The following is a 43653-nucleotide window of genomic DNA, read 5'->3' as shown; positions in this document are numbered from 1 at the left end:
ACGTTCTGTATATCTGAAGATTACCAGAACTAATGTTTGGAGGCAACACTATATTTGAACTCAGCCAAAAATAAAGGAAGGTTGCCTGACTTGCGAAATTCCGGCCGATTTCCAACTCGATTCCGGATTCCGGCCGCTCCAAAAACTCAACCATATTTTGATAAACAGCCTGATTCTCCAATCCGGCAATCACGGTTCTTTTCATGGGTTCGCCACCTGCTTTACCACTTCATCGGGAACTTTCGCAAACGCCACCAATCCCCTTTGCTCAAATGCCAACAATGCAGCCGCCTGTTCAGTCGTGACTTTGATTTTCACTGTGGCAGGCACCGAGTCCCGAACCTCTTTTTCCCTTTCATTTAAAGTTTGGCCGGAACGATTGTTCACTTCAAGAATCGAGACGGTAAAAAGCGGCTGGGCTTGAAATGTGCTTTTATCGAAAAAAAGAACATCTGCAAAATCTCCTTCTCCAAGATCCCCTCCAACACATCGGCTCAGATCAGTCTGAACAGTAAACTCTCTTTCGTTAGCCATAAACGTTACCATTCTTTTGGGTGATACATCATGTTTGGATAAGTACTCATTTGCGGCAATGTCATGTTTGGCGATGAGTCCCTTGATTTCGTTGACATTTCCAATCATCCAGGCTTCACGCTTCGGAACTTCAGCCGTCTCAAACCACTCCTCGGAAAGGACTTGCCCCTTCGGAATTGCGGTTTTGGCTTTTACGATTCGTTCGGTCGAATTTCCGACCGAGGCGAAAGCAAAAGTGAGAGCACCCGCAATCAAGGCGAATACTCCAGTCGTCCACCCCTTCTTGAAGATTCCCCTCACCTCGTTTCCGGAAGGCTAAACACAAAAATAATATACAAAATAATTGGTATAATTGCAATATTTTTTTTGTTATCCCCTCTTTCTGGCACTTTGTTTAAGCTTCCGATATACTCAAGACAGGACAAAAATATGGCTATATATTCGTATACCTTTAAAGAAAACTTGGTCTTCTCCAAGTCTTAAACCAGGATGTCTATCCGGCGTTGTCGCCACATCTTGCAACGTGGCGCTTATACTTGTAAACTTAATTTTTTGAACTTATTCCAAACAAGTATAAAAAAGGAGCGAAGCAGTTGGAACATTACACCGTCGTTGAACTTGCAACCGTTTTAGGAGTCACAGATGCAGCTCTCCGTCAGAAAATCCGAGCAAACGAAATTCCATTTGTGAAGAAAGACGGGAAGAAATCTATCACAACTCAAGATTTCGAGAACTATCTGTATGAAAATCGCTGCTGGAATTTTGAAATTCCGGAATGGAAGGTATATGAGAATTGCAAACGACCGATAAAACCTCAATTTACTAAAATACAGGGCACACTTGCCGTTCTCAAAGAATACGGTATCACCATTGAACAGCGAACTTTAAAACGATGGATTCAGACCAATCAAATCAAAGCCTACAATCTTGGAGGCACGTACTATATTCCGATAGAAATTCTTCGTAAAGATTTATCATGACATTTTCCGGAGGGATGTTTATTATGACCCCAATATATTGTACAATTGAACAACTCTCGACCTTGTTTAAAGTGGACTATTCTTCCTTGCTGGGGATGCTTCATCAAGATGCAAAGAATCATCCGGAGGTTAAAAAATTCAACCGATATGTATTATCCGAAGTTGTTGCCCTGCATAAAACTTCAGTTGAACCAATGGAGATTCAATTAGACACAACTTTCCTTACCTTATACGAAGTCCAGAATTTCTTATCGGAACATCTGGGGCCTATGGTTTATTCAACCGTCCTCCGGAAAGCGGCAAAGGGAGAAATCCCGGCTTTGAAGTTCGGAGACACATACAGAGTGCCTAAACCTATACTGATGAAATATTTACAAGAGAAAAAAATATCGTATCGTTCCCGCAGCACCGAGGGAAAACGCGGTTAATACCTGGGAACATCGCGCAGAAAGTGATAAACATCTTCCATTCGCCGCGATTCCCTAACACGGGTAGCCGCGTAGTGCTCCCACAAGATATCCATCATTCGGGTCTCATCATACAGTTCACCATTCTTTACAACCAGAGGTCTTGGATAATGACCATCCTTCGTGATGATGAGACCCAATGTGTCTTTTGAACTGGTTTGAACGTTACAGATCCAATTCAAAAGATCGGACAGCAACTCTTCATCCATACGATGTCCCAAAATTTGGCCGGAATAGAAACGAACAGACCGCCGTTCTTTTCTGCCTTTCAAAACGAGTTGAATTTCACTTGGTTTCCCGATGGACAACGTAACTTTTCCAGAGTCCTCCTCGACGGAACATCCAAACTTTCTTTCCCACTCCAAGAGGAGGTGCTTCATCCGATCCCACTCGTATTCGATAAAGGTCGTTTTTACTTGCACCTGAAAAGTTCCCTCACTTGATTGACTCATCCGGATACTCCCCTTTGTGTTAATGTGTCACACACTGTGCATGCAATAAATCTTACATCATATTTTTTTCAATTATCAACAGTCAATTTGAAAATTTTATTCTTTTTTTAACTTTCAACGATTGTGTAGAAGACCATAAAGAAAAACCTTTAAAATACTCTGTCTCCACGAGACACCCAGTATTTTAAAGGCTGCTTGAATTGAAAATTATTTCCCTGGTCCGCTTGAAATTTGTTGTCAAACGGTCGAACAGTTTTATTCAACTCTTTATTTTTGAACTGCGCTTTTTCGTTTTGACAGAGGGCTTCAGCTTTTTGGGAGTTCCTTTTTTATCCAGAAACACCCCCATCCATATGTCATCGTCATAACCCTGATCCGATTTAATGGCGCGCATCTTCCGTCCCTCTTCATTAAAGCCCAATTTTTGATAGAGGGCTAACGCAGGCTTGTTTGACCCGCGAACGCCCAGCTCAACTCGTTCAATTCCTCGCTCTGCGGCCCATGAGAATGCTTCTTTGATCAGTGCCTCTCCAATTCCCTGTCCACGGCTTGGAGAATCGATTCCCATCCAAATAGTGGCGTTATGTCCCATCCACGGAACCATGGAACGGTCACACCGAAGCCATCCGCATACATCCCCCTCGGCTGTGACTGCCACTAACGTCAGATGATTGTTGGGCATCGTGTAGTAAAATTGTTGATATAACTGCTCCAGTCCAAAGGGAAGCTTCGAACCAAGCATCACTTGTCCTTCCTTCCCTACTCTTTCCATAAGTTGATACAGCTTCGGAATATCCTGTTCTTGCCAAGTACGTAAGGATACAGTCTCACCATTACGCAAAGTGACAGTTTTCATATCCACCCTCCTAAAAAATCTCTCACGATTCTATATGCGGGAAAGTGGGCATTTGACACGAATTATTCGTTTAACACCTGCGTAATAAACATCGTAGTCTCCTTCGCCAAGTCAATCTCACGAACATTGTGCTCATCCCAATCTTTTTGAAAAAGACGAACGATTGGCCGGGCCGGAAGTCCACCGTGCTGCCCGACAACAACACCAATCTGCCCCGTACTCAGCTTTACAGAAGTACCATTTGGGTAAATTGCAATACACCTTAGAAAAGTGATGACCGTTTCCAAATCGAACCGTTTGCCTGCAAACCCCATAAGAAATTCAGTGGCTTCATGCGGAAGCATTCTTTTTCCGTCTACCCCGGGGCCCGCCACCAAATTATCAAAAAAATTGGCAATTGCCACGATCTTGGCATAACGGTGAATATCTTCTCCCTTTAACTGACGGGGATAACCGGAACCGTCTATACACTCGTGATGCTGGAGGGCCACATGCGGAATTGTAATGCTGAATTCTTTTATCTTCCTTAAGCGTTTGTATCCGCGCCAGGTATGTTGTTTCGAATCGTCTTTGTTTCCCTCCAGACCGTCATCTTCTTCTTTCTTTTGCTCATTCGGCACCTCACACTTTCCGATATCGTGCAGAAGCCCTCCTATTGCCAACTCTTGCAATTGCGCTCTTGGAAGACCAAGATGGACTCCCATTACGGTGGATAACGTACATACTTGCAGGGCATGCATAAACATTGCATTATCCTTTGTTCTTATATCAGTCAGATTCACCAATACTTTTTGATTTCGCATAATCTCATCAATCAAATTTGAAGTAGTTTCCGAAATCGTTTTTGAAGAAATATGCTTCCCCGCCTGTATGCATTGCACTGTTGTTGATAATGACGCCAACGCTTCTCTGCGGGTCTGTTCGGATACAATCTCTTCCATCACAACCTCTGCAAAACGCTCATCTTGAATATAAATAGCCGTCACACCCAATCTACGCAGTGTAGAGAGCATGCCGACCGTCAATTGAACCCCTTTATTTAGCAGTGCCAATCCATCACTTGTGTATATACTTCGAGCCAGAACCATTCCCGGTTCGACGGAATCTATCGAAACATAGCGCATGTCTTTCGGTTCTCCCCCCAAAAAACTTCTTTACTAATAGGATTCGTCGATCTTCCACTTGTGTCCTGTCAAATAGACTGAATGCGTTCATCTTATCTCAACAAGCAAGCGATCTTCTTGAAAGACGCCACCGTGTGCTCCAGTAACGCCTGCAATTCTTCGATGTGATCCTCATCAATTTTTTTAAGAAATGTGATTGTTGCCATATAACTCTGTTGAGAAGTCGAGTAGCTGTTTTCAGTCCGATAAGTGACTTCAATACTTTGTTGAATATGTACTTCCTCTGACCACCAATCCTGCAATGCATTTTCGATCGAACGGATCTTGGATTCGTCACCGTTCCAATCCGGAAAACGGTAACGAATTTGAACCCGGCACCCGGGACGGGAGAAATCCACTAGACGGAGCCTTGCCAGTTCAGAAGCAAAATCGGCCAGGGAGCTCGACAGCTCGACCTCGGCCGTACCGTACTCGTCCTCAGATAACAAAAATTGCATTCGAAATGATCGTCCCATACTGGCCAGATCAACCCGATCTTCTCGTCCCGAAATCCGAATCCGGCCTTCGCGATCTAAATCGTAGAGGCCACCTTCCAAAACAACCTTTAAATTATCAAAAATTGTGGGATCGTACATCTTCCTTTGTCATCTCCCTATTCATACCCCTTTGATTCGTACACCGTCACGCAATCGGAGTTCCGTTAGGAGCAACATCATCCGGCTTTAAAAGAATTACGTCTCCTTTTTCAGGCACTCCCCCCAGCACCAAGACCTCAGAGTCAAATCCTGCAATTCGTCTGGGCGGAAAATTGACAATAGCCACCACTTGTCTTCCCACCAGTGTTTCAGGTGAATATCGTTTGGTGATTTGAGCACTCGACCGTTTTACTCCCAAAGGTCCAAAATCAATTTCGAGCTTTATGGCAGGAACTCGAGCTTCCGGGAAATTCTCCGCCCTTATGATAGTTCCAATACGAATATCCAGTTTTATGAAATCATCAATTGCAGCCATTCCATACCCCTCACTTTTTGGAATTTTAATTTCTAAATTATACCACGAGGTTGCGTTTTCCAAAAAACTTTTCCTGATTTAATCCCAAAATTTAGATATAAGTTTTTTTATAAATAATTTAACAATAATAAAACAGACACAAAAAAACTGTTGCCAAATAATTACTGTTGTCATATAATCAAATTGCTCTCTATCGCGATAGGGATTTATTAAAAATTGTAGAGGAGTTGAAAGTATGAGGAAGAAGTTGGTTTCAAGCCTCACTGCCGGTTTCCTTGTTCTTGCGTCAATCACAGGGGTATCCGCACAGAACTCCACCAAAAAAGCAGACACAGCCTCTACTCCACAGAAAACCCAAATTATCGCAGATCAAAACAAAAACAAACTATTCGACAATCTGGAAGAAATGCTTGTTTCCGTAAAAGAAGGCGACAAGCTCCCCGTTATTGTCATGTTCGATCAAGAATTTAACGATCACGGGTACAGGGATTTGGAAAACAGGATTGGAAGTTTCACTACAAAATTCAAGTATGATGCAGCTTTCCACGGATTTGCTGCGGAATTAACAAAAGGTCAAATCAACGCACTGCAAAAAATGCCGTTTGTCAAACAGGTCGAATACGATATGCCCTTAGAAATCACCATGAATACTGCGAACACTTGGTTCGGCTCCGAAAAGGCGCGGACTGACTTCGGTGTAGACGGAGACCGTGACGGCAATCCGACTTCCTACAGCAAAAATGATGTTGTGGTGGCCATTATTGACACCGGAATTGATGGCTCGCATGTGGACCTTGACGGCGGAAAAATTATCGGATGGAAAGACTTTGTAAACAGTCGGACAACTCCCTATGATGATAACGGGCACGGAACACACGTCGGCGGAATTGTTGCAGGTACCGGCGAAGGCAACACAGCTTACACAGGGGTGGCTCCAGGCGCGGCGCTTGTCGGCATCAAAGTTCTTAACAAACAAGGAAGCGGAAGCATGAGTACAGTTGATGCCGGTATTAACTGGGCTATTCAAAACAAAGACACTTACGGTATCAAAGTAATTAACCTCTCCCTTGGGACTAGCGGAAGTTCGGATGGAACAGATTCCACTTCCACGGCAGTCAATAACGCCTACGCTAACGGCATCCTGCCGGTAGTAGCAGCCGGAAACTCCGGTCCGGCCCGTTATACCATCGGATCACCCGGGGCTGCGAAAGACGCTTTAACGGTTGGCGCTTTCGCAGACGTTGGTGAAATGGGCTTTAACGTGACCGATTTCTCAAGCCGCGGTCCAACACAAGACAATCGGATCAAACCCGATATAATGGCTCCCGGGTATAACATTACCGCTCCCAAGACGAACTCGACCAATCAGTACATTACGTACAGCGGCACTTCAATGGCAACTCCGTTCACCGCTGGCGTGGCCGCATTGATGCTGGATGCGGACTATACTTTGAGCCCCGCAGGCTTAAAAACCAAAATTACCGGGACCGCACAAGACTGGGGACCTGCAGGCCAGGACATCGACTACGGATACGGCCGTCTGCAGGCCTATGAGGCGATTAAATCCGCCGGCAGTTACACCGGTACAGGTCCTGACGTCCCGTCCCATACCTTCACAAGCGGTGCGTTGGCTTCCAGCGGAGCTTCAAAAACCTATTCTCTAAACGTAACTTCCACTGCCTATCCGGTTGCAACTACCCTAATCATCAAAAATTGGACCAGCGGCTTTTTTGGCGGCTCGCCCGATTTCGACCTCTACGTATACAATCCAAGCGGCACACTGGTTGGCCAAGCGGAAGGCACGAATCGACAAGAGCTTGTCACCTTTAAACCAACCGTTACCGGTACCTACACCATCAAAGTGTATTCGTACAGCGGTTCGGGTGATTATTTGCTCGATATGAGTTCCAAGTAAACCAAGCCGGGCAGCAAATAGGCACGCCTGATTAAAGGCGTGCCTGCTCTCGTTACAATAATTTTCCGGTGGTCATTAGTGAGTGAATCCATCAGGAGGAACCGCCGCGTCTGGCAGCCCGGCCCCTTTTTCCACGAGTTTCACCCGCAGTTTATCAACCATATAAGTCCCAAGCATCTGATAAATCTCTTCGCGGGTCATGTCAGTAATCAAAGCCAGCATCTCTTCCCGTGTCAGTTCGGATAAAATGCCCGACACGATAATCAACACGTCTTCTTCGTCACCGGTGAGTTGATTTTTATAGAGCTCGTACAACTGATCAATAAAATTCATTTGAGACACCTCGTCTCTTTCAGGATACCATATACAGAATTCGACCGCTACTTAATGCTTATTCATCTTCTGCCCGATAAAGGCTTCCAACCGATAAATCGGAAGCCCAAGCTTTGCAAATTTTTCTTCATATTCGGTCATCACGTTGTTTTCACAATCACTATTATGCAGGTCGAATGTTATATTCCGGAGTCGCCAGCCGGCTTCAGCAAAAGAGTCTAAGGAGAACTCAAATAACTTCCGATTATCCGTCTTGAAATGAATTTCCCCATCCGGTTTCAATATCTGGCGATACTTCACAAGAAACGGATTGGACGTAAGCCTCCGATCTGCATGCTTCTTCTTTGGCCATGGATCACTAAAGTTCAAATAGACCCGGTCTACCTCTTCTTCTCCAAATATCTCGAGTATATTCGTCACGTCAAAGCATATGAGGGCCAAATTCGTTACATTCAGATTCCTTTTCTTTTCATAAGCCCGCAAAATCACTTCCGGATACTTCTCGATGCCGATATAATTGATCTCCGGATTGAGGGAGGCCAGCGTTGAAATAAATTGTCCTCTTCCGATGCCCAACTCTACATGCAAGGGGGCCGTTCTGCCAAAAAACTCATCGGCCCATTTTCCCCGATATCGTTCAGGGTCTTGTACAAATTCATTTTGCAATTCGTTAAAACATTCCCGTTTTCTCTGCTTCTCCCGAATCCGCATCCACACTCACCCGCCGATACAACATCTTTCCCACTATTATATAGAAAACTTCGGTTTCGCCAAGTGATGAAAGCGGGTGCATTTATTCTTTCCAGCAGGGAAAAAGAAAAAACCTTCGATTCTGGAGAGCGCTGCGATCTCAAGCGGCCTCGTTGTTCGAAGGGTTTACGCATATTTTTCAACTTGTCCTGCCCTTAATTTCTTTATAACTTCAATGAATGGTTCCACCAGTTCCGGATCAAACTGGGTCCCCGCACAACGCCGGAGTTCATCGATCGCCTCCGGAATGGTTTTTGTCTTTTGGTAAGGACGATTCGTTGTCATTGCATCGAAACTGTCTACAATCGTGAGAATCCGGGCAGACAATGGAATATTGGCTCCGGTTAGTCCGTCCGGATATCCTTTTCCATCATACCGTTCATGATGATGTCGAATAATCGGAAGACAGGGAGCCAGTGCCCGAATCGGTCGGACAATCTCCTCTCCCCAAATTACATGCATCTTCATGATTTCCCATTCTTCCTCAGTCAAACGGGATTTTTTATTCAGTATATCGGTTGGAACTTCCACTTTCCCGATATCGTGAAGCAGCGCCCCGTAACGGATGATTTTAATCTCTTCCTCCGAAAGTCCAATCTTTCGGGCAAGAGCTTCCGCGTATTCCATGTCCCTTTCCGTATGCCCGTATGTATAACGGTCTTTTGAATTGATAATGGTGAGGAAGGTTTTAATTGTTTGGATCAATTCGGTTTCCTCAGAGCCAAATTGAAAATGGGAATTTAACTCGTCAACGACAGAGGAATACAATTGCACCTTATTGCGGCTTGTATATTTCACTTTGTAGAGGGCCTCATCCGCCAAAATGATTAAATTTTCTTTCGAGCTCGCCATATCGGGATAAGAGGACACACCAATCGAAACCGTGATTCGTTGTTTCGGCATATGTTCGATACCATCAAAATTGTGTTCAGAGACACCTAGCCGAATGGATTCAGCGACAGCAAGTGCCTCGTCCCCTCCTTGACCGGGAAGAATCACCGCAAACTCTTCCCCGCCATACCGGCAGAAAATCCCTTGGTCAGGAATGTGCTTACTGATGACTTCGGATACCTCTTGCAAGAGCTTGTCCCCCTGGGGATGGCCGTACATATCGTTGTAGATCTTGAAGTAATCGAGATCCAATAAAAGCAAAGACACGGTGTCCCCATCCATGATCACTTCAGTCAGCTTTTCCTGAAAGTAACGGTGGTTATAAAGCCCTGTCAGTTCATCCTTTATCGATAAAGATCGAAAATGATCATACATTTCGTAATAATGGCGGTAGGTGACTCCCAGAAACCACAATATGATGCTAAGCAGGATGACTCCGCCCATTCCTTCTGCTTCAACAACAATTGTCATTAAGAGACCGAATGTCATCATCGTGCAGTAAATAAGAACTGATTGCTTTTCAAGTAATTTCCGCAGAGTTTCCTGAATGGGTGCTCCACTGCGAATCGTCATGTAAAAACTGATAAGGAATACGTTAGTGAAAAAATATACAAAGGCGAAAGACAGATAAGTATTGGATTCCTGCAGATCGAAAAAACCAATCCTGCCGCCCGCCATTTGAAAGGCGCATAAAGCGGCAAAAGCCGATAGCCCAAACTGCACACTGTTGAATAAAATGAGATTCCAGCTCTTTGGACGGTTGATGATGATGATGGTTGCCATCAGCAGCACGATAAGAAAGATAGGTTCAATCCCGTACAAAATTCCCGCTGTAAATAACAAAGGAGTAACAATAGATAAACGTTCACCAGAAGGAAGTCTTATTTGCCTCAATTCAAACAGGGTAGCGATTCCTGTTAACGTCACAATCGCTACCCATTCTTTATTGGTAATTTCTCGAAAATTGGCATAAAAGAGGATCCCAAAAATGGTATAACATAGAACCTCGTACAAACAAAGAACATGCTTTCTGTTAAGTCCCATTGACGACACTCCCCTGAATGGGAGATCTCCTCTTGACCATAACCTTTTGAATAAAGATAAATACCCCTACACTAAACAGGATGTCTCCTAAGCTCACCAATACCTCATGCGGATAAGGAGCATGAAGGTAAAAAATGTCCCCCAACAAATTCAGGTGAGTATCACTGGACATCGCAATATGTTTCCCCGACTCGCCCGCTGATAGACTAGATAGTTTCTCCGGAGCAAACTGCCCAACCACTGAAGCATCCACAGGCATTCGTCCACCATTCGCCGTCATGACAAGGAGATTCAAAAAAAGTCCGGTTTGGATCCACCGAAAGCCCAGTTGATTGCGATTCAGATAACTAAAAAGCAGTAACAAGCCGTAACTTAAGGGAACCGCAAAATTTAAAAAGGAAGGATTGAATATTATAATAGCATATTGAAGAAGAAATGCCAAAACAATCAGCCAGAGAGAACCGAGTTCCACATTCAGCAGGTCGCGAAACTTTCCGCCACGAATCTTTGCGACTAAAATCCCTAAAACAAAACCGTCAATTATCACGTATACACACCCTATTTCATGGAAAGAGCCGGGCAGCCCCGGCTCCCATAAAGATTAGAAACGGATTGAATAACTGAGAGCATAACCGGAAACGGCAGCCATTGCAAACATTGTCGCAAGAATAGCAAAACCAACTGCTTTCTTCATTCGCTTTCCCCCCCTTACTGAACGGATATAGAACTTACTGTAAATTCGAGATCAGTTTGATTAACTAGAATTTACGATCAAACGATCGCTCGATAATCCTATAATACTAGCAAACCAGCAAAAATGTTGTCGAAATTTGTAAGATACTAAAACTTTTTTACCATTTTTAAGAGATAAATTTTGATACATGATTCAATAAAACAACGGAACCTCCCTTACCCAAGAGAGGCTCCAATACTTTCCTTTATTGAACTTGAGCTGCCAGTTGTTCCATCTCATCCAGCAATTTCTTAAACACTTCTAACGCATCCCGTACAGGTTTTGGGGAAGTGATATCAACTCCTGCACCCTGCAAAAGGTTGATCGAGTAATCAGAACTTCCACCCTTTAAGAAATTAATGTATCGCTCGACGGCAGGGGTGCCCTCGGTTAGAATCTGTTGGGACAGTGCAGTCGCTGCAGAGAATCCCGTTGCATACTTGTACACATAGAACGCATTGTAGAAGTGAGGAATTCTGGCCCACTCCATATCAATTTCCTCATCCACCACCATATCCGGCCCATAATATTTCAAGTTCAGTTCTCGATAGATCTGACACAACAATTCCGGTGTGAGTGGTTCACCCGCTTCCACTTTCTCGTGGGTAATCTTTTCGAATTCTGCAAACATGGTTTGACGGAATACAGTTCCTCTGAATGCTTCCAACTGATGATTAATCAGATACATCCTTTCGCGGGGATCGGTGGTGGTCTCCAATAAGTGATGCAGTACCAGTGCTTCGTTACACGTCGATGCCACTTCCGCCACAAAAATCGTATAGTCTGCATACGTGAAAGGCTGGGTAGTGTTCGTGTAATAGGAATGGATGGCATGGCCCATTTCATGAGCAAGGGTAAACATGTTGTTCATATTGTCCTGCCAATTCATGAGAACAAAAGGATGTGTACCGTAAGCGCCCCAGGAATATGCCCCGCTGGTCTTGCCTTCATTCTCAAACACGTCGATCCATCGGGAATTAAAGCCCTCCTGCAGGATCTTCCCGTATTCCTCCCCCAAAGGTGCCAACCCCTTGGCAATCATTTGCTTCGCTTCCTCAAAGGTAATTTTGAATTCCACATCCTTTACGATAGGAGCGAAGAGATCGTACATATGCAGCTCCTCCACACCCAACAACTTCTTGCGGAGCCTTACATAGCGATACATTTCAGGCAAAAACTCATGTACGGCTTGAATCAGGTTGTCATAGACTTCAACCGGAATATTCTCGCCATCCATCGCAGCATGCCGAGCCGATTCGTATTTTCGAACCCTTGCATAGAACACATCTTTCTTAATACTTGCATGCAATATAGCGGCCAGCGTGTTCTTTTGCTTGCGGTACGTTTCGTAGAGCGCTTCGAACGCATCTTTTCTTACCCGACGGTCTTTGCTCTCCAGGAGCTGGATATATCGGCCCTTTGTCAGTTCAATCTCATAGCCGTTTTCATCTTTGATAGTTGGAAATTTGATGTCAGCATTGTTCAGCATTCCGAAGATTGTCCCCGGACCTTGGGCTAACTCCCCCGCTTGAGCCAGGAGCAGTTCTTCAACAGGTGACAGAATATGTTCTTTGGAACGCAGTATTTCGTGAATCACAAAGTGATAAAGTTCTAAACCCGTTTCTTCAGACATGAACCTCTTAAGGGTTTCTTCCGGAATGGATAAAATCTCCGGCGTGATAAAAGCGGTTGCACTGGACGCTTGTACACTAAGTGTAGCCGCACGGTCTGTAAGGGCTTGGTAAACCGTGTTTGTATTGTCCTCATCGCGGCGCATGCGGGCATAGGCATAAAGTCGGCCCATTTTCTCAGCCAGTTGGTCCTGGACCTTGAGACAATCAAGCAGATTCTGCGCCGATTCGGCCAATTTCCCTTCAAATCCCTGGATCTTTACGATGTGACTCTTGATCTCCTGATAATCCTGCTCCCACTTTTCGGTTGAAGCATAGATATCTTCCAACTTCCATTTCATTTCGTCCGGAATTTCATTTCTTTTGGGAAGCCGGTTTGTGGCAACGGTCATATGTATCATCCTCCTATTCGATCCATACAGCTGCATATGCAGTTTTTCCCATTATAACATACAGAAAACTTGGCATTCGCCAAGACTGTGACTTAGGTGAATGCTATCATCTATTTCACCCATATTAAAACAATTATATTCTTTGACAGAACGAAAGATGTTTACAGAAAGAATGAGAATCATGAAAAAAGAGCTATCATAAGATTAATGGTCTTAAATCACTTATTTGTGTGTATTTGAAGTGAAAAGCGGGTCTTTTTTCACAAAAAACACACGTGCAAATATTTTCAAATCCAAGTAGTATCATAACAACAATTGAATCTAGCCTAATTCTGGCAGCAGCCAGGAGCGGAGGAACCAATCACGTGGGGTTAATCCTGAATGATCAGGAGGGATGAGATGAACTTCTCTGCCATCCTACCCGTCAGCTAACTTCGTAAGCTAAAGCAGGGAAGGTCCATTGGCCTATCCAATTCGTTTGCGATGGTCTTTTTTATTTTTTATCGCACTTTAACTGGTTAGGTAACGGTCTTGGTTGACTACGTACTGGAGAAACGGGAGTGGTTTCTTGGGTATGCGGTGGACCGATACAGACTTTTTCTGTGGAGCTTCGGTTCTTAAGGAAAAGTAGGTGTCGGTTCTTTTTATTTCGCTGATGTGACGGATTTATGAAAATCTGTAGGTTTATGTGTATTAAAGAATTTGGAGCAGTCCGTTTAGGGTATTCTAACTACGTAATTAAGCGGAAGCTCTTGGGAGGCAAAAGATTAATGGAGAGCCAAAGACTCAGAAGAATCCTGATTGGACGACCCTTGAAGTCCACCGAGATCGAATCAGAAAAAATGCCGGTGTGGAAGGCGTTGCCGATTTTATCGTCAGACGCTCTTTCATCTGTTGCGTACGGAACGGAACAGATTCTGCTTGAATTGGCTACCGTCGGAGCCGTGGCGTTCTCTTTTTCGTTACCCATTGCAACGGCGATTATTTTACTTATCGGAGTCTTGGTTGTCAGCTACCGTCAAGTAATTGACGCGTATCCGCAAGGAGGCGGCGCTTACATGGTAGCCAAGACAAACTTGGGACCTATGTGGGGACGTCTGGCGGGTGTCTCTCTGTTAATTGATTATGTATTAACAGTGGCTGTTTCCATAGCAGCCGGAGTTCAAGCAATCACGTCCGCATTTCCAGTAACAATACCGTATGTAATACCGATAGCTGTAGCTCTTGTCTGGATCATGGTTTGGATGAATCTCCGAGGCACATCTGAAGCGGGAACAGTTTTCGCTTTGCCAACCTATTTGTTTATCTTTTGTATGCTTTCTCTAGTGGGAAAAGGTGCTTTCGACTTGCTGACGGGTTCGGGGCATTCCGTGCAACAGATTGCTCCTCCGACCACAATCCCTTCCGGGTTGACGTTGTTTGTCCTGCTGAAAGCTTTTTCTTCCGGTTGTTCGGCGGTTACGGGTATAGAGGCAATTTCCAACGCTGTACCGCACTTTCGAACCCCTTCGCAGCGCAACGCGAAACTTACAATGCTTACATTAGGGATGTTATTGGCGGTAATCTTTGGCGGGGTAACCATCTTTTCATTAGCTTACGGTGTCCACCCGGATCCGAAAGGGCACACTTCTGTGCTGTCGATGGTTGCGGAGAACGCATTTGGACGAGGCGGAATGTATTTCGCTATTCAAATCGCCACAATGTTGATTTTGGTATTAGCAGCTAACACCAGTTTTAGCGGCTTTCCGATTCTTGCTTCGATTATGGCGCAGGACAAAAACTTCCCGCGAATGTTTGCCCATCGAGGGGACCGTTTAGCCTACAATTATGGGATTATTACGTTAGGTGTGTTATCCAGTCTCCTGTTGATCCTGTTCAACGGAAAAACGGATCTTCTGATCCCGCTCTACGCAATTGGGGTATTTTTATCGTTTACCATGGCACAGAGCGGACTCATTCTAAAATGGGTGCGAGAACGGAATAAAGGATGGCAGCGCCGGGTGTTCATAAATGGAGTTGGAGCTGTTGTTACGTTTGTTGTGCTAATGATTTTCAGCGTCACCAAATTTTCGGAAGGCGCATGGATCGTGATCGTCTTGACACCTATTTTGCTATGGGTAATTACCAAAATCCACCGTCATTACGAAGCAGTGGGAACTCAATTGCGGATTGATTTAAAGGATCCCCTTCCTCAAAAAGAATCCGTCATAATTGTACCTGTTGCAGGAATCCATCGAGTCGTCGCATCGACCATTGCTTATGCCAAGACACTCTCTCCGAGAGTAGTTGCTTTTTACGTGGCGTTTTCTGAGGAAGAGGCAGATCAAATGAAGGAAAAATGGGAGCAATGGAACTCTGGGGTTCGGCTTGTAACCTTCGTATCCAGATATCGAACCATCGTCGAACCTCTTGTCGAATTTGTGGAGCGGGTCGATTGCCGTGTAGATCCAAACGATACGGTTATGGTGTTGTTGCCGCAGTTTGTCCCCAAGAAGTTCTGGCATCGTGTGCTTCACAACCAGTCTGCGTTCCGAATTCGGTCTAAGCTTTTGGGGCGGAAGAATGTCGTTGTTGCAACCTTGCCTTACCATTTGCATGAGTAAAGCATAACAAAGAAGTGGTTGCAGAATAAACTGCAACCACTTCTTTGTTATTCGTTAAGAACCGCTTTTCGGTTACGCGTCTGCAGGTATTGGATAACCAGTTCAACACCGATTATTCCCAGACCAACAATATCAGTCAGTGTGCCTGGCATAATTAACAGTAACCCGGCAATCGTTAAAATGATTCGTTCCCAACCGGGCATGCGACGGAACCAGAAGCCGATCAACCCCGCGCTGACAGCGATCATTCCAATGAAAGATTTGGCTACAACCCACGTACCTTCTACCCACGTTGTATCTACAAGCAGCAGGGCCGGTGACAAGACAAACATATACGGAATGATAAACGCCGATATTGACAGCCGTGTCGACTCGACACCCGTGCGGATCGGTTTACTCTTGGCAATTCCCGAAGCGGCAAATGCAGCTAAAGCTACGGGCGGTGTAATGTCTGCCACAATACCGAAATAGAAAGTAAACATGTGGGCCGACAATGCAGGATAGCCCAATGCGATAATCGCAGGCGCTGCAATTGTAGACGTGATAATGTAGTTAGCGGTGGTAGGCACACCCATGCCCAGGATCAAAGAAGCAATCATCGTGAGGATCAGCGTTGGCAGAATGACTCCACCTGACAGCTCAAGCAATCCATTGGCAAATTTCAAACCTACTCCCGTAAGGGTAACCACTCCTACAATGATCCCAGCAGCCGCAGTAGCCGCAACTACCCCGAGAGCTGCCTTTGCCCCATTTTCAAATGCGATCAGAATATCCTTAAGGGACATGCGAGTTTCTTTACGGAAAGCCCCAACCACAATAGCTGCCACTATTCCATACAGTGCCGACCGAATCGGTGTGACACCAATACTTGAGAGCACAATGATTACCACAATTGGCAACAGTAAATATATTTTTTTAAATACTTCTTTGCGGTTCGGCATTTCTTCTTCAGTCAATCCACGAAGTCCGGTGCGTCTAGCCTCAAAATGAACCATCATCCAAATCCCAGCAAAGAACAGAATCGCGGGTATTGCTGCAGCCATTGCAATATCCCAGTAATTCATACCGATAAATTCCGCCATTAAAAAGGCAGCGGCTCCCATAATCGGAGGCATGATTTGTCCACCGGTTGAAGAAGAGGCTTCCACACCCGCCGCAAATTCCGAACGGTAGCCCAGTCTTTTCATTAAAGGAATGGTAAATGCTCCGGATTGGACTACATTGGCAACGGAGCTTCCACTAATGGTACCTTGTAAGGCACTCGAGAATACAGTTACTTTAGCCGGACCGCCAATCCTCCTCCCCGCGATCGCCAGGGCCAGATCATTAAAATAGTCACCTACGCCCGTTTTTTCAAGGAAGGCTCCAAATAGAATAAACAGGAAGATAAAGGAGGATGAAACCCCAATCGGAACACCGAGTATTCCTTCTGTACCAAAGTACATGTGCCCGATTAGTCTTTCTATACTTACTCCACGATGCTGCAAAAATCCAGGCAGTTCTCTTCCGTATAATGCATACAGCAAAAAAAGTACTGCAATTACAACTATCGGCCAGCCTACAACTCGTCTGGCCGCTTCTAAAACAAGCAGGATCGCTAAACCTCCAACCAGTAAGTCAGTATCGGTGAATGCACCTATCCTTGTGACCAACCCATCATATTCGATCAACCAGTAGAGACCCACACCAACACCTAATATTGCAAGAATCCAGTCCCAAATCGGAATTCGGTGCCAATTCCCTTTTCGTAATACAGGGAACAATAGATAGATCAAACCTAGCCCGAAAGCCAAGTGAATGGACCGAAGAATTTGTTCAGGCGGCGGTATAAAAATGGATACATACAGTTGGTACACAGTAAATCCGATGGCAAATAACGTTACAAACCAACGTACGAAACCGGCAAGTTCTCTAAAAGACGATTCTTTATCATATTGAGCAATCACTTTTTGAATTTCTGCTTCGTTTATCTGTTGGGATTGATTATGATCTCCCACTTGGATAACCTCCTTTCAACCCTCTGCCAGGCCGTTTCTTTTGCCGCTTGAAATCGCAGCCATGACCCGGGCGGACTAAGATCCGCTAACGAGATTTCCCTATTATTCACTTTGAGAATGTGCGTACCGACCATTTGAGCGATTCTTTGATCAAAAAACGGAAACCTGCGATTCATGTTTCCAATAATAAACTTGCCATTCTCTTCGGTAAAAGTTTGGCCCGGTTCCAAATCAGAAGAAACACCAACTCCATACGATTCAAAAACAACCTCATCCAAAACAATATTCATATTATCATCTATAGAATATTTTTCTATTATGGGCGTCCGATGAATCGAGTGAGTATATTGAACAGAAAATTTGCTATCCGAATCCATCGGGATGGAAAGCAAAACTTGATTACTGATCCCTTGTCTCAATGTCAACACGGTAAAAAAAGGTGTATTAAGTAAAGCAACAACTATGATCAAAATGATGCCCGCCAGAACTATTAGAAAGCCTCGTCTCTTTACTACCATATGTCCACTTTTACCCGAAAAATTACCGGGGAACAGAGCCCCCGGTCCTTCTTACTTCTTTACTCCCTTTTCGTTAAAGTACTTGGCAGCTCCGGGATGGAGTTCCAGACTTACCCCTTCAAGGGCCTTTTCAAGTTTAATTTCTTTACCTTTTGCGTGAACATTGCCTAAGGTGTCAAGATTTTCAAAGATTGCCTTGGTTACGTCATACACAACTTTTTCGCCAAGCTCACCACGAGCAACCAGCATCGATTTGACTGCAACAGTCTTAACTTCTTCGTTTTGACCGGTATAAGTCTTTGCCGGGATTGTAACGCTTGAGTAGTATGGGTATTTTTCAATCAACTTCTTGGCTTGATCAGCATCTACATTTAGAACGCGTACACCCTTCGTTGCACCCAATTCCGATACTGCAGAAGTGGGAATACCCGCTGTTTGAAAGGCCGCATCAAGGGTTCCGTCTTTTAGACCACTGGTCGACTCGGCGAAAGAAAGGCGCTGTACTTTCAGATCGTCAAATTTTAATCCATAAACTTCAAGAATTTGTTGTGCGTTGGCTTCCGTACCGCTCCCCGCAGATCCTACAGATACCTTCTTGCCTTTCAAGTCAGCTACAGTTTTGATAGGACTGTTTGCAGGAACAACGATCTGAACCGTTTCATTATACAAAGAAGCAATTACTTTCAGGTTCTTGATGGCTCCCTTGTCTTTAAACATCTGCGTACCTTTTGAGGCATAATCTGCAATATCCCCTTGGGTAAATGCAAAATCCACCGAACCATCTTTGATCAGACGCATATTCTCAACAGAAGCATTCGTTGTTTGAGCGTTTGTCGGAATGCCGACTTTATTCGAAATAATTTGAGCCATTGAGCCACCCAGCGGAGAATAGGTTCCAGACGTCCCTCCGGTAGCAATAACCATTTGTGCTGGCTTGTCGCCCTGCTTCGGCGCACCGCCACCCTGCTTGCCTTCATCCTTACCGGCAGAACCGCAGCCAGTGAGAACCATCGCTAATGTCATAGTTGCTGCTAAGCCTGTAAACCACTTTTTCTTTTTCACGCAATGAACCCCCTTAATCGTATGTAGGTACCTTTTTAATGATACTATTGGTTGTTCGGGTTAAGCAAACCAGTATGGAAATTAAAAATTTTTTGACGATCTTCAATTTTTTGGAACATAGCGCTGCAGGTGGAATTTAAGTTGAAATCCCGGGTCTCGTATGTTCAAATTACAATAGTAGCTTTGTACTCACTAACTTGAAAAAAGGAGTTCCCCATGAATTACGATCCAAATGTAATCCCCTATGAAATGATCGGTGGCGAAAAGACCATTCGAAAATTGGTAAAAGCCTTCTACGCACGAGTTCGCATTCATCCGGATCTTGCTCCGATTTTCCCGGGGGATTGGGACGAAACCGAACGAAAGCAATATATGTTTCTTACTCAATTTCTTGGAGGTCCGCCATTGTACAGCCAGGAATTCGGGCACCCAATGCTCCGCGCCCGACATCTTCCGTTCCCGGTAACTCCTAAACGCGCGGAAGCATGGCTGTCGTGCATGCAGCAAGCCATGAATGACATTAAACTCGAAGGCGACATACGCCAGTATATTTGGGAACGATTGGTACAGACGGCTCACCACATGATCAATTCGAATGACGAATAATGCCGGTAATGTCATAGAAAAAGGTATCTGGTCCGCACACCCAGATACCTTTATTCTTATCTCAATTGTTCCAAACGTTCTTTTACCCGTTCCAGTTTCTGAACGTTGACCTGCATTGACAATGCGGCAATGATTCCATGGGTATACTCGTTGATCTGGGTTTGAGCATGACCCTTCACTTGCTCTACCAACCCGGTAAATGCCTCTGCATACGTTCTCGTTAGGATCCGCGTTCCTTCCGCAAGATAAGAATCCACCGGTTCTTGCAACTGTTTTGCCAACTCTTCGCGCAGCTTCGATTTGATGTCCCGTTCAAAGAAATCCTTTGCGTTTTTATACAGCGACAGGACACCTGTCAAACGTTCCGCTCCTGCTAACGGCAGATCCTCCGGAAAATCGGGCGTTGGGAACGAAGTGGACTGATAGGATTCCAGCTTACAGCCTGGCAAATGATCCTTGACTGAGTCAGTCAATCTTTCACAGATCCGCCCGGCACTGCGGTTCACCAACTTCTCCACTCGTACCGCTGTAGCACGCATTTCCTGTCCCAAATCAAATGCAAGGAAACGAAGCAGGTCCTGCAGACAGTTCATAAGAACCTTCTTTATGTCCCGAACATCATCCCGCAGAACCGACGAACTGAAGGATTCATTGTAAGCATCCGAATAACGGAGAAACACCCTTTTCTTTACATAATAAATCAATTCGTCAACTTCTTTTTCAATGCCCTTCAATTCCGAATCGGTTTCCGCTTTCTCAATCTGAAGCAGTGCCTGTTCGAGAGAATTTTGCAAAGAAGCGCGTTTCTGGCTCCGTACCGATTCCCCTTCTTTAGCCGTTTCGATAAATTCCTGGAGATTCAACGCAGCTCGTCCTATCTCCGCCATCGCCGATTGAACGGCCACTTGTGTCAGTTCCTCAATGGTAAAAGAGATAAATTCCTGCTCAAATGCTTGAATTCCGGATTGCTCTACAACATCCACCGGCGAAGGAAGCGAATCCTCTTCCAATGTTCCTGTTAATTTCCGGTACACTCGCTCGGCGTTGGCAGGCAGGATTCCTTTTCCGGCAAGACGGGCCAGTAATGCCATCTGGCTCGAAACCGGATAGATTCGCGGCATCGAGATTCCGCACGAAATCAGATTCTTACGGACGTGAGAGACTACACCCGCAAGTTCTTCTTCATCGGCTGCCAGATCGGCCGCATTTACCAGAAAGAACATCTTGTCCATCTCAAACGCATCTTTTACCCTGCCGAGTTGAATCAGGAACTCCCGGTCGGCGTTGGAGAAAGCATGGTTGTAATAGGTGACAAACAGTACCGCATCCGCATTTTTAATATAGTCAAACGCCACTTTCGTATGACGGGCGTTGATCGAATCGGCACCCGGAGTATCGATCAGCATGATCCCTTGTCTTGTTAACGGACAATCGTAATACAGCTCAATCCATTCCACAAAACAAGCCTTCTCTTCCCGTGCAACATAGTCACGGAAAGTGTCGAGATCCACCCTTACTTCCTCACCAAAGGAGGCGTGAATGTCTGGGAATCCTTTCTCCACCGCTTTCAGGAATGAAAAATGGGGTTTTGCATTAGGCGGAATTTCTTCCGGATCCAACTTGGAAATCAGTTGGAGCGCCTCAGCAAAAAACTCGTCAAGTTCTCCGTCCTCCGGCACCGCTTGGGTCTCCATCCGAACTCCGAAAACGGCTAATGACCCCTTGATATCGGTCATAATATCTGCTCTCGACTTAATTTTGACCCGAACCGTGCCATGGGTCCACTCGGCGGCAGGCGGCAGTATTTTGTTGATCGTCGCAGTTGTCGGATTGGGTGAAACCGGCAGCACCAGATCCCCCATCATCGCATTGGCAAACGATGATTTGCCTGCGGAGAATGCACCGAATAAAGCAACGGTGAACAGATTCTGTTCCAGGCGCTTGGCCCGTTCCACCATGTGAGAGGCAATCGACTGAAGCCCCGGAATGTTTGCTGTCAAATCGGCAGCTTCCCGCAGTTTCCCTGCCGCCTTTCCAAGTTCCGTTTTAAAATTCTGTTGCCCGGAATCGGCCGTTTGGCCCGGTAGAGTAAACCCCGTATTCACGGGGGTGTCGGCCCCAGTTTCAACTTTATTTGAAGTGTTTGATAAGAGATCTGTCTGTGTCACATCCGTTTTATCCCAGTCTGCTTTAATCTCTTCGATCGATTGTTCCACCACATACAGTCTGGCAAGTTCACCCGAAGCTTCCTGTTCTTGTTCAAGCGGTTGAGTTAATTCGTTTCGGTATGCGTTTTCCTGCAGATCCAGCTCTTCCAAACCTTCCGCGGCACTCAGGTACCGTTTTTCCTTTTCCAGCCGGTGTTTCAACTCAAGGATGGAATCGGTAAGAACTGTTTTCGCCACATCCACGGCCCTTTCTATAAATTCCGCTGCCGTCCGGCGGTATAAGCTTTTCACCTCGGATGCAATATCTTTTGCATACTGATACATATACTCGCGGGAAGCCAACGCCCCGTCTTTGACCCATCCCGCCAGCATTTGGGGCGTAATCTCGATTTTCAGGTTATAAACTGCATTCGCATATTCTTCATCATGAATTCCATGCTGTTCAGGAATCTTTACGAGCAAATCTTTGAAATGCCAATCCAGGTTGGCCGTCACTTTTGCCGCAAAATCAGCATGCAGTTCTGTAAGCCGTCTTTCCCTCTCTTGTTCGGTCTTATTGCCTGCAAACAACAGCCCCACCCGAAATCCGGGCCGTCTGCTTTCCAAGTAGGTGCCGCACAATTCTGTAGTCTGAAATGGTGTCAAGGTCGCATTCTCGATCAGTGATTGAAGCCCGCCCTGCATTTCTTCCTGTAACCGCCCGGGCAGCGATTCAAGCTGTTCGATCTCGTTTTGCAGCTTCAAAACACGTTCCCGACAATGCTCTGCACTGAACTTTACATCCGGTTCCGAATCAGCGACCGCTTCCTTCAGGATTTCGAAATACTCGCTTCGCTCCAACGCTTTTTTGGATGATTGGATTTGGACATGCTCCTCGATCAGATGCAGGGCTGATTGTACAATACTCCGGTGCAGCAAAGATTCCCTATGAACCATCAGTCCTTGTAGAGCTTCTTGCAGCGCCTCAAACTGATTTAGCGGATGTTCACTTTCTTTTAACGAGGTATAAAAAATCGCATCCGGCTCTATGCCCCAAGCGGCAAATGATTCCCTGACACTCCGCGAGTACCCGGAAAACGGAAGCTCAAACTCGTTGTGCTTGTCAATTTGGTTCACAACCAACCAGACCGCTTTTCCACGATCCTTTAACGTCTTGGTAAAACCGAAGTTTACCTCGGATTGCACATGATTATAGTCCATCACATACAAAACGATATCGGCCAAATGCAGTGCGCTTTCCGTTGCTACTCGGTGAGCGTCATCGGTGGAATCGATGCCGGGAGTATCCATAACCTGTACACGCTCAGGCAGAAAACCGGTCGGATGCTGAATCCGGATTGTCTCAATCTCTTCCCCGTTTACAGCATATTCCCGCAGCGTATCAAGTTCAGACAACGGCATGGAAAAAAACGATCCATCCCTGCGCCATACCTGAGCCTGAGAAGGCCCGTTCTCTATCGTCACCACATTTGCGCTTGTTGGAATGGGACTCGAAGGCAGAACTTGACTCCCCATCAAGCGGTTGATCATACTCGACTTCCCGGCCGAAAAGTGCCCGCAAAGCGCAAGAATGAATGTGTGTTTCTCTAACTTCTCAAGCAGTTGTTTGATTTTTCGAGTGTTCTCGGCATCCCCGGTTTGCCTGAAAACGTTTTGCAATTGTTCCAGTTTCCCGTGCAGTGCGCTAGTGGTAACCGGTTGTGTTTGAATCTCAGTCAACTTCATCTCTACCAGATCCCCTGATGTTTACTTTTAAACTTCATTTTAGCATGTAATGCCTATCACTTTCCATTAGTTCCATTATATAATCATGTTAACCCTGTTTAATTCTTCATGAGGAGCGAGAATCATGAATCTCTGGTATATTTCACTACTTCTGTGTGTTCTGATCACATCAGGCTGCAGCAATCAAAACACCTCAACAATAGCATCGGTCCATGATCATTCATCAAATGCAGACCAAGAAAAAAAACCGAAACTGGAGGTAGAAGTAAAAACATCCGGCAAACAAGCAGCAGTAGAAATCAAAACTGATCTTAAGATATCGAAGGAACACTACGGAAAAGAAAAAGTCGCAGGAGAAGGACATATTCACATGTATCTTGATAACGGTGAAAAGCAAGGTGTCACCGATATTACAAATGTTTTAACGGGACTGACTCCAGGAATACATACTTTAAAGGTTTCACTTCACAACAACGATCATACGCCTTATGATGTACAGAGAACGGTCGAATTTGAAATCAAATAAGCACCCGACGGGAGAATCACTGTGTTACAGAGATTGAGCTTACAGAATAAAATTGTGATCATGTTTGCAATCGTAATCGTTCTCACAATGTCGGTTATCGTATTTTTTGATACATACAGTTTGCGTCACGCTGTGGAAGAGACATATGTCCGGCAGTTAAAGGGAATTACAATCGCCATCAACGGACGGTACGAAGAAAAACATTCCATCGACGATGTACAGCAAATTTTTGACTATATTCGGCATAAGGATCCGAATGTCATAAAATTGACCCTGCACGCAAAACGGGGCTCGAGTTATGTAATTTTGGCATCGACCGACCGAAAGGCCATCGGCCAACAATCTCCGTCCGAATATCTCCCGTACTTGGGGCTAAACCAGACATTGGTCTCGCGCATGTTTAATGACGGAGACGAAATCGCTAAAGTTCGCCTTATGGCTCCACTTAAGGAAGACGGAAATACCATTGGGGCAATCGAACTTCTGCTTGATGCTTCGCAAGAAAACGTATTGATATGGAACCGCATTCGGCAGACGATTCTGGTTGGAGCCACCACTACCTTACTGCTGTTAGGTCTTTTGTGGTTAATTATCAAAAAATTACTTGTTCTTCCTTTAATGGCTTTGCGGGAAGCTGCAGTCACGGTTGAACGGGGTGGGTCCTATCAGGCATTAAAGCTGAATTCGAGCCAGGAAATAAACGAAGTCGCAACCGCCTTCAATAAGATGGTGTATAACCTGGAGGATCGCTATCAGAAAAGCGTTACGGACTCTCTGACCGGTGTCTATAACAGTGCCTTTTTCAGACAACAGCTAGACAAGTTTATGAAGCAAAGCCGCAGCTACGGCAATTCCTTGGCGTTGCTTTTCTGCGACGTGGATAATTTTAAAATGCTGAATGACAGCAAGGGCCATACTTACGGTGACCAGATTCTGAAGGAGATCGCAAGCGTTATTACATCCAATGTTCGCCCGATGGATGTTGTCTGCCGTTATGGAGGGGAAGAGTTTGTTATCATTATGCCTGATGCCGATCAAAACACGGCCGTTCAAACCGCCGAGAGAATCAGGCAAATGGCCGCAATTCACTGCGGTCACAGTTTGGTTAATCCGATTACATTAAGCATTGGCGTAGCGCTCTTTCCGAAGGATGCCAATGAAGAATCTCTTGTTCATGTGGCGGATCAAGCCATGTATACCGCAAAATCCCTGGGAAAAAATCGGGTCGTTACGGCAGCCGAAATTGCACTTTACAAAAATCAGGTCTACATGAAGCGAACGAAAGACTCCAAATGGCTGTTTACTGCCATTGTGTCACTCGCCCGAGCTATTGAGGTGAAAGATCCCTATACACACAGCCATTCTGAAATAGTCTCCAGGTACTGTTCCGCAATTGCCAGCACATTGGGGCTTCCTGACGAGGAAGTCAAGCAAATATCGATAGCTGCCCTGCTGCACGATATCGGAAAAATAGGAATTCCGGATTCGATATTACATAAAGACGGGGTTCTTTCACCCGAAGAATATGAAATCATGAAGACCCATCCAGTACTTGGATATAACATTCTTGCCAGTGTCGAGGAATTTAGAGGAATTCTTCCCTATATTCTTTATCATCATGAACGACCTGACGCTAAAGGCTATCCACATGGTCTCTCACATTCCCAGATACCGCTTGGAGCCAAAATCATCGCGGTTGCCGATGCTTATCATTCAATTGTTTCGACTCGTCCCTATCGAAAAACCCCTTTGATTCACGAACAAGCTGTAGAAGAACTGCAGGTGGGACGAGATACCCAATTTGATGCGACTGTCGTTGATGTTTTCCTATCCATCATCGATGAAATCAGACAGTGAAGGGGCTGGGCGATTTATTTCCGCAGCCCCTTTTCGCGTTTACATCGCACACACAACTCTGTTCTTCCCTTTGCTTTTCGCTTGGTACAAAGCCAAATCCGCCAATTCCAGGATCTCTTTGCTGTCCATGGAATGATCCAGGTACGTGGCAACTCCGATGGAAACCGTAACAGGCGGATCAATCGAAGCTTCTTCAACCGACAAGCGAATCCGTTCCGCAACCTGCTCCGCCTGCTCTTTTGCGGTCCACGGCAGGAAGATGCAGAACTCTTCTCCGCCGTATCGGAACACCTTGTCCGCCCGGCGAATCGTGTCCTGCAGGATCTGGGCCACCACTCTCATCACCTTGTCCCCGACTGGATGTCCATAGCGATCATTGATTTGCTTGAAATTATCCAAATCAATCATCAGAATCGAGAACGGCTTGTTCTGAATCATATGCCGGTGACTGTATTCCCGATAGATTTTTTCAAAATATTGACGGTTGTAAACCTTCGTCAGTCCATCCAGTTTCGATTCTTTCTCCAGCAATTGAATGTATTGTCCATTTCGAATGATCGGACCCGCATGAGTTCCAATCGCGGACAGAGTCAGCTTTTCCTGGGCTGACCATTTGTGGCCTTCCTTAGCGTGCAGGAACAGGATCCCGATCAGGTCTTTCCCTGCCATAACAGGTGTCCCGATGGTGAGATCTGCACCCGATTTGATAAAAAAAGCGGCCATGTCGGACTGATGGTCCAGTTCCAGATATCGATCCTGCAGGCTCGCGGAGTTTCCCAATTCTTCGAGCGAGAACTCAATCCCTTTTTGCCGATCCAGCCGCAATTTTGTGCCTTTCCAAGCGGACAACCTGATTTTGTTTTTCGATTCGTCTGCAAGCCAAACGGAAACTCCGACCTTTTCATCCAACAGATGATGGGTTTTGACTACCATATCGTTGAGAACATCCCGCAATCTGGTTCTGCTTGACATTTCTCGCATCATCTCAATCAGACGATCCTGAATCTGCTTTGTTTCCAAAATCTCTTGTCTGGCCTGGAGAGTGTTGATTACATGCCCAATCTGATGAGCCAATTCCGTATAGAAAGTAACCTCTAACTTGTTGAAGCTTCTTTTATGGGAATGATTGACGTACAACACGCCTATCGGGCGGTCATGGACAATCAAAGGCAATGTCATGTAACTTCGAATGCCGTGTTCCTTGCAAAATTTATGGTCAGCTAACGGATCCGAATCGGTATCCTCAACAAAAACCGCTTTCCGTTCCTTGATCGCAATATAAGAGGTTTGATCGTGTCCCGGTTGCGGCGGGAATGGAATCTCCTCCGTGTTTGTTTTTGCCACACTGTACGTATATATTGGAAGCAAGAACTGTTCGTCTTTGCTAACCAGCATTAATCCGCAAAATCCGCCGGTTACTTTGGAGGCCATCTCCATCGCTTCCGTGATTACATCCTCAAAATCATAGGACTGTGTGATGACTTGTGAGATTTCAATCAGAGCTTTGTGAAAATTTTCTTTATCCTGTTGAATTCTCTTATATCTGTACATGGAGGAAAAACGTTTCACAATCCGATTGACGACAGACGCCGCTTGACCGTCCAGTTGTCTTGCAACACTTCGAAAACACAGCACGGCGTTAAGCGTTCCGTGTACATCAAGTGGAACCAACAAGCTATCCTCATGTTGAATCCACAATTCTTTACGAGAGTTACATATTTCAAGCAGCTCTTTTTCGGAAACAGGAAACTCTGCATCTTGCTTAACAGAATATTGGCCTTTTAAAATCAACTGATCGGTCGATTTTTCAGCCACGAAGAAATAAGCCCCTTTTGCCTCCAGAACAACGGTTCCAATCCTCATAACCTTCTGGAGAAGACGCTCTACATGCTTGGTTTGATCGCAAATCTGAAAAAGAAGATTCATAATCTTCAATTCAACCATCTTCAGCATGCCTATTCCCTCGTTTTCATGATCCCATAAATTGAGAATTTATTTCGAGCTAAAAAATATTATACCAAAAAATCGGTCTAGGAAATATATTTCTAGACCAGATTTCTGTAAAATTACAAAATTTTGCTTTAGAGCCCTCGGGGCCATGATAACGCCCGATTCCGCTGAAGTTCCCAAAAATTGGATCAGCCAGTTATTCCGGCTGATCCCGTGCTGCTAACATCTTACATCATATCCGTTCCCATTCCGCCCATAGTCCCCTGCGGGATCGGTTGGTAATGATGCAGCATCGTCTTGGCAGTATGATCATTCATTGTGGGAACTTGATACCATCCGCGATGGTTCATATAGTTGAACACTTCGTAGGCCTCATTCGCGCACATCACAGAACCGTTCACCAGCATCTGACGTACGTTGGGGTCCGCACATTCCAGGGCTGCACTCATTTGATTCTTGGCGGAATTTTTATGGGCACTGAGCACTGACCCCGCAATCGATTGATCATTCATCCGCGCGGTTCCCATTTGCGGAGCAGTGGGCGAAGGGTTGTGGAGTCCATACCGAATATCATGATTATGGGCTGCATGCATCGGCATCATTTTCGCTTGTGCTGTTTGGTAATCATGCGTGTAAGAAATCAACTGGTTGTACCCCTGGATTGCCGATTGAATGTGGCGGTGCAGCATTTCCCGCAGATTCGGATCTTGGCACTGCTGCTCATACATCGAAAAATGTTCAATCATGCCTTTCTTCTCGGACAGAATCTCATGAACTTCCATTGTTTCATGTGCACCAAACGGCATAGTAACACTCCTTTGCTGAATTCCTCCTGCGCTAGAGTGCCCCAGATCTCCAGATGTTATACGATGGAGTCGTAAATCCCGTCATAGAAATCGGCCTCTGACATCGCCATGGCTACGCCTGCTCGATACATCGTTTCCAGATCTTCCGGATCTGTAAATCCAACCAAAATATCTTTACAAAGCTGATAATGACGCGGTTCGTGTGAATCCGCATGAGCTATCCAGAACGTTACGTTCAATTTTCGCGTCTTGTTATAATTCGGGTGCTTCAATCCTTGGCCGATTAGCCCCATCACTTCTCCGGCAAACAGTTCCGATCCCAGTCCAACTGCCGCCATCGCTTGCAGTGGGGTTGCGCTCCGCAAAAATCCGATAAACGTGTCCACCGCTTGCTTTGGAGCAGGAGCAACAGGAACATGCGGAACATGTTCCTCACTGATCTCTACATCGGGCGCGGCCGTTTCCAAAAAAGTTCTGAACAACCGGGAATGGTAGCCTTTCGGATTGCCCCGTCCCGCTTCATCCCAAAGATTGTCGGCGATCGAAACCCACCATTTGTCAAGCGGTTCCATAGCCGCGATCGCGGCTCCGAGGACTCTCGGGAAATTCCGGCTGTAATAACTGTATTGCAGGGCAAATTCCCTGATTTGGGCTTCAGTGAACTCCCCGTTTAACAGCGTAGTGAGAAAGCGACCGTTGAGTATCCGCTCCCGAACCTTTTCGTAAACTGCGCTTTCTACTTCTTCATATGTACGAAACATCAATTTTTCCATATTTGGTTCTCTCCTTTTACTTCACTAACAAGTGCTGCCAAAAGATTATTCTATAATATTTTCGGGAGTAAGAACAGAATAGGACAAATTTTATAATTTCCTACCGACCAAAAAAGGAAGGAGAGGCTCATGCCCCTCCCTGCTAATCCAATCGCTGCATTCCTTTTGTGTCGAAGCCGGTTAATGATTTCGGTGTGCCCGGGAGACTTGCGTTATAGTTTGAGGAGATCCCGTCTTCCGTGTTAACCGCCAACGGGACAAACCGCTTTTCATCCCCGCTTGTGGATTTGACTGCTGCTTTGATATTCGCAATTTCCTGCTTCAGTTCGTCCTTATGTTCTTCCAGCCATTGCAGATCTTTTTCAGGATTTTCTTGCATATCGTACCCTCCTTAGCGGGCCCCGGCACCTCGGGTACCTTGGGCCGACTTGTGCTCTTTGAGTGCTTGCGGTTAGGGTACCCCCTCATTCGTGCAGAAATGTACCGTTAAATTTCCCGACCATTTTCTCCCATACTTCGCTCGTAATCGGTCCCAAATTCGCCCGATACATTCCCAACGAGATATCGCATCCGTCCCGGTCGTTAATATCGGCAAATTCAGCCGCCACTTCCGTACCGTCCTCTAATTTGCAGGTCAGAACAAATCCCGATTTAGACATTGAACATTTTCCTTCCTTACCTTTGAGATCGTTATCGCATCAAGGTCTCTGAATCAGTTCGATCAGATTTCCTTCCGGATCCCGCAAACAACAAAAACGGACTCCCGCTGCATAGCCGGACTCCGTCACCAACAAAGGCGGAGAAACAAACGGTACCCCCTGGTTCATCAATTCCTGGTATGCTTGCTCAAGATCGTGAACTTGGAAGGCAATATGCCGATATCCTTGCTGATTCAGCCAATCGGCCGATTGCGGATTCGGTACGAGATTGTTGTATTGAAACATTTCCACCCGAAAATCGGATCCCGGCAGCCGCAGATGAGCCATTTTGACCGAAGCATCAGGAAGTCCCACGCCTTGGCAGAATGCTTCATTTGCAATCTCCGATTCCACCATCACTTCAAACCCCAATACATTGCGGTAGAAGTCAAGCATTTCGTCCAGATCCTTCACTATTACATTAACATGCAAGGGTTTGATCAGCAAGGGAACGCCTCCTTTTGTAACCTCATTGTACCCCTGTCCAACGCTTCCTGCCAGAACGAATTCACTTTTCGGAACCGCCCATTTTTACAATAGACTTACTCCCATAGGCATTTAAACGAATACCATAGTTTGACGATTTTGAAGGGAGAGACAACAATGTTTTTTGCATATGGCCACTACATGGATCTGCGGGTGCTTGATGAAATTGATTTCTGGAAACAGCAGGAATCGGAACATACTGTTGTCATACAACAATTGGCTCCCAATCTGGAACCCCAATTTGCAGAACAGTTAAAAGCGTGGGGAGTAGCGTTTGCCGGCATGCAAGGAATGAGTCAGAGATATACGGAAAGTCTGGTTCGTGGCGGGGGAATTGCGACTCCTTTGATGCATACGGAAATTGTAAACCTGACTCGGATGGCCCTGGAGCAAAGCCTGCAATTTATAGAGTTTCTGAATCAATTGCAGACAATGAGTGCCCCGATTAAAGCCAATCCGGTAATTAATGTAGTGATTAACCATATCCGGCGTGAATCGGAATATTTCATCGGTGCGGTGCAAGTTTTGGTCTATCCGCGAAGCCATGTCCCCCTTGTCCCCTGAAACCGGTTCACGGACAACAGGATGTGGCCTTGACTCTGTATGAACTTGACACATCCTGTTGCATTAATCTCAGATGACTTCCCAGTTATGATCCACCGTGGCTTCAATCGTTCCCCTCTCGAGAATATAATTGGCTATCAATTCGGAGACATCGGTCGGAACGTCCCGAACGACCTCTTTTCCCCGGAACATGAAGTAGTTGCCCCCTCCACCTGCCCGGTAGTTGTTCATCACGACTTCATAGTCGCCCTCCAGATCGAGCGGCTTCCCCTTGTACTGCAGCATCACAACCCGCTCCCCGACAGGGCGGGAGATATTCAGTTTGTACTCGATCCCTTCCCACATGTCGTAGTTGTAATGCTGGGGTTTCGGGGTTGTAAAGGACGGATTGACGGTGATTTCTCCTCCGGTATATGTTGCAAAATAGGAAGCGCTCTGCTCCAAAGCGTCTTTGATATCCTTTCCTTTGACCCGTAAAACACGAAGCGTATTTGGGTAGATGTAGTTCGCAACAATGTCCCGCATTGTAACATCCGATTTCAAACCGGGGGACTCATTGTCAAAAAGTGCGGTGTTTGAGATGTCAACCTTTGCGTTTTCCATCTGAACTTTGTTGATGAACTCAATTAAAGCATTGTCCCGGAGCCGTATTTTCAGCGGATCGTGAATCCGCATATCCCCTTTGATTTTCCCGATCGGCTTGTCCAACCATACTTGAGTTTTTTCTTCATAGGGTCGGACCATTTCAAGGATTGTTGGGTCCGGGGCCACATCCTCGACAGACAGCAGCTCAGAGTCTTTCCCGACAACTTTCCAACGCCCCTGCGAGTTTTCCAGGGCAACCGTAACCTTGGCCAGATGCCTTGCCTGGTGGCTCGGCTGCGCGATCACTACCCCGTTGATTTTCTTGCCCGCTAGGGAACGATGCTGGTGACCTGTCAACAATACATCAATTCCCGGAACTTCCATACAAAGCTGATATCCCTGATTTTCACCCGTTATTTGTTCAGTCGGCTCCCCTGTTTCCACATCCCGTTCAAACCCGCCGTGGTAGGAGACAATCACCAGATCGGCTTTTTCCTGTTCACGCAAAATGGGTACCCATCTCTTTGCTGTCTCCACCGCATCAAGAAAATCGATTCCCTGAATATGATTCGGATTCTCCCAGTTCGGTATGTACTGGGTCGTTAAACCCAAAATCCCCACCTTAACCCCACACGGAAGCTCCTTGATTACGTACGGTTTCCCGTAATAAGGTTCTTCCGTCCCGCTTTTGGTGATGTTCGCGGAAAGCCAGGGGAACTCCGATTCCGCAACCGCTTTTTTGAGTACATCCTGCCCATAATTGAATTCATGGTTTCCGAAGACCGCCGCATCGTACTTCAGATGATTCAAGACCAATACCAAAGGATCGACCGGTTTGTTGTCGATTCGGGCATGGTAGTAAGACAATGGGGTCCCTTGAATGAGATCCCCGTTATCAACCGTGATTGTATTGGCATGCTGTTGTCGAAGTTTCTTGATAAGTGTACCGATTTTCGCAAGCCCAACTTCATTCGGCTGATTGTTCGCGTAGTGGATGGGCAGAATATGGCCGTGGACGTCACTTGTTTCCAGAATGGCTACTTCCACCCGTTTGGTTTTTGTCATATCCATTGCCAAATTCCTCCTGTGGGACTGTCTGAAAATTGACATCTCTAATATGCCAGCGTTGGCTCCTTCTCTACTCCCAACAGCTCGTCCTTTTTAATCGGGCGGCCATAGATATCAGCAAATATCTCGTCGGCAGCTGCCTCGACAGGACCGTCAAAGACCACCTTCCCCGTTCGCATTCCAATAATTCGTGTTGCATATTCGCGAGCCAGGTCCACAAAGTGAAGATTGACTACCGTGGTAATCCCCAAATCCTGATTGATTCGCTTCAGGTCATCCATGACTTGTTTCGTTGTAAGGGGATCCAGGGAGGCCACAGGCTCGTCCGCCAGAATAATCTTCGGCTCTTGGGCTAACGCCCGGGCAATCGATACCCGCTGTTGCTGTCCTCCAGATAACCGGTCCGCGCGCTCGTACGCTTTTTCCCGGATATTGACCCGCTCCAGAGCCCGCATCGCCAATTCAACATCTTCTTTAGGGAATAAGCCCAATAACGTCCGCATAGTAGAATGGTATCCAACCCGACCCGACAAAACATTCCGGACAACAGTCGAACGTTTGACCAAGTTAAAGTTCTGGAAGATCATCCCGATATCACGGCGGATATGACGGAGTTCCTGGCCCTTGGCAGCCGTAATCGATTTGCCGTCAATCAGAATCTCCCCTTCCGTAATATCATGCAGGCGATTGATGGAACGCAGCAGCGTCGATTTTCCCGCACCTGACAACCCTACTATTACAACAAACTCACCTTTCTGAATGGTCAGATTGATATTGTCCAGTCCGACAGTCCCGTTCGGATATACTTTTGAAACATGCTTGAACTCAATCATTCCGCAACCCACTTTCTTCAAGGTTTTCTTTTCCTTATTATTCCCAATGGCAAGCTTCCAGACGATTGCCGTCCGGATCGTAAAATCCAAAAAACTTTACAGAGCCGTCATCCTGAAGTTCCTCTACTTCAACCCCTCGGCTTTTCAGCTTGGCATGAGTTGCTTCTATATCTTCCACAAAGAGGATCGGATATGTGGTGGAGAACCGCTTTGCCGGCCTCACTTCATCCGAATGCAATTCGTAGATCGTCAGCGGAGTTTCTTCCCCCACTCGAAACACTACGATTCTATGATCTGAGTCTCCCGCATATGTAGGGTTCAATTCCAGGACTTCTTGATACCATTGGCGAGCTTTTTTAATATTTTTGACCCGAAGGATTACCGTATCGATTCTTGAAAAAAGCGCCATCTTCGAACCTCCATTTCACTGATGCCAGCTTGATTTCCCATTCGGTACGGAAAACCCAAATTGACTGGCCACCTTTTTTTCGATCCACTTCCAAGGAATCAGCTGCTTGAGTCGAATCTGTGTCTTGACCGCTTTTCCCACCGGATAACGAAGCTCCGGATACGGAGACCTCACCGCATGCAGGATGGTCTTAACCACCTCATTAGGATCTCCTGCTCTCTCGACAATACGATTGACTTTCTTCAGCATCCGCTTCTTGTAATCCGAATAAGGGGAATCCGGATCCATACTGACCGACTCGAACCCTTTCGACCAGATTTCGGTTTTATACGAGCCCGGCTCCACCAGAATCACCCGAACCCCAAAGGGCAGCACTTCGAGCCGAAGCGATTCGCTAAACCCTTCCAATGCAAACTTCGATGCCGCATACGGACCTATCACTGGCATCCCGATTTGTCCGCTGATACTGCTTATATTTACGATCGTCCCGCTGCCTCGTTCCCGCATGGAAGGCAGCACAGCTTTCGTTACCGCGACCACTCCAAAAAAATTCGTCTCAAACTGGCATCTCCAGTCTTCCATTGAAACCTCTTCTATAAACCCGCCCTGAGCGTAGCCCGCATTGTTAATTAGCAGGTCGATCCTGCCATAGCGAGCCAGCATATCTTCCATCACTCGATCTATCGCTGAAAAATCGGTTACATCCAATTCCACAATCTCAATTCGATCCGCAACCCCCGCTTGGTGAGCAGCCTCTTCCAAACCGCTTCGCTTTTCGAGATTTCTCATTGAAGCGATTACCTGATAGCCTTCCTTCGCAAGAGCCACACTGGTCAATAAGCCAAATCCGCTTGAAGTTCCCGTAAGAAAGGCGATTGGCAGTGCTCGAGCTTTTGATGCCACGGGAAGCCCCCCTCCCAGAAATTAACTCTTCTCACCACAGATCATAACATTTTAATTGTTTGAAGAAAACTAGAAGCCCATTCGCAAAGGAATAGGCTTTTCGGCGGGATTTGTCTCCGGGGTTAGGTGCATGAGTTGATTGGAGTTTGTGTCTGAGTCTGGGGGTTTCACCATAGGGCACTGCAACGGCAAGGCCACCAGCACACCTGATATGTGCCTACAAGTAACTTCTTGTTCATATACGCCAAGTTACAAAAGTCTCTTACTTATTGAATATCCCGTCCATTAAACTCCCAGAGTCCAAATGATGTACAAACAACAAACATCCCAAGAGAAACAACGAATAGATAAATAGAGGTAAGAACTTGTATTCCTTGGTCGGATGGAAGCATGCTCAATGCTGGATACGACCATAAATAAAACTTCCCGTACTTCGACTGTGTTAATAACACTCCTGAAATCGCGGTGGCCGCACTAAACCCCATTGGTACTCCGATTCCCGGAAATCGAATACTTAACCAAAATTGAATCGCAACGATAGGCCAACAAGCTACCCATCCAGTGACAATACCTTTTAAAATCGAGGAGTATGGTACTGGATCTGAAATCCCCAACATAAAACCGGAAACAAAAATACCAATAGCCAGAATTAAAAGTGAAATTCCTGTTAAAATCAACTGATTTGTCAACTTTGCTAGATATACAATACTTCGTGGTATCGGTAATGCCAAGAGATGTTTCCAAGAGTTTTCTGAGTGCTCCATTCTATTAAGTAACATACTCAGTACCCCAATTGACAGCGGCAGTAATAAGATGCTGTACCACAAAACTATTTGTACTTGAAGTTTCAGCCAAGCACCTCCTCCAGCAAGGAAAAGAGATTGAAACCGGTTGAAGTTACTGGCTCCATTTAATACCATGAGTAAAGGAGCTAGAATCACAAACCACCACGCAAAAGATCGTTTTAACTTGAAAAATTCTACTTTGAGAGCACGTATAAAGCGTATCATTACTTGATTTCCTCCCCTCTAGCTAAACATCACGTCTTTCAAATTCCCACATTCCTAATAAGGTCATAGCAATCCCAACACATACCGATACAATACTATAAAAAGTTGGTTGATTATCTTCAATAGGTGCTGTCATGAAGGGATAAACCCAAGGGAACCAGTGCGTATACATCGATTGCGACATAAATAAAGATATTACAACACTTCCAATCCCTATTCCCACAGCAATTGAAAAATTGTGAAGTCGGGTACTTAGCCATACCTGAATTGCACTGATTGCTATAATTCCAAGTAATGGATACAAGAAAAGCTCTCCTATCTTGCCCCAAGGGATTGCTTCCTTGAATCCAAGTGCCTTTCCGGTTATAACCAGACCAATAGTAAGAATTATGGAACTGCTAACTGACAAAAGAAACGTTAATAGCAGTTTCCCTAAATAAATTGTTCGACGTTTTATCGGCATCGTCAATACATACTTCCAAGCATTGCTTGAATGCTCAACAGCATTAATCATTCCTGCAACAATCGCCACAATTATTGGCAAAACCAATACGCCCCAAAAGGACCCGACTTCTTGAATAAATTCCCACCATTCAGATTTACCCGGCTTAACTAGAAGGTTATAACGAAGGGTAAAATTGAGAAATTGCATAGAAAGAATCAGAAATGGTCCTAGCAATACAAGGAGGAAAATTTTGCTTCTTTTCAATTTGAGACACTCAACTTGTAACACTCGGAAAAAACTCATCAAAGTGTTCCCTCCCCACCCGTCAATTCGAGGAAAATATCTTCCAGGGAACGTGTTTGTAGATATAAGCGTGAAACTTCATATCCAGCGTGAATAAGTATTTTATTCAATGATCCCGCATCTTTTTCATGACCTACAATGTGAAGAACATCCCCTTGACGGATAACAGCAATTCCTGATTCCCTTAAAAATTGACTGGCTTCCTCCGGTTGATCAACCTGTATTTGTAGGACAGGCTGACTGCGTTCTTGTAATTCTTGGATCGTTCCTTGAAAGATCATTTTTCCTTTCTGAATGATTCCAACATGAGTTGCAATCAATTCAATCTCATTAAGATTGTGACTTGAAATTAAAACTGTTAATCCATATTCCTGTGGCAATCTTTTGATCAGTTCTCGAATCTCATGAATTCCAGCCGGATCAAGTCCGTTGGTTGGTTCATCCAAGATCAGTAATTCTGGATTTCCAAGAAGCGCCAACGCGATTCCGAGTCTCTGCCTCATCCCCAACGAATAACCCTTTACAAGTTGATGTGCCACTTCCTCTAAGCGAACAATGTCCAGAACTCGCTCAATCTCTGACTTGCTTGCTCCAATTAGCTGACGGGTCGCTTCAAGGTTTTCATATCCGGTAAGATTACGATAATAAGAAGGCGATTCCACAAGTGAACCTACCTTACTCAAAATCTCAATCCGATCTTCCTCTAAAGACTTACCAAAAATACGGACACTCCCCGTCGACGGTTTCATCAAACCAAGTAGCATCCGAATAGTTGTGGTCTTACCAGCCCCATTCGGACCAAGAAATCCATAAATCTGCCCTCTTCTTATCTCAAGGTTTATACGGTCAACTGAAATCTGTTGTCCAAATTTTTTGGTCAAATCTTTCGTATGGATCAGAACATCTACAGCTTCGTTCATGATTATTGCCATTCCTTTCGCTTCGCTCAAGGCACAAAACGGAATGAAACCGTTTAGCCTTGAGTGATTTTTTTATATTCTTAAGTTACAGGGATACCAGTACACTACAAATCACGTGGAGGTGAGTGGGCCGCCCCATTTATGAGGTGACCGCATGATTATATGTGTAGATTGCCTTTCCAAGCACAAATAAGTGTCGCTTCGAGCACGCAGACTTATCTTTGTATAAACAACTCGTTTATAGCTGGGCAATCAGTCAATGCTGACTATCCCTGTATATCATGGAAAGGAGATACCCTATGGCTTTAAAAATTGTCTACCCCGTCTGTTGTGGAATTGACGTTCACAAAACCTTTATCGTGGCCTGTATCGCTTCCACCAACAGCCAAGGCGTCACAACTTACAAACGCCATCGCTTTTCAGCCTTTACCAAAGGACTGAATGAGCTGTCACAGTGGCTTTGTGAGAATGACTGCAAGGATGTTTGTATGGAATCCACCGGGAAATACTGGATTCCCGTGTTCAACATTCTGGAACATTCCTGCAACATCACGCTGGCTCACCCCAAATACGTTAAGGCTATTCGCGGCAAGAAGACGGACAAAAAGGACGCCCAATGGATTGCCGATCTGTTCAAGCACGACCTTGTTGCGGGAAGCTTTATGCCTCCCTTGCCGATCCGGCAGCTGCGCGACCTGATGCGCTACCGCTTTAAGCTGACGAACTTTTCGTCGAGTGAGAAAAATCGGCTCCAAAATAGCTTGACGGTTTCGAACATTCAGCTTGGAAATGTCGTTTCCGATACGTTCGGCAAAAGCTCCATGAATATCATTGACAAGCTGCTGGACAATCCGCTCGATACGTCTTTTGACATCGAACCGCTCATTCACGGCTCCATGAAAGGGAAACTTCCTGAATTGGAACTCGCGATTGAAGGAGCGATTACGCCAGAACAAGCCGGAACAATCAAGGTCATTAAACAACACTACGAAGACCTAGAATCCCGCAAAGCGGACCTGGAAGCCATTATTCTTTCCCTTGCCGAGTCCTACTCCGAAGAAATCAACTTGATCTTGACTGTTCCGTCCTTCAAAAACCTGTTTTCCGCCATTGCCGTGGTTTCGGAGATCGGTGTGAATATGGACGTGTTCCCGACAGCCAAACATTTGTGCTCCTGGGCAGGACTAACACCCACTAACAACGAGAGTGCCGGCAAGAAAAAGTCAGTAAGGATTTCGAGAGCCGGCTGCTACATCAAGCCCCTTTTGGTACAGTGTGCAACCGCTGTAGTCAAAAGCGAGAAACATCCCGAAATCCGAAACCGTTACTTGCAACTGAAGAAGCGCAGAGGCCACAAACGCGCCATTATTGCGATTGCGCGAATGCTGTTAACGGCCATCTACCATATCTTGAAGAATAAAGAACCCTACAACCCCGATTTGTATAAAACATCCGATGTTCGTCCAGTAAACCGTGAAATCACGGTAGAACAAGCGATTTTATTGGCACAAGCTCAGGGGTACCGAATTATGACGGTTGCAACCTGATTTCCTTCCTCCTATCAGTAATACATAATTTACCATTTAGTCGTCTTGTGTACGGCTTATTTGGCATGCTCTTTTACTTTGTTCTGTGCGTTAGCTGATGGTTTCAGACTTAAATTCCTCCGTCAACCATAGTTTAATTCCGTTCCCCTTAAGAGCCCAGTTCACAAAAGCTCTGACATTCTTTTCGCATTATCCGAAATTAATAATCTTTTTTTAATTGCATCAATCCAGTATAAAAGATTCATCAAAATAACAAGGAAAAACGATAATACACACCACATACAAACTGCATGAAGTACTGCGAGTTCAACCACCGTGAGGTACAAGGAGAAAAGCAGTCCAACAATTAATACGCTTCTAACCACGAGTTCGAAGACACGCTTATCCAGACGTTTCTTAATCTCTAGCAATACACTAATTGCTATATAGAAGAACACTCCCATTAGAGAAACTGGGATAGGCCCTATCTGTGCAAATTCACTGTTATTTACAGTCTGACAATCTCCAACAGGACAGAAAAACTGACTTGATAGCTTTGACAGAAACAAGTAAAAAGAAATTACAATCCCTACAACTGCCAATCCCTGAATGATTAGGACGAGACTTTTCTTACGCATCATAATTCTCTCACCTTCTTAATCAAATCGTTAAATTCGTCTGCATTAAATCCGTTCATTCGTTTGGCTACTTTCCCTGATTGATCAACCACGTAGAATACTGGAAAGACTTTCATCTTCAAAGCAGCCTGAATTTCTTCATCTGCATCCAGAATTGGAAACTGGAAGTGATGTTTCTGCTTTACTTTTGCGTATTCCTCCTTGCCTCCCTTGCCTACCATCACAAAAGGGATATCAGGATACCTCTCTTTCCACTTCTCCAAAGTTGGATAACTACTTTGACATACGCCGCAATCTATTTTTCCCATCATCACAATATATTTCTTTCCTTTAAACAGGTCGAAACTTAGCGGCGTCCCCTCAACATCGTGACCAGAGATGGTTGGAAAAATGTCTCCTTTCTTTAATCCTCCTAAATCTACGAATGCCTCCACTAGTATCTTGGGATTTTTCGCCGCCCATATCCCTGCGATTGGAATAGCAGCCACAATAAAAAGAAGAATCCATTTCTTAATCTTTTTCATCACATTACCTCCAAATTCCGTTCTATTTCTTCCTCTTCCTGAACTTTGGTTTGGTAAAAACGAGCGTAGCGTTCATTTAAACATACTAATTCCTCGTGAGTACCTTTCTCTACAATTTGACCATCATGAACAACAATAATGAGATCAGAATTGATAATTGTACTCAATCTATGGGCAATGACCACTCGAGTACAATGTAAGTTGGATAAGTTTTCATCAATCCTTTTTTCTGTCACTGTATCAAGAGCACTTGTCGCTTCATCAAGCAAAAGAATGGCTGGTTGATGAGCCAGTGCCCTCGCCAAGGCAATCCTTTGTCTCTGACCGCCAGAAATATTCGAGCCCATCTCCGAAATGACGGTCTCATACTTCATAGGCAGTCTCATAATTTCATGATGAATTTCAGCGATGCTTGCTGCTTTGACGATTCTCTCAAATGGCATTTCCGGATCATGCAGCGCGATATTATGACGAATGGACCGGCTAAAAAGAAACGTATTCTGCATTACAACCCCTATCTGGTTACGGAGTGCAGGTTTATCTAAGGTGCTTAAGTCCTGCCCATCATATAAAATAGTCCCCTCAGTTGGCATATAAAGACCCAATAACAGACTTGCAAGTGTACTTTTTCCTGAACCTGAGGCACCGACAAGTGCTATCTTTTGTCCTGGTAAAACTGTTAGTGACACGTTTCTGATCACTTCAGGGCTAAATTTGTGGTATCGAAAGCTTACGTTTCGAAGTTCAATTTTCCCTTCTAATCGTTCTGGTCTAATGACTTCATTCTGATTCTGTTCTGGCTTTGATTCGTTAATATCCATAATTCGATTTAAATACGCACCAACGATCACCATCTGGTTAATTGTTGACACCAAGGAAGTTAGTGGATTAAGAAATGAAAGAGCCAATGTATAGAAGGCAAACATAGCCCCTAGTGTCATCTGTCCTGATACAACTTGTTGTGCCCCGAGCCAAAGCAATAAAAGCGGTGTTGCATATTTATGGGTATTAATAATAGTATCCACATTAGCAGATATATACCCTCTTTTACGAGCAGCCTTTAACTGGTTTTGGAACAACTGCGACCATCTGTCATAAGTCAGTTGCTCGGCCCCTTCCGACTTAACCAAAGAAATTCCATGTAAGACCTCTGTCAAAAAGCTCGTTGCAGCCGTCTGCCAGAGGATTTCTTCTTGTGATAAACGCTTTAACCATGAGTTTGTAACAGCCAGAATAGTTACCTGCGAGGCACCGATTGCTACAATCCAACTCGTCATCATAGGTGATTGCTTTAACATGTAGAACAAGAAGAAGAGCACGAGTCCACCATCTAACATAGCAGTTACGGTCCGGGTTGACAGAACCTCCCGAACAATCATGTTGCTGTTGGCTCTTAAAATCAAATCCCCACTTGTTCTCAATTGAAAAAACTGATAAGGCAACCTTAATAAGTGGCCAAAGAACCGGCTCATTAGTTGCCAATCTAGAGCAATTTGAAACGTGACAAGAAATCTTGCTCGCAAAAAGGTAAAAAAAATCTGAGCAACCAGTAAACATCCCATACCAACGGCGATCCCCCCCAACAGACCAACTTCCTTTGGGATCATCACCATATCAACGAGATATTGAGTGATCATTGGAGTTAAAATTGTAAGAAATTGAATCCACAACGACCAGACGATAAGTGAAATAACTAACCAAGGCTCACTAAACAACAATTTTAAATATTGTATCCAAACACTTTTCAACTTGCTTCTAACAAAATTTGACCCTGGAACACAAAGAAGAACAACACCAGAATAAAGTTCCTTCAACTCATCTATATTGATAATTCTTCTCCCAACAGCCGGATCGAGAATCAAGGCCTTTCCGGATTTCAACTTTTCCAAAACGACATAATGTTTTTTATCCCAGTGCAATATTGCAGGCAATCGAATTTCATGAAGCCTATCCCAAGGAATCCTTCGGCCTTCACTTTCCATCCCTAGTGAATTAGCAATATTACGCAAAGAAAGTAGATTGGTTCCATCACGACCCCCACCCCCCCGTTCACGTAACTCCGAGAGAGACACATGCCTTTTGTAGTAGGCTAAAACCATTGCCAGACAACATAAACCACATTCAGATTGTTCCATCTGTTCAATAAATGGTACCCGTAAACATTTAGAGTATCCTTTTGGTTTTATTGACTCTCTTTTTAAATCCATAATCGAAGGACCCTTTCCTCCTTTAGTTGCGGAGCTCCTAAAACTACGACTGGAGGTACACGCTCAGGGTTGGAAAGACGAAGTAAGCCAAACCCAATACCAGAAAGCCCTAGCATTAAACTGGGAGTCTCTTCTTCCTGTGGAATCCCACAAAACCATCCCTTACTTCGCGCTTCGAACAACGTATTCGTTCCGTACTCATATGCTTTATCCTTTAACTTCTGATCCTTTAAAACCTTAGCAGCAATAAGTAGTACTTCCAAGTTGCCAAAATCTCCATGGCATAAACAATGACTTCCTCCAAAACCCTCACGAATTGTTGTATCAAGACCCACCCGAATTTCTTCTTCAATGTTTTGATCTCTGTAATATTTCGATACCATCAGCCTACCAAGGGTAATCCCTGCCGCTCCGTGGCACCATTGAACAGGGGTTCCTAAACCCAATTCAGCGCGTTTTTCTTGAAAGCGTAGATCAGTCCAATTCCCCTCAACCGGATTAAATAATGTTCTTTCAAAATCAATCGATTTGAGAGCTGCTTCCAAAAAACGAGCATCTCCCGTAACAGATGAAAGTTCAATTAAAGCCCAAGCAATTCCGGCAGCCCCGTGTGAAAGTCCTGCAATTGGCTCAAATCCGCCTTCTTCAAATGCCCATCCCAGACCTACATCAAGTTGTTTAGCACTGGCAAGCAGATGTTCTCCGCATTTTTTACCAATATTAAGTGCTTTATATGAACCAGTCATCGCATATAAACGTAACTCTTAAGCCCCGTAATCAAGTTGGACAACCTCCGAAATAAGAGCGATACTATACGTAGGAGGATTGAT

42 protein-coding genes and 1 riboswitch are annotated in these 43653 nt (G+C 45.1%); of the genes, 9 read left to right on the top strand and 33 right to left on the bottom strand.

The genetic code is table 11. From position 1 onward, the window contains the following. Both ACFO8Q_RS08280 and ACFO8Q_RS08275 read right to left on the bottom strand, forming a co-directional pair. Positions 1–205 (bottom strand): hypothetical protein (locus ACFO8Q_RS08280; RefSeq protein WP_380025301.1); only part of this gene is annotated, 205 nt, incomplete at its 3' end. Continuing rightward, positions 202–789 carry an RcpC/CpaB family pilus assembly protein gene (locus ACFO8Q_RS08275; RefSeq protein WP_380025300.1) on the bottom strand — a complete coding sequence of 196 codons (588 nt, stop codon included), beginning with the start codon at positions 787–789 and terminating at the stop codon, positions 202–204. The genes ACFO8Q_RS08280 and ACFO8Q_RS08275, both read right to left, overlap by 4 nt. Before the next feature lie 338 nt (positions 790–1127). Between ACFO8Q_RS08275 and ACFO8Q_RS08270 the strand changes: the two genes are divergently transcribed. Both ACFO8Q_RS08270 and ACFO8Q_RS08265 read left to right on the top strand, forming a co-directional pair. Further along, positions 1128–1514, top strand: coding sequence for a helix-turn-helix domain-containing protein (locus tag ACFO8Q_RS08270; RefSeq protein ID WP_380025299.1), 387 nt, complete (start codon positions 1128–1130; stop codon positions 1512–1514). Between the two features lie 23 nt (positions 1515–1537). Next, on the top strand, positions 1538–1942 hold the full coding sequence (locus tag ACFO8Q_RS08265; RefSeq protein WP_380025298.1) for a MerR family transcriptional regulator: 405 nt from the start codon (positions 1538–1540) through the stop codon (positions 1940–1942). Here the strand turns inward: ACFO8Q_RS08265 and ACFO8Q_RS08260 are convergent. The 5 genes from ACFO8Q_RS08260 to csaA form a co-directional block, all read right to left on the bottom strand. Beyond that, complete coding sequence (locus ACFO8Q_RS08260) at positions 1939–2433, bottom strand: hypothetical protein (protein WP_380025297.1); 495 nt, start codon at positions 2431–2433, stop codon at positions 1939–1941. The genes ACFO8Q_RS08265 and ACFO8Q_RS08260 overlap by 4 nt on opposite strands. A 259-nt stretch (positions 2434–2692) precedes the next feature. Continuing rightward, on the bottom strand, positions 2693–3289 hold the full coding sequence (locus ACFO8Q_RS08255) for a GNAT family N-acetyltransferase (RefSeq protein ID WP_380025296.1): 597 nt from the start codon (positions 3287–3289) through the stop codon (positions 2693–2695). A 62-nt stretch (positions 3290–3351) separates the two neighbouring features. Beyond that, the gene (locus ACFO8Q_RS08250) at positions 3352–4413 is read right to left on the bottom strand and encodes an HD-GYP domain-containing protein (RefSeq protein ID WP_380025295.1); all 1062 of its coding nucleotides are present in this window, start codon (positions 4411–4413) and stop codon (positions 3352–3354) included. A 92-nt stretch (positions 4414–4505) separates the two neighbouring features. Further along, on the bottom strand, positions 4506–5048 hold the full coding sequence (locus ACFO8Q_RS08245) for a hypothetical protein (protein WP_380025294.1): 543 nt from the start codon (positions 5046–5048) through the stop codon (positions 4506–4508). A 46-nt stretch (positions 5049–5094) separates the two neighbouring features. After that, a complete protein-coding gene (gene csaA, locus ACFO8Q_RS08240) occupies positions 5095–5424 on the bottom strand; it encodes a chaperone CsaA (protein ID WP_380025293.1) in 330 nt (109 codons plus the stop codon). A gap of 235 nt (positions 5425–5659) precedes the next feature. On the opposite strand from csaA, the gene ACFO8Q_RS08235 reads away from it, so the two are divergent. Further along, positions 5660–7339, top strand: a complete 1680-nt coding sequence (locus ACFO8Q_RS08235; protein ID WP_380025292.1) for a S8 family serine peptidase — start codon at positions 5660–5662, stop codon at positions 7337–7339. Positions 7340–7414: 75 nt separating this feature from the next. On the opposite strand, the gene ACFO8Q_RS08230 is transcribed toward ACFO8Q_RS08235, so the two are convergent. The 5 genes from ACFO8Q_RS08230 to pepF form a co-directional block, all read right to left on the bottom strand. Then, the gene (locus ACFO8Q_RS08230; protein ID WP_380025291.1) at positions 7415–7672 is read right to left on the bottom strand and encodes a DUF6154 family protein; all 258 of its coding nucleotides are present in this window, start codon (positions 7670–7672) and stop codon (positions 7415–7417) included. Positions 7673–7723: 51 nt separating this feature from the next. Beyond that, entirely contained in the window at positions 7724–8383 is a 660-nt protein-coding gene (trmB, locus tag ACFO8Q_RS08225; protein WP_380025290.1) for a tRNA (guanosine(46)-N7)-methyltransferase TrmB, read from the bottom strand. Positions 8384–8548: 165 nt separating this feature from the next. Then, a complete protein-coding gene (locus tag ACFO8Q_RS08220; RefSeq protein WP_380025289.1) occupies positions 8549–10357 on the bottom strand; it encodes a diguanylate cyclase in 1809 nt (602 codons plus the stop codon). Further along, positions 10347–10904 carry a DUF5317 domain-containing protein gene (locus ACFO8Q_RS08215; protein WP_380025288.1) on the bottom strand — a complete coding sequence of 186 codons (558 nt, stop codon included), beginning with the start codon at positions 10902–10904 and terminating at the stop codon, positions 10347–10349. The genes ACFO8Q_RS08220 and ACFO8Q_RS08215 overlap by 11 nt, the downstream gene beginning before the upstream one ends. A gap of 391 nt (positions 10905–11295) precedes the next feature. Next, positions 11296–13113: an oligoendopeptidase F gene (gene pepF, locus ACFO8Q_RS08210; RefSeq protein ID WP_380025287.1), complete on the bottom strand. Its 1818-nt coding sequence runs from the start codon at positions 13111–13113 to the stop codon at positions 11296–11298. Between the two features lie 313 nt (positions 13114–13426). Next, a riboswitch (cyclic di-AMP (ydaO/yuaA leader) is annotated at positions 13427–13570 on the top strand. A gap of 313 nt (positions 13571–13883) precedes the next feature. On the opposite strand from pepF, the gene ACFO8Q_RS08205 reads away from it, so the two are divergent. Then, on the top strand, positions 13884–15716 hold the full coding sequence (locus tag ACFO8Q_RS08205) for an APC family permease (RefSeq protein ID WP_380025286.1): 1833 nt from the start codon (positions 13884–13886) through the stop codon (positions 15714–15716). Positions 15717–15763: 47 nt separating this feature from the next. On the opposite strand, the gene ACFO8Q_RS08200 is transcribed toward ACFO8Q_RS08205, so the two are convergent. From ACFO8Q_RS08200 to ACFO8Q_RS08190, 3 genes are all read right to left on the bottom strand, one after another. Beyond that, positions 15764–17713: a TRAP transporter permease gene (locus tag ACFO8Q_RS08200; RefSeq protein ID WP_380025285.1), complete on the bottom strand. Its 1950-nt coding sequence runs from the start codon at positions 17711–17713 to the stop codon at positions 15764–15766. Further along, the gene (locus ACFO8Q_RS08195; RefSeq protein WP_380025303.1) at positions 17683–18090 is read right to left on the bottom strand and encodes a DUF1850 domain-containing protein; all 408 of its coding nucleotides are present in this window, start codon (positions 18088–18090) and stop codon (positions 17683–17685) included. Before ACFO8Q_RS08195 ends, ACFO8Q_RS08200 begins: the two co-directional genes overlap by 31 nt. A 192-nt stretch (positions 18091–18282) precedes the next feature. Beyond that, on the bottom strand, positions 18283–19293 hold the full coding sequence (locus ACFO8Q_RS08190; RefSeq protein WP_380025284.1) for a TAXI family TRAP transporter solute-binding subunit: 1011 nt from the start codon (positions 19291–19293) through the stop codon (positions 18283–18285). A 216-nt stretch (positions 19294–19509) separates the two neighbouring features. Here ACFO8Q_RS08190 and ACFO8Q_RS08185 point away from each other — a divergent pair, with 216 nt between their 5' ends. Continuing rightward, the gene (locus tag ACFO8Q_RS08185) at positions 19510–19899 is read left to right on the top strand and encodes a globin domain-containing protein (protein WP_380025283.1); all 390 of its coding nucleotides are present in this window, start codon (positions 19510–19512) and stop codon (positions 19897–19899) included. Positions 19900–19955: 56 nt separating this feature from the next. Here ACFO8Q_RS08185 and ACFO8Q_RS08180 read toward each other — a convergent pair whose 3' ends face one another. Next, complete coding sequence (locus tag ACFO8Q_RS08180) at positions 19956–23792, bottom strand: dynamin family protein (protein WP_380025282.1); 3837 nt, start codon at positions 23790–23792, stop codon at positions 19956–19958. A gap of 124 nt (positions 23793–23916) precedes the next feature. On the opposite strand from ACFO8Q_RS08180, the gene ACFO8Q_RS08175 reads away from it, so the two are divergent. After that, positions 23917–24318 (top strand): hypothetical protein, encoded by a 402-nt coding sequence (locus tag ACFO8Q_RS08175; RefSeq protein WP_380025281.1) that lies wholly within the window; start codon positions 23917–23919, stop codon positions 24316–24318. A gap of 21 nt (positions 24319–24339) precedes the next feature. Further along, on the top strand, positions 24340–26175 hold the full coding sequence (locus ACFO8Q_RS08170) for a diguanylate cyclase (RefSeq protein ID WP_380025280.1): 1836 nt from the start codon (positions 24340–24342) through the stop codon (positions 26173–26175). A gap of 39 nt (positions 26176–26214) precedes the next feature. On the opposite strand, the gene ACFO8Q_RS08165 is transcribed toward ACFO8Q_RS08170, so the two are convergent. The 6 genes from ACFO8Q_RS08165 to ACFO8Q_RS08140 all read right to left on the bottom strand — a co-directional run bounded on the left by ACFO8Q_RS08165 (position 26215) and on the right by ACFO8Q_RS08140 (position 30849). Continuing rightward, positions 26215–28128 (bottom strand): sensor domain-containing diguanylate cyclase, encoded by a 1914-nt coding sequence (locus tag ACFO8Q_RS08165; protein ID WP_380025279.1) that lies wholly within the window; start codon positions 28126–28128, stop codon positions 26215–26217. A 224-nt stretch (positions 28129–28352) separates the two neighbouring features. Then, positions 28353–28931, bottom strand: coding sequence for a spore coat protein (locus tag ACFO8Q_RS08160; protein WP_380025278.1), 579 nt, complete (start codon positions 28929–28931; stop codon positions 28353–28355). Positions 28932–28987: 56 nt separating this feature from the next. After that, positions 28988–29704, bottom strand: coding sequence for a TenA family transcriptional regulator (locus ACFO8Q_RS08155; RefSeq protein WP_380025277.1), 717 nt, complete (start codon positions 29702–29704; stop codon positions 28988–28990). Between the two features lie 142 nt (positions 29705–29846). Continuing rightward, positions 29847–30083, bottom strand: a complete 237-nt coding sequence (locus ACFO8Q_RS08150) for a hypothetical protein (protein ID WP_380025276.1) — start codon at positions 30081–30083, stop codon at positions 29847–29849. A gap of 85 nt (positions 30084–30168) precedes the next feature. After that, complete coding sequence (locus ACFO8Q_RS08145) at positions 30169–30363, bottom strand: hypothetical protein (protein WP_380025275.1); 195 nt, start codon at positions 30361–30363, stop codon at positions 30169–30171. Between the two features lie 39 nt (positions 30364–30402). Beyond that, positions 30403–30849, bottom strand: coding sequence for a VOC family protein (locus ACFO8Q_RS08140; protein ID WP_380025274.1), 447 nt, complete (start codon positions 30847–30849; stop codon positions 30403–30405). A gap of 156 nt (positions 30850–31005) precedes the next feature. Between ACFO8Q_RS08140 and ACFO8Q_RS08135 the strand changes: the two genes are divergently transcribed. Next, positions 31006–31452, top strand: a complete 447-nt coding sequence (locus ACFO8Q_RS08135) for a DUF2935 domain-containing protein (RefSeq protein WP_380025273.1) — start codon at positions 31006–31008, stop codon at positions 31450–31452. A gap of 69 nt (positions 31453–31521) precedes the next feature. On the opposite strand, the gene ACFO8Q_RS08130 is transcribed toward ACFO8Q_RS08135, so the two are convergent. The 7 genes from ACFO8Q_RS08130 to ACFO8Q_RS08100 all read right to left on the bottom strand — a co-directional run bounded on the left by ACFO8Q_RS08130 (position 31522) and on the right by ACFO8Q_RS08100 (position 37928). Next, positions 31522–33102, bottom strand: coding sequence for a bifunctional metallophosphatase/5'-nucleotidase (locus ACFO8Q_RS08130; RefSeq protein WP_380025302.1), 1581 nt, complete (start codon positions 33100–33102; stop codon positions 31522–31524). Positions 33103–33149: 47 nt separating this feature from the next. Further along, positions 33150–33938 carry a phosphonate ABC transporter ATP-binding protein gene (phnC, locus tag ACFO8Q_RS08125; protein ID WP_380025272.1) on the bottom strand — a complete coding sequence of 263 codons (789 nt, stop codon included), beginning with the start codon at positions 33936–33938 and terminating at the stop codon, positions 33150–33152. A 37-nt stretch (positions 33939–33975) separates the two neighbouring features. Then, on the bottom strand, positions 33976–34347 hold the full coding sequence (locus ACFO8Q_RS08120) for a VOC family protein (RefSeq protein WP_380025271.1): 372 nt from the start codon (positions 34345–34347) through the stop codon (positions 33976–33978). A gap of 15 nt (positions 34348–34362) precedes the next feature. Continuing rightward, the gene (locus ACFO8Q_RS08115) at positions 34363–35250 is read right to left on the bottom strand and encodes an oxidoreductase (RefSeq protein ID WP_380025270.1); all 888 of its coding nucleotides are present in this window, start codon (positions 35248–35250) and stop codon (positions 34363–34365) included. A gap of 266 nt (positions 35251–35516) precedes the next feature. Continuing rightward, positions 35517–36260: an ABC transporter permease gene (locus ACFO8Q_RS08110; RefSeq protein ID WP_380025269.1), complete on the bottom strand. Its 744-nt coding sequence runs from the start codon at positions 36258–36260 to the stop codon at positions 35517–35519. A gap of 22 nt (positions 36261–36282) precedes the next feature. Then, positions 36283–37008, bottom strand: coding sequence for an ABC transporter permease (locus tag ACFO8Q_RS08105; protein ID WP_380025268.1), 726 nt, complete (start codon positions 37006–37008; stop codon positions 36283–36285). Further along, positions 37008–37928: an ABC transporter ATP-binding protein gene (locus ACFO8Q_RS08100; RefSeq protein WP_380025267.1), complete on the bottom strand. Its 921-nt coding sequence runs from the start codon at positions 37926–37928 to the stop codon at positions 37008–37010. The genes ACFO8Q_RS08105 and ACFO8Q_RS08100 overlap by 1 nt, the downstream gene beginning before the upstream one ends. A gap of 299 nt (positions 37929–38227) precedes the next feature. Here ACFO8Q_RS08100 and ACFO8Q_RS08095 point away from each other — a divergent pair, with 299 nt between their 5' ends. Further along, positions 38228–39475 (top strand): IS110 family RNA-guided transposase, encoded by a 1248-nt coding sequence (locus ACFO8Q_RS08095; protein WP_380025266.1) that lies wholly within the window; start codon positions 38228–38230, stop codon positions 39473–39475. A 161-nt stretch (positions 39476–39636) separates the two neighbouring features. Here the strand turns inward: ACFO8Q_RS08095 and ACFO8Q_RS08090 are convergent, their stop codons facing one another. The 4 genes from ACFO8Q_RS08090 to ACFO8Q_RS08075 are packed head-to-tail and all read right to left on the bottom strand — an operon-like array spanning position 39637 to position 43569. Further along, on the bottom strand, positions 39637–40095 hold the full coding sequence (locus tag ACFO8Q_RS08090) for a vitamin K epoxide reductase family protein (RefSeq protein ID WP_380025265.1): 459 nt from the start codon (positions 40093–40095) through the stop codon (positions 39637–39639). Continuing rightward, entirely contained in the window at positions 40092–40616 is a 525-nt protein-coding gene (locus tag ACFO8Q_RS08085; RefSeq protein WP_380025264.1) for a TlpA family protein disulfide reductase, read from the bottom strand. The genes ACFO8Q_RS08090 and ACFO8Q_RS08085 overlap by 4 nt, the downstream gene beginning before the upstream one ends. Next, on the bottom strand, positions 40616–42823 hold the full coding sequence (locus ACFO8Q_RS08080) for a peptidase domain-containing ABC transporter (protein ID WP_380025263.1): 2208 nt from the start codon (positions 42821–42823) through the stop codon (positions 40616–40618). Before ACFO8Q_RS08080 ends, ACFO8Q_RS08085 begins: the two co-directional genes overlap by 1 nt. Continuing rightward, complete coding sequence (locus ACFO8Q_RS08075; protein ID WP_380025262.1) at positions 42814–43569, bottom strand: lanthionine synthetase LanC family protein; 756 nt, start codon at positions 43567–43569, stop codon at positions 42814–42816. Before ACFO8Q_RS08075 ends, ACFO8Q_RS08080 begins: the two co-directional genes overlap by 10 nt. Positions 43570–43653 lie beyond the last annotated feature (84 nt).

The organism is Effusibacillus consociatus (assembly GCF_042652925.1).
Taxonomy (GTDB): domain Bacteria; phylum Bacillota; class Bacilli; order Tumebacillales; family Effusibacillaceae; genus Effusibacillus; species Effusibacillus consociatus.
The sequence above is the reverse complement of the archived record's forward strand: the minus strand, read 5'-3'. Positions and strand labels throughout refer to the sequence as shown.

Bases quoted from the DNA above. Each gene is read 5' to 3' on its own strand.
- ACFO8Q_RS08245 (WP_380025294.1), bottom strand. From the start codon at position 5,048: ATGTACGATCCCACAATTTTTGATAATTTAAAGGTTGTTTTGGAAGGT.
- ACFO8Q_RS08205 (WP_380025286.1), top strand. From the start codon at position 13,884: ATGGAGAGCCAAAGACTCAGAAGAATCCTGATTGGACGACCCTTGAAG.
- ACFO8Q_RS08100 (WP_380025267.1), bottom strand. From the start codon at position 37,928: ATGAACGAAGCTGTAGATGTTCTGATCCATACGAAAGATTTGACCAAA.
- ACFO8Q_RS08150 (WP_380025276.1), bottom strand. From the start codon at position 30,083: ATGCAAGAAAATCCTGAAAAAGATCTGCAATGGCTGGAAGAACATAAG.
- ACFO8Q_RS08185 (WP_380025283.1), top strand. From the start codon at position 19,510: ATGAATTACGATCCAAATGTAATCCCCTATGAAATGATCGGTGGCGAA.
- ACFO8Q_RS08195 (WP_380025303.1), bottom strand. From the start codon at position 18,090: ATGGATTCGGATAGCAAATTTTCTGTTCAATATACTCACTCGATTCAT.
- ACFO8Q_RS08255 (WP_380025296.1), bottom strand. From the start codon at position 3,289: ATGAAAACTGTCACTTTGCGTAATGGTGAGACTGTATCCTTACGTACT.
- trmB (WP_380025290.1), bottom strand. From the start codon at position 8,383: ATGCGGATTCGGGAGAAGCAGAGAAAACGGGAATGTTTTAACGAATTG.
- ACFO8Q_RS08175 (WP_380025281.1), top strand. From the start codon at position 23,917: ATGAATCTCTGGTATATTTCACTACTTCTGTGTGTTCTGATCACATCA.
- csaA (WP_380025293.1), bottom strand. From the start codon at position 5,424: ATGGCTGCAATTGATGATTTCATAAAACTGGATATTCGTATTGGAACT.
- ACFO8Q_RS08230 (WP_380025291.1), bottom strand. From the start codon at position 7,672: ATGAATTTTATTGATCAGTTGTACGAGCTCTATAAAAATCAACTCACC.
- ACFO8Q_RS08265 (WP_380025298.1), top strand. From the start codon at position 1,538: ATGACCCCAATATATTGTACAATTGAACAACTCTCGACCTTGTTTAAA.
- ACFO8Q_RS08075 (WP_380025262.1), bottom strand. From the start codon at position 43,569: ATGACTGGTTCATATAAAGCACTTAATATTGGTAAAAAATGCGGAGAA.
- ACFO8Q_RS08250 (WP_380025295.1), bottom strand. From the start codon at position 4,413: ATGCGCTATGTTTCGATAGATTCCGTCGAACCGGGAATGGTTCTGGCT.
- ACFO8Q_RS08090 (WP_380025265.1), bottom strand. From the start codon at position 40,095: ATGATGCGTAAGAAAAGTCTCGTCCTAATCATTCAGGGATTGGCAGTT.
- ACFO8Q_RS08120 (WP_380025271.1), bottom strand. From the start codon at position 34,347: ATGGCGCTTTTTTCAAGAATCGATACGGTAATCCTTCGGGTCAAAAAT.
- ACFO8Q_RS08130 (WP_380025302.1), bottom strand. From the start codon at position 33,102: ATGACAAAAACCAAACGGGTGGAAGTAGCCATTCTGGAAACAAGTGAC.
- ACFO8Q_RS08105 (WP_380025268.1), bottom strand. From the start codon at position 37,008: ATGAGTTTTTTCCGAGTGTTACAAGTTGAGTGTCTCAAATTGAAAAGA.
- ACFO8Q_RS08165 (WP_380025279.1), bottom strand. From the start codon at position 28,128: ATGCTGAAGATGGTTGAATTGAAGATTATGAATCTTCTTTTTCAGATT.
- ACFO8Q_RS08085 (WP_380025264.1), bottom strand. From the start codon at position 40,616: ATGAAAAAGATTAAGAAATGGATTCTTCTTTTTATTGTGGCTGCTATT.
- ACFO8Q_RS08110 (WP_380025269.1), bottom strand. From the start codon at position 36,260: ATGATACGCTTTATACGTGCTCTCAAAGTAGAATTTTTCAAGTTAAAA.
- ACFO8Q_RS08155 (WP_380025277.1), bottom strand. From the start codon at position 29,704: ATGGAAAAATTGATGTTTCGTACATATGAAGAAGTAGAAAGCGCAGTT.
- ACFO8Q_RS08145 (WP_380025275.1), bottom strand. From the start codon at position 30,363: ATGTCTAAATCGGGATTTGTTCTGACCTGCAAATTAGAGGACGGTACG.
- ACFO8Q_RS08080 (WP_380025263.1), bottom strand. From the start codon at position 42,823: ATGGATTTAAAAAGAGAGTCAATAAAACCAAAAGGATACTCTAAATGT.
- ACFO8Q_RS08260 (WP_380025297.1), bottom strand. From the start codon at position 2,433: ATGAGTCAATCAAGTGAGGGAACTTTTCAGGTGCAAGTAAAAACGACC.
- phnC (WP_380025272.1), bottom strand. From the start codon at position 33,938: ATGATTGAGTTCAAGCATGTTTCAAAAGTATATCCGAACGGGACTGTC.
- ACFO8Q_RS08095 (WP_380025266.1), top strand. From the start codon at position 38,228: ATGGCTTTAAAAATTGTCTACCCCGTCTGTTGTGGAATTGACGTTCAC.
- ACFO8Q_RS08160 (WP_380025278.1), bottom strand. From the start codon at position 28,931: ATGCCGTTTGGTGCACATGAAACAATGGAAGTTCATGAGATTCTGTCC.
- ACFO8Q_RS08135 (WP_380025273.1), top strand. From the start codon at position 31,006: ATGTTTTTTGCATATGGCCACTACATGGATCTGCGGGTGCTTGATGAA.
- pepF (WP_380025287.1), bottom strand. From the start codon at position 13,113: ATGACCGTTGCCACAAACCGGCTTCCCAAAAGAAATGAAATTCCGGAC.
- ACFO8Q_RS08220 (WP_380025289.1), bottom strand. From the start codon at position 10,357: ATGGGACTTAACAGAAAGCATGTTCTTTGTTTGTACGAGGTTCTATGT.
- ACFO8Q_RS08180 (WP_380025282.1), bottom strand. From the start codon at position 23,792: ATGAAGTTGACTGAGATTCAAACACAACCGGTTACCACTAGCGCACTG.
- ACFO8Q_RS08235 (WP_380025292.1), top strand. From the start codon at position 5,660: ATGAGGAAGAAGTTGGTTTCAAGCCTCACTGCCGGTTTCCTTGTTCTT.